Genomic DNA, 57,671 nt, shown 5'->3' on the forward strand with positions numbered 1-57,671 from the left:
CATCGGGGCTCAACCGTTCTGTTCGTGTGAGGTGCGTATTTCACCAGATCGGGAAGTCTTTTTCAGAGTTTCCCTAGTCTATTCACTCGTCGTGTTTAACAAAAAAGGCTCTCTCGGGCCTTTTTGTACTCCAACCAAAATCACTTGGTCAGCCAGGATTCAACGGTCGCAGAAGGGACTAAAAAGTCTTAATTAGCTTTGTTCTCAACCAAGCAATTGCCTCCATCCACCACAAGCAACTCACCGGTGATGTAACTCGCTTCAGGTGAAGCCAAGAATACAACGGCTGCAGCCACTTCCTCTGGCCGCCCCGCTCTCCCGAGAGGTGTAGAGCGTGCTGCTTTGACTTCATCAGGAGTACTCGACCCTGTAGCTATCCAACCAGGAGCAACTGAATTCACAGTGATACCTAGATGAGCAACCTCAAGAGCTAGACTCATGTTCATCCCTACCATTCCGGCCTTTGCTGCACTGTAAGCAGCCTCTCCTGGATTACTGGCTCGTGTGCCGGTGGTTGAGCTGATGTTCACTATGCGGCCATATCCTCTTTCCCGCATCCCAGGCAACACACCATGAGTTAACAGGAACGCAGTTGTCAGATTTCTAGCGATGGAAAGATTCCAGGTTTCGAGGCTCGTATTCGTGAACTCGGCGAACGGTTCTGGACTCCCTTGCATCGCCATACCGGCATTATTTACAAGAATATCGATGCGGCCCCAGACAGCCTCAGCCCAAGCGACGAACTCACTAACCTGAGTTTCTTGAGTTAAGTCTACCGGTCGACCCTCTACTTCGAAGCCGGCCGCGCGTAACTCCGCAACCCTCTCATTGATGCGTGCGCTGCTTGCCGTGACGATCAGCTTGGCCCCTTGAGCCCCAAGACGATGGGCAATAGCCATACCGATTCCAAGCTCACTGCCCGCTCCACTCACAAGCGCCACCTGATCTGCCCAGCTTGAATTCGTCATCTTTGCCTCTGTTGAAGGTTTGCGAAGCACACGAATGGAGGTGTAGTAGATAGCCGGAAACGCCGGTTGAGGATTTGGTCGCTGACTTCAATAAACTGCAAATAAAAAGGGCTTTCGAAGGGCCCTTTTGTACTCAAACCAAAATCACTTGGTCAGCCAAGACTCGACGGTCGCGGAGCCATGTTCTGCTTTCCATTCCTTCAGCGTTTTGTGGTTGCCGCCTTTGGTTTCGACGACTTCACCGGTATGCGGATTTTTGTAGACCCTCAATTGGCGTGGCTTGCGAGTTTTGGACTTGGGCCCGGCTGCTGGAGCGCGACGGCCAGCTTGCGGATCGAGCAGGTCGATCACGTTCGGCAAGTTGTAGCCGTACTCGGCAAGCAGAGCGCGTAGCTTGGTTTCAAATTCGATTTCTTTCTTGAGGCCAGCGTCGCCTTTCAACGCCTCGAGAGCTTGGAGTTGCTCGGCCAGGTGTTTTTCGAGTTGGCGGAATTCTGCGAGCTTGGACATGGGAAATCGCTCCGTGATTGTTATTCTAACATTACACCAAAAACTCCAATTTTCATGCAGCGAGGTGCGTTTACTTTGCTCATTAAGTAGTCTCCGTTCCAGGATTCGCACTTAAGCAAACGTCCATTAATAGACATTTGGCAACGAGCGAAGGTTCGTAATATCGCATGAGAACATTGGTGTGATGGCGCCGCATCTGACTCTGGTTTGCGGAACGGAATTGTCAGCGGTGGGGTCGTTTGTATTAGACACCTTGGTGTCGAAATCCCGTTCCGGTAAAGAGGTAGTTTTCATGAACAACATATGACCTGGCCAGGAAAGTCTGCGGGTAGGTAGAGAAGCAAGAATATCCGAGCTTAAGTGTGCTCTCTGTCCCGCTGCTCCCCTTTGACCGAAGCCGAGATGTGCAATTGTTTTATCAAGCCCAATGCTTGGGGAAGGGCCACTGAGCGGCGGTGGCAGGCTTACGTTGGTTTTTGGTTCCATTGCTCCCCAAACCCCATCTTTGCTTTTCGCGGACGACGCGGTGATCGGATCAAATTGCTGTGGTGGGATGGCCAGCGGGCAGAGATTGAGCGCCTGATAATAATGATCGCCAAATTGCGGCGCACGCAGTCCGGTCGCAGTTCCAAGCAACTGGATGCGATGGTCGACCAACTTCAGTTGAGCCTTGAAGAGCTGGAGGTCAGCCAGGACGAAGTGATGCCCATCACTGAGCCAGCACCTCGTACAGTTTCCCGCCGTAAACCATTGCCTGAACATCTCCCCCGCGAAACCCATGTTCATCCGCCCGAGTCGCAATGCTCCGGTTGTGGTGGGACGCTTCGTCAGTTGGAGGAGGATGTGTCTGAGGTGCTGGAGTACATTCCGGCACGTTTCAGGGTGATCCGCCATGTTCGTCCCAAGCTGGTTTGCCGCTGCTGTGAGCACATCGCCCAAGTACCAGCGCCGAGCCGCCCAGTAGCCCGGGGCCTGGCAGGCCCCGGGCTACTGGCTCATGTATTGGTCTAAGGACGGCAAACACGTGGCGGCGCCCAGCAGTGAGTTCGGCTACGTGAACTATAACTCGATGAAGTCAAATAGCCGCCACCTGGTTTGATTGTTCGCTAACGGCGAAAGTCACCGCCGCCGCGTTGGGTCTGAACGTGGCGCCGAGTCTGGTCCGCACCTCTCTGTCGATTTTGCCTATCCTGGTTCAACTCACCCATGGATGCTTGGCCATTTGCGCGGTTATAGCCGCTGGCAGGACTCTGTTGAACACCTGCGCTCGGTCTGTTAGCACTCGATGCAGCCGGTCGCTGTTGTTGAGCGCTCCGAGCCCTCTGCTGCGTGGTTGCCTCATTGACTTCGGTGCGCTGTTGTTGCGTTTTTTTTGCAGGTTGCGCGTTGGTGGCAGAACTGGCCGCCTCGCCTGCGGTAGCGCGTTTTGGTTGCGCGCTTTGTGTTGGCGGTGACGCGTTTTTTGGCGTGGGCTTGTTCACCGAAGACCAGGAGCCATCATCATATTTTTGCCAATTCCCGTTGGTGTTTTTATAGACGTTGCCGTCACGTCCGGCGTACATATCGCCGCTCGCGGTTTTGCCCGCCGCCGCACGGCCATTGATACTGGTGCCGGCAATGGCCTTGCCGCCTGCCGAATTCTGGTACGTCCCCACCGAGCCTCTGGCCGTCGTCTGATGCTGAGTCGCCGCCCACTGGTTACCCTTCGTCACGACGGAGCTACCCCACTGGCCATAAGCATTCGAGCCTTGACGCGTCGCGCCATAGGCCCCGGTGTAAGGATTGTAGGCCTGGCCGACAGCGGCGCTGCCGTATCGCCCCGACACAGCAGCGCCTCGAGCGTAGGTGCCAGTGTTGGGATTGTACGACGCCCCCCATTGCGCGCCGCCATTGGGCCCGTAAGCGTCTCTTCTGATGCCGCTGGCACCCGTGTAAGGGTTGTATGTGCGATAGGCATAGGGCATCGGACGTGGGTAATACGAAGGATAACGACCGCCCCCGATACCGATGTAGGGCGGATAGTAATACCCGTTCCCTTGCGCGATGATCGCGCCAACGACTGCGCCTGCGATGAACACACCGAGGTACCCCGGCGTGTAACTTGCCTGCACCATGCCGCTAGGCATGACCTGCTGCGTGACATACGTGACGTTGTAGACGGGCGAACTCGGTGGGATCGTATAGATGGCGGGCGGCACAGAAGTCGTGGTTTGCCACGGTCCCGCCGGTGTCGACGAGTCGAACCACACGCCCTGAGTGCAGGCATAGTAACGATTGTCGACCTTGATCACTTTGTCCGGCGTGTTCGTTGCGTATGAGAGTGCAGTGCCTTCAATGGGCTGGAACTCAGGTTCGCCGCTGTATGACACCTTGACGGCGCTCGCCGCCGCAGCAGGGTTGACTTCAACGGTTGTCGGGATCTGTGCGAGCAGTACCGCATCCTCGGCCTCTGGTGTGCCGGGCACGGAACTCAGGACCCAGGCAGCCTCGCTGTCACGCGGTATCAGGGCAAAGTCAGGCGGCAGCTGGTTCGTTGCAAACGTCCACGGCCCGCCAGGACCGGGAGCGGAAAACCATCGGCCGGCGGTGAGGTAGTAGAACGTCCGGGTCGGAGAAAAAACGAACACATTGCTCTCAGTGTTCTTGGCGACCACCAATTGGGTGCCGGGTATCGCGGTGTAGACCGGCGGCCCGTCAAAGACAATTAACTCGGCAGGGGGACTGCTGTAGTACACGCCAAGCGCCTCGGCCTTTTGCCCTTTGGGTAGCGGAATAAAGGGCTTCAGATCTGCCCACGTCGGATCCGCCGGCACTTTTGACATCGAGGCGGGAAGCGCTTTCGTTTCGACCCAACCGCTTTTCAGGTCGGTCGAGGTCATCCATGACTGTCCGGTGAACAGGTAGTACTGGTGGCTGGCCGAGTCTGTGAACAGTGGCCAGTTGGCATTTACCACGAACGAAAGGTCTGAATGCTGGACCGGTGCGAGCGTCGGCTCCCCGTCGACATACAGCAAGATCGCCGGCGCATAGCTCACTAAGATGGCTGGCGGATCGTTCTTGACCTCTGTCACGGGCGGCGAATTTTTGTTTTGTACACTCGCAACCAAGCGATCGACTGACAGGGTCATTGAAGCCTGTGGATTGAGAAACGTGCGCACCAGTTGATCCAGCTTTTGGCTGGTTTGCGGGTCCATACCGGGAAACGCGGTGCTGGCGAATTGCGGATTGGTTAAAAGTGCCGTGCGGTTGTCGAGGTCCACATCGGTATGCGCCTGGAACGCGGCCACGCCGAGCTGTGGTTTGCTACCGCGAGGGGTAATGCTAAATGCCATTCGACCGCTCAGCTCCTTGAAATCTTTCCAGTCGTCGATCTGTGGCTGGTAGTAGATGAGGGTCGCGTCCTCCCGGACAATTTCACGTGGCCAGCCAGGGTCCAGTTGGGCGGCTCGGAGCGGCAGTGCCGCAAACAATACAAACATCAGCATCAATGCACGGACGGGCAATTTTGATGTGGTCATGGTTTGTTCAGAACCTGCTTCAAGAGGAGTTTGCTACGCAGTCAGACCTATGAAGTGTAGGCGATGGCGGTGTCGCCGGGATAACACCACACTGGACGATGGCAGTAAGCGATACAGAGTCGTTGATCTTGTAGAGGGAGGTTCAGCTAGCAAGCATGGTGTGTTCAAAGTCAGGATGGAGGCAGACGCAGTTTGTTCGCTCCTGAATACCGAGCATCGACGCCAGAATGGAGTAAGTCGTGCTTCCGCCAGCTTCTGATCCACTCGTTTCGAAATCCGGCCCCTGATAACTATGCGGGATTGAATGCCTATAGAGCGGGCACGGATTCCCGTTCCGATAGGACGCTCTGAAGCCGCTCCAGGTTAACCCGCAGGCACTCCCTCTCCGCTTCTTCCCGGGTCTGATAGGTTGTCTTCAGACGCAGCTTTCCCTCATTGTCGTAGAGGTTGAAGCCTATTGGTGCGGTCTGGCAGTAAAAGCGCACTCCTTTACGCGTTGATCCCGTTTCCGTTGGGATTGCAGGGACAACAACAAATCTCGAAATCATCTTCACGCCCTCTCCAAGCACCTCCTCACTATTAGCGGCTATAGGCCACTATCGCAAGCGACCGCAGTCAGTTTCCGATGAGAAGCACGACCGGACATGAGTCGATTGGATGCATCGTAAAAAGCTTGGCCGTCGCTTTTAAGCATAAAAGCCCGGGTTCTCGCTAACCAATCCCAGTTCACCAATCGGAACCTCCAAGTCCTGCCCGAAAAGGGTCTATCTAAGAGATTTTCCTATGAAAAACTCAATCTCACTAGCCTCGCGCATGGGACTTGGATTCGCTAATTGTCAGCCAACAACCATCTATGCATGAAGCAAGCTGAGCGCGGATAGGCAAGTATGAAAGCCCGTAGCGACAAGTCGCACACCGTCGCCAACGACTCGGTTTGTCACAGCGCGACTGCTGGCACCATACTCAATGATCCTGACGCAGGCACGATTAACCGCCTAAACTAGGAAGCTAGGAGCGTCTCTACATCGACTTGACCGATACTACTTCAACATACTTGTACTTCTTCCTGGCAGCCTTCACGGCCTCTTGCTCGGCAAGCAACGAGCTCAACGTATCGGCCTCGTGAATCAACTCGTGCATCTTCCCCTCAAATTCATTACCAACCCGGAGCGTGACCCTAAGCCTAGGCGTAAACGCTTTCGTTACTGCTTTCTTAACTATCGGAGCTTCAACCGGCTTGGTAAGTACAACCTCGGGCACAGGCTCCTGCACCGGAGGAGCAGAAACCTGCACTTCGGGCTCATCCGTACCGAACAGGGCACGACGCATTTCTTCTTCAGTTAATTCAGAGTTCATAGGACATCTCAAAGGAGTGGTACTTAGCTCGACAAATTTTACTAGGATTGTTACTGACTGGTGTCATCGGGGACCTGCATAGACGTCACATCCCCACTTCGATTTCGATCCGAGAGCCCCTTAACGCTCGCGAAAGCCTTTCCTTCGGCAGTCGCGTGATAAGCCCGTCAGCTCAATCACTTGCATGACGTGCTTAAAGCGTGACCGTCTCACGAACTGGCCTTCGATCCCCTGCGACATATCCAGGCGACCCCTGGTCATTACGGAGTTCTAACGGCATGCGACTCTTTCTTGATTGCGAATTTACCCAGCTCTCGGCGGCAGCGAAGCTTATATCGCTGGCATTGGTGGCATAAGATGGACGCGAATTCTACGCGGAATTGCTCAACACATGGCGAGAAGAAGGCGCAATCAGCAGGCGATTGATGACTTTGCGGCTAGGCTGATTATCGAATTGTAATTTTTCAATTTTCATTTCGTTATTTCGCGTAATTAGAAAATATAAGGAAACCCCTATGAGCAGCAAAACTATCTTCGTCCAACCCGGTGGCGGCTATGAAAAGGTTGTGGTTGGCAGCAGCGAAGTCCGAGCCGCAGCACGTGGCGAAATCACCGTACGCCTCCACGCCAACTCGCTCAACTACCACGACTTCGCGGTGGTCAGCGGTATGTGGGGCCCTAGCGAAAAACGCATCCCCATGGCCGATGGTGCCGGTGAAGTCATTGCTATCGGCCCAGATGTCACTGAATTCAAGGTGGGTGACTCGGTCGTCAGCACCTTCTTCCCGGAGTGGATCAACGGTGTGCCACTGGTTGAAGGCTTTGTTAGCGTGCCAGGTGATGGCATTGACGGCTACGCCCGTGAGCAAGTGACGGCCAAAGCCACATCGTTCACTCTCGCGCCTACTGGCTACAGCCATGCTGAAGCGTCGACGCTTACTACCGCCGGCCTTACTGCATGGCGCGCCCTGATGGCCGATGACTCCCTAAAACCGGGCGACACCGTGCTAGTCCAAGGTACTGGTGGCGTTTCAATTTTCGCCCTGCAGTTCGCTAAAATGGCCGGTGCTACCGTCATTGCTACCTCTTCAAGCGACGAAAAGCTTGAACGTCTGAAAGCGCTAGGTGCTGATCATGTGATCAATTACCGCAAAGACCTTAACTGGGGCGAAACTGCACGCGCTCTAACGGGTGGCCGCGGTGTTGACCACATCATCGAAGTCGGCGGCCCTGCGACGCTTGAGCAATCGATGATTGCAATTCGGGTTGCTGGTCACATCTCCATCATCGGGATATTGAGTGGCGTAAGCGGTGCAATGAATTTTGTACCAGCACTGATCAAGCAAGTGCGTCTGCAGGGTGTATTGGTGGGTAGCCGCAGCCAGCAGCAAGACATGATCCGAGCCATCAATGCTAATGGCATGCGCCCGATTATTGATCGTCATTTCCCTTTGAGCGAGATTGTCGAAGCGTTCAAGTATCAGGAAACCAACCAGCATTTCGGCAAAATTTGCCTGGATATCTAAGCACGCATGAATGGGCATGATCCGTATGCCTATTTCATAGATGAGCTGACACGGCGGGCGAAGCAGCGGAGATGGTGGATGGCCAAGCGATTATTCGGCGCGAATGATCTGCCTGGCACACATTGGCACACAAGAGAGGCCAATGCGGATCCGGTTTAGTTTGAACCTCTGTTGCTGATGCGGACTCCCAACTCTACATCAAGGAGAAACGTATGACCCAGACAGCATTGGTCGTGGGCGCCAGCGGCATCGTTGGCAGCGCCATTAGTCAGTTACTGATCGACAACAAGTGGCAGGTCGCTGCGTTGTCGCGACATCCGTCGCAGGCTCCCGGAATGATCCCTATCGCGGCAGACCTTCAGGATCCGGCGTCGCTGGAACATGCGCTGGCGGATTTGAAACCCACTCATGTATTCATTACCACATGGTCAAGGCAAGCCACGGAGGCCGAGAATATTCGCGTCAATGCCGCCATGGTACGCAACGTACTCGCCGCCATTCGCCCGGCCAGGAGTGTTGAGCATGTAGCACTGGTTACTGGTCTCAAACACTACCTCGGCCCGTTCGAAGCGTATGGTAAAGGAAGCCTTCCTCAAACACCTTTTCGCGAAGAGCAGGGTCGTCTGGACATCGAAAATTTCTACTACGCCCAAGAAGACGAACTCTTCGCCGCCGCTGAAAAGGACGGCTTCACTTGGAGCGTTCATCGCCCCCATACCGTCACCGGGGTTGCCGTAGGGAACGCGATGAATATGGCAACCACCCTCGCCGTCTACGCCTCGATTTGCAAACAAACCAATCGCCCTTTTGTGTTTCCCGGATCAAGAGTGCAGTGGGACAGCCTCACCGATATGACGGATGCCCGGCAGTTGGCGAAACAACAACTGTGGGCAGCCACCACGCCGGCTGCAGCCAACCAGGCATTCAATGTCACTAACGGCGATGTATTTCGTTGGAAATGGATGTGGAGCAGGATCGCCAAATACTTCGACTTGCCTGCTGCCGATTATCCCGCTTCACTCTCACCCCTTGAGAAGCAGATGGCTGACGACCAAGCCGTATGGACGCAAATAGTTGCGGAACACGGTTTGAAAGAACCCGATATTGGGCGTCTGGTCTCCCCATGGCACACCGACGCAGACCTGGGTCGGCCCATCGAAGTTGTCACGGATATGTCAAAGAGCCGGGCCATGGGTTTCACCGCCTACCAGGCGAGCGATCAGGCATTTTTCGATGTGTTCGACAAACTGCGTGATATGAACTTGATCCCTAAGGCCGTTCCAGAACGGATAATCGCGTAGGCGCCATAGAAAGGATCGCTTGAGGCCGAGAATCCTCAAACAACACACAATGCCTATAGGCTGTTTCAGATGGAGTGTGAATTGAAAGGGAATATGGCTCCCCATCGCTCAGGAAGCGGACGGCTAGTGCCACCAGGCGAAGCAGTCGTTCTATTCGATGGTACCTGCAAACTCTGCAATGGGTGGGCGAAATTCATCATCCGACATGACCGGGCACATCGGATCAAGCTAGCGACGGTGCAGTCTCCTGAGGGTCAGGCCTTGCTGGAGTGGGCCGGCCTACCCCAGCATGAGTTCAACACAATCGTATTAATCGCTGATCACCAATTCCACGTTCGCTCCGATGCGATGTTCAGAATTTTTGATCGCTTACCTGCACCATGGCGCTGGCTGAAAGTCGCCCGAATCATCCCTGGCCCGTTCCGCGACTGGATGTACAACAAGATCGCCCTCAACCGTTACCGGCTATTTGGCAAATATGATTCCTGCCAATCGCCTTCTCCCGATCATCGCGGTCGATTTCTGAAGCATGAATGAGTGCACACACATCACTACCATCGTCTTTGTGAACTGGCCTAATGATTTTGGACACTTCAATCGGGCGCTATCATGGCGGCCAAATCTGAGGTGTTTGGATATGCGTAAATCTTATTCCAGTGAGTTCAAACTCAAGGCCGCCAGCATGGTGCTGGACGAGGGTCAGTCAGTTCCCGATGTTTGTGCCAGCCTGGATATTGGCCCTAGCGCCGTTGGGTCGACCAGGTTCGTATAGAACGCTTGGGTTCTACCCCGGAGGGGGCCAAGGCGATTACCGCCTCAGCACAAGATTCCCGTTGGTTAAGGCTCCGCAGAAACCCCGCCCTTTATAGACCAGTCGCTCTGTTTACCCATTAAGTTATGCGGCAGCGTCGGGCCAAAAGTGAACGCTTTGGGGCGTTCCACTGCTGTTAGATTACGCATGCACCAAGCATGCAGGAATGCCTCCAGAGCCTCCTGGTCAACATGATCCTCGGCGGGCACGATGAACGCTTTCAGGCGGTCACCTTCGTGTGCGGACATAAGCCGAACAGCTGCAGCCGCAATCTCGGGAAGACACTGCAAACGCTCGGTGATGCGAGACGGAAACACATTGATCCCAGCCACCTGTACAACCTCATCGCGACGACCTTCAGGCAGAAAATGTGCATGGCCCAGCCACTTCACGTGATCACTCAATTCATACTCAATGCCAGTTTCACACTCGGCAAGGGTGTTGGCATGACTGCCGTGTTGCCATCGCGGAAGTAGCTGGAAGGGTAACCCGGGATCGCTTCGAACCCCGATTCCGGCTGTTTCACTTGAGCCGTAGACCTCGACCATGCGATCCACGCCTTGACTGCTGAGCTCGCTGATTATCGTAGGGTCGCAGGGGCTAGTAGAGGTGATCGCTGTAATCCCGGACGGAAAGCGGCTGCCCTGACGACTTAATTGTCGCCAGATAAACGGAAAGCCAATCATCAGGTCGCCTGCCCGTAGTTCGCGCTGGTGGGCCATTGCCAGTGCTTTAGGCGCGCGCATCACCGGCACGTGCAGTTGTAAGGGCAACAATATGCTGAAAATAAAGCCATATATATGATGGCATGGACTCAGTGCGATGATTCGTTGCGGCGCAAGAGTCGAGTCAGAGCCAAAGTATTTAGCAAAAAAAATTGTCTCGGCGACTAGGCCATCCCATTGCTGTGAGCATTGCTTAGGTGTACCCGTGCTTCCAGACGTAGCGAACGTAATGTTCTTGGATCCCCGCTGGCGGGCAGTGACAACCAGGTCTGCCCACTCCCCAAGTGTCTGGAAGCGCAGCAGATAGTCTTCAAGACCGCTTTCATAGATGTTGAAGAACATCGCGACACTGGTCGCAAAACTCAGGAGCTCCAGCGAGTCGGCGCCTATGGCGATCCCATCGTGGTCAAGCAGGGATGTTTGCTGTAAGTCCCCTATCAGGGTCGACTCGCTCCAGCGCTCGCTACCTGTCTGGTGTGAAGAGAGGTGGCGCAGGGTTTTCAGTTCATCAGCCAGTACAGAGATTATAACGGCCAGGATACTGGCTTTATCCAGTTCAAGTCGGTTCAAGGTCATCCTTTCTGGCTGATTAGTGTAAACGAGGGATCAGAGACGCTTTACGAAAACCCAATAGGCTTCGCCAATGAGGGCCTTCTTCATGTGCACTTTTACTTTCGTGGGCTTCATTTGATAGTCGAAGACATATTCGAACATGGTGTTGAGGCTGCCATTCTTGACACCATCGGCGAAGCGCCCTTGGAACTCGGGTCTATTGGTGCAAGGTGCAATATCACGGAAAAAATTCTTTCCAATTACTTCGCTCGGTTTGCGGCCCGTAATGTCACCTTCCGCAGCGTTGTACTGCAGGATTTTACCGGACGCGTCCAGCTGGATAGCTCCAAATGCAACCTTATCGAGCTGTCCAGCCGACATTTTGGCGAGAGTATTTTCGATGTCATTAGATCCAAAGCTTATCAATTGCATGGGTAACCCCTGCTGCTTGAGCGCAGCGAAATTTTTCGCTATCGTTAAAATCTGTACAGACCGTATCTTATGTACAGGTTTTGTACAACTCTGATTTTAATCGCGCCGCTAGTGAGAACCCTTCTGGAATAAAGTCCTCCGGCCAAGACTGGACTCGAGTGGCGCGGATTCTGATCGCCGCAGCCCGTTTTTCTGCACTCCGTTTTGTGTCAATTTTCAATCAACACTAACAAGCCGGGCCGTCATTAGTCCCCAGCCCGTTGGCATCCGAATCATATAGAATTTCGAAATGGCCATAAAAACGTTGGGGACGCATCGTTATCATAAGCAACTACGACAGGCTCACCACAATTTACTATCCCTCAGCTCGCTGACCAGGACTGCAGCAATGTAGATAATTCTTCCGCACGTACTGGAGGGCTGAACAGATACCCTTGCACGAATGGGCAATCCATTTCTTTCAATCGTTGGAGCTGAGCGAGCGTCTCAATGCCCTCCGCTGTGATAGCCAAATTCAACGTCCTGCCAAGGGAAAGTATACTTCTGATGATGGCATCACTTCGGTCGAAGGACATCATTCTAGAAACGAAGGAACGGTCGATTTTGATGGCATCGAGCGGGTAGCGATCAATATATCCTAGGGAACTGTAGCCCGTACCGAAGTCATCAAGCGCCACGCGAATACCTAGCTGCCGAACCCCCTCCAGCACGCTTGCGGTCATCTCAGGTTCGTGAAGAAAAACAGATTCCGTAATTTCAATCTGGAGCTCGTGTGCGCAAACTCCCGTGGTCGACAGCACATTGCTGACTTGAGCTACATAACCAGGACGAATGAGCTCAGTACCTGATACGTTCACATTCAAATGCAATCGTAGAGAAGGAAATTCGTGCTTCCAGCGCATTAGTTCTGTGCAAGCTTGTTGCATGACCCAATGGCCCAACTCATGAATGACACCGATATCTTCCGCTACCGGGATGAAGACGTCTGGAGGCACATGCCCCAGCTCTGGATGTAGCCATCTGACCAAAGCTTCGACGCCACTTATTTCACCGGTCTTGACGTTATAAATCGGCTGGTAAACAACTGAAAACTCTTCGCGCGCAATGGCTTGCTTCAGCGCGTTCTGCATCAGGAGTGCATCAATAGCAGCCTTTCGCATTGAGGCATCAAATATCGTCCAGCGGCCACGCCCCTTCTTCTTAGCGGCGTACATCGCTACATCAGCGTCTCTAAGCAAATCTTCAGGTGTTTCGTGTGAGGCGTCAGTTGTGACAATGCCCAGGCTGCAGGACGTGAAAATATCTTGGCCATCAATCGCAACTGGCTGGCTGAGCTGGCTAACGATGCGTTGAGCGAGCTCAATGGCTAGAGGAGCCGTTTCATCCCCAGCCAGTAGAATTGCAAATTCGTCGCCGCCAATGCGGGCAAAGATATCGTCTCCCCGGATACAGCTTTCAAGGCGCCGCGCGACGACTTTCAGGAGATGATCACCTGCGCTGTGGCCAAGGCTATCGTTGACAAATTTAAATCGGTCAAGGTCTAGAAAAAGTACCGTGGCCGCAGGTACATAGTGAGGCTTGCTCGCAGTGAACATACTCAGCAACCTGGACATAAGATAAGCCCGGTTGTGCAACAAGGTCAGATCGTCGTGAAAGGCTGCATATGAAAGCTCCTCTTCAATGCGCTCCCTCTCTAGCAGCCGCGTCTCCAACGCGACCTTCGCGTCTCTATCAGCCTGAGCCTGAAGTGCCAGCAACTCGGCTTCCTTGCGTTCGCTGATATCCCTCTGAACGGAAACCCAATGGGTGAACCACCCACGCTCGTCGGCGACAGGAACGATGCTCAGTTGCACCCAGAATTTGCTGCCGTCTTTGCGCGCGTTGATAAGCTCAACCTCAATGGGCTCCCACTTCGACAATGCGGCACGAATTGAATCGAGAGTCGCTCTGCTCGTATCTTCCGAATGGAGAATACGAGGGGTTAGCCCGATCACGTCTGAAGAGCTAAAACCCGTAGCGGTGATGAACGCGGGATTACAGTAAACAATCCTCGGGCCGGGCTGATCTATGGGCTCGGCCTCAGTGATCAGGATTGCGTCTTTCGCATTGACCACCACGGACTCAAGTAGCCTCAAGCGCTCGATCAACGGATCAATAGCCGGGACAGGTTCGGTTCCCTTGGACTCAATCAGCTTACTAAAAAGAGCGCCATGCGTTTGTAAGGCGTATGTTTGCGCGGCACTCAAGCGCTGTTGCGGCTCAGCACTGCTGACCAGCAAAACGCCCAACAAACTGTTGTCCGCCCCACGGACGGCTAGGCCAATCAGAAAGCCTTCTCGGAAATACATAAGCCGGTGAAACAAGATAGGCATGACCTGTCCTGCGGCTTCACTGATTGCGATCAAAGCTTTTTGGGAAACGACCTCACGTAGAAAGCTTTCAGTAGGGGCCTCGACGACCAGGTCTTCTTGCACGCCGTAACTGGCGATAATCGACCACTTCCCTGGCACTCCACCCACAAGCAGTCCCCTGGTGCAGTCTGCCGAGTAGGCAGCAGCCTGCACCAGCAGATTCATAGCGTCTGAGCTTTGGGTGTTGAAGTCATCGTGCATTTGATTGCCTACTTTCAAGCCATTACTGAGGCTGGTGGATACCAAGATATCACTATGCCATCACCTCCGTACGTCACTTTGACGGATGGCTCGCTGCCTAGGCTCGCGATGAAACTCGTAAGGTTGATTCGTCACGCTGAGGACGCCGCAAATGCGGGCCTTCCCACTAAAGCGCCAGACTCAATACCATTGATCGAAAAAGGCCAGCTCTAAGCACGGGCACTCGCTGACCACTTTACGACCCCACCCGCCCCTATCGTCTCATCACCCTTCGAACGAGAAGTCGCAACCGCATTCCATAACCCCACGATGACCGAGACCGTGCGACAAGCGGTGTTGTGAAATGACTTGGTGATCATAAATATCTCAAGGTTCTGGGTATTCAGTGATCGCAATACCTTTGCGCCCTAGCTGTTTTACCCCGTACATAGCTTGATCCGCTGCCTTGAGCAATGCGTCGAGGCTCTGTCCATGCAACGGGCAAATTGAGACGCCGATAGAGCAAGAAAGGGAAAGCTCCCCAACGCTTGTCACGACTGTACCCGCAATGGAGTCGAGCACCCTCGCTGCTCTGGTTTCAGCACTTCCGGGGTTGGATAAATCCTTAATCAGAATCACGAACTCATCTCCTCCGTAGCGGGCGACCGTATCAGTCGAGCGAGTGGCCTGAAGCATGCGAATTGCGACCGCTTGAAGAACCTGATCACCGATCTCATGACCGTGCTGATCATTTATCTGTTTGAAATGATCCAGATCGATCAACAGCACCGCAAACGGTTCCGCCCGCTCTTTCCAACCGGAGAAGGCTTGCTGAAAACGATCAGCAAATAGGTAGCGGTTTGGCAGTTCGGTGAGTACGTCATGGGTCGCAAGATAGGCGGATCTTTCGTGCTCAACCTCAGCTCTTTCTATCGCCCTGAAGTGCCGTATCAGTATCCCTGGAATAAGAAAGAGAGCCGCGGCGAGAACCGAAAGGATGATCAGCGCGTGCGCAGTCAAAACGTCTGCAAAACGTAACTGACGCTCAAACAGCAGTGTCATCGGTTGCGAGGTACTTCTGATTTCGACTCGATCAGTCAGGCGCGGCAAAATCAGACGATCAAGAAAGCCAGCATTGTTGGCGTTCGTAGAGAACACGTTACTTTCAGACCCTGCCCCGGCTTTCATGACTGCGCTGATATGAACCAAGGGATCTATGTTCGAATCATTGACCGCATCCAACAGCGAGCCGGTCTGGATCAAAAGCAAAGACACCATGGTGCTTCCGAAAAAATTGGGCCGATTGCTCTCCCTTAGATTTTCGGGCCGACTCACGGACTGCATGAGAATGTAAGCGCTGCCTCCTTCGTACATAGAGAAGACAGGTGATACAACCGGCTTCGGATTATTGTGAGTGCGGGCCAACGCGTAGGAAAGATGCCCAACGGTTTCCAATCTAACGCCATAGATGGAACTGGATTCGGGAAGCGGCGGGTACATAAACAACACAGGCCAAGTCTCACTGAGGTAGGCCTGATGCTGGGCAGGTTGCTGGGTGAGACTCGGGAAGTCTTTGAGCTCAAAGTCCGGACGCCAAGTGCGGCGCATCAGAGTCTCAAATGCAGCCTGCTCCAAGATGGGAACCGCCCTCGCCGCCTCAAGCATGTAAATATGAGGGTATGCGGACAATACGGCTGACGCATAACGGGCTGCGGCTTCCGTGTCGCTCTGATCGACCGCTTGGAGAAAGGCAGAGAACCCCGACAATACCGCTTCATTGGTATCAAGCTTATTTCGCACGATGCTCGAGATGTTCTGCACGTAATCCGAGAAGCGTGTCTCCCTGCGTTGAGTTTCTGACTTAAGCAGTAACAGGGCCGAAAAACCGACCAAGCCGGCAGCCATGAGAATGAAACCCAATAAAGATCTGCGCCTTTTAGTCAACATCATCCTTATATTCCAATGCGCATCATATGTGTGGGACTTCGGTCAACCTCAGGGCTGAGCGGCGTTGCTGCCCCAATCTCATATTAAGTGACCATCGCTAAATCTAGGGCATATCGCCGGTGAGGATCAGCGTACGCTGGCGCAGACGGACAATCCGCAGCAGGCTTGTCCAGCCGACCAAGGCGGCGAGCTGGCAATTACTTGAGCATCTCGGCGACCAAGTCAGCATAGCGCGGCAGACGCATCGGCCTGCGGGGCATTTGCGATTTCCCGACCCCGGGCACGTCCAACGTTATGGTCGTGAAGTCCACCAACTCATCGCGCAGGGAGTCGAAGGTACGAATCAAACCTGAAGCTTCATGAGGGCTGGTCATTGATATCCGTGGTTGTCACGACACATCCTAATGGTCAGCTTCATCCCTGCTACATACTGGGGAAATCGGTGACCGTAGTTAACCATCAAAGCCCCGATGAAATTACGCGGTGCTTAGCGATCTAGTGCATCGAAAGGTGTTGGGAGGAGATTTTGGCTTATCTGGACTGGGTTCAATGGCCCGCGATGCTTGTGACCGTTCTCGCCGCATGGCTAATCGGATCGCAGCGGTCAGGACGGCGGATGATCGGGTTTGTATGCTTCAGCTTGAGCAACGTGTTGTGGGTGATTTGGGGAGCCTATGCAGAAGCGTTTGCATTGATCGCCTTACAGGTTTGTCTATTCCTGATGAATCTCCGGGGCTTCAGGAAAAACGTCAAAGGGCAGGAAAGGGAGCAGTCTCATGACTGACGGTGGCCATCGAAATTCTTTTTAGAACCTCGGGCATTCATCCCCAAGAGAATGCACTCAAGGAGGATCAGCGCGATCGTAAGGGGGAAACGGTGTCCTGTCTTTCATGGGGCTCGTTCAAGCGGCAACCAGACGCGCACTTCGAAACCCTCTTGTCGACCGGTTGCAGGAGAGATCAATTGCATACGCGCGTTGACCCCCTGCGCAATCGTTTTGGCAATCGCGAGGCCCAGTCCTGAACCGCTGATTTCACGGTGACCTCGCACAAAGCGCTCAGTCAGGTGCTGCAACACCGACTCCGGTACCGCCGGGCCGCCATTGACTACCCGCAGCTGTGCCTGTTCGGTGAGGCTGACTTCCACCGGTTGATCGGTTGCGCCGTACTTCAACGCATTCTCGATCAGGTTGCGCAACAAGATGCCAAAGGCGTCAGGGTCGATGTTCGAGTACACGCTGGCCTGGCCCGGCAGATGCAACTCAATGCTTTGGCCGCCGCGCTGGCTCCACTCGTCGACCCCATGGGCCAGCAATGGAATCAAGTCCTGAGGCGTTTCGGACAACAGCCCGCCGCCCTCGGCCTTGGCCAGTTGCATGAGCTTTTCCGATAGCCGTGCCAGCTCGCGCAAGGCATTTTCGATCTTCGCCGCACGCACTCGCAACGGCCCTTCGGGCGCCTCGTGGCGTAACCGCTGGATCTGCGCCAGGGTCGCGGCCAGTGGCGTGCGCAGTTCATGGGCGCTGTTGGCGGTAAAGCTGCGCTCGGTTTCAAGGGCCTTGCGCATGCGCTCCAGCAGGTGGTTGACCGCCTCGGCCAACGGGTCGATTTCTGCCGGCAGACGGGCCACCTTGATTGGCGACAAGTCACCCACGCCCCGCGCCTCAACCGCACGACGATACGCCAACACACTGCGCAGGCTGATCCGCACAAATAACCAGGTGCCCAACAGACTCACAGGAATCAGCGCCAATAGCGGCAGCAACAAGGCAAACAAGGCCTCCCGCGCGGCTTCACGGCGGTGATCCAGGGGCTCGGCTATCTCGATAAACAGCGTCTCGCGCAACGCACTGGCGCCGTACAAGCGGTATTTTTCAGAAGTGGTAAACCCCTCAGTCGGCTGTTGATTGAAGATCTTCGGGTTGGCGTCGTGGGACTGCATCAGGATCTTGCCGCTGGCATCGCGCACCAGGTACGTCAGGTATTCCTTGTGCATTTTCAACGTCGCAACGTGCTGCGCTTCACGGGGTTCCTCCCGGTTGCTGATTTCCATCACGGCCAGCGGCAAGATGCGTTGCGCGGTCTCTTCCAGCGCACTGTCGAACGCTTCGTTCAACTCATGTTGCACCACCAGCCAGGCGCCGACAGTCGCGCCCAGCCACAGTAAGGTCATGCCCAGGGTCAGCCCCAGGCCGAGGCGTTTTTGCAGGCTCGAAGAAGACTTCATGCGGCCGCCAACCGGTAGCCCATGCCGCGCACGGTTTCAATCAGATCGCGCCCCAGTTTTTTGCGCAGCCGGCTGATGTACACCTCGATGGTATTGCTCTCGATTTCGGCACCGAAGGCATACAGCCGCTCTTCGAGCTGCGACTTGGACAACAACGCGCTAGGGCGCTGCACGAACGCTTCGAACAGCGCCCATTCGCGGGCCGTCAAGTCCACGGTGGTGCCGGCACGCTGCACGGTGCGGGCGCTCATGTCGATCTGTAAATCGCCGAGTCTGATCTGCGGATTGGGGTTGCCGCTGTAACGTCGGGCCACCGCCGCCACACGGGCCGAGAGCTCAAACAGGTCAAACGGCTTGACCAGGTAGTCGTCGGCGCCTGCGTTGAGGCCGGCGATGCGATCGGAAATCTGATCCTGGGCTGTCAGGATAATCACCGGGGTCACGTCCCCTGCCGAGCGCTGCTGACGCAAGAAATCCAGCCCGCGACCGTCGGGCAGCATCAGGTCCAGCAGGATCAGGTCGTAAGGCGTGGTGCGCACGCTGTTGCGCGCATGGGCCAGGCGCTGCACCCAATCGACGGCGTGGCCGTCATCGGCGATCTGCTCGCGCACCGCTTCCCCCAACCCTGGCGCGTCCTCGACCAATAAAACCCGCATCTGGCACCTCCTGTGGTGATTGTTGTGCCGCACCTTAATCGCCCTACCTGACGTGAATCTGAAGATTCAGCTGGTTGTCAGGAATGCACCTTAGGGTATGCCACAGACGCCGACCTCGGCAGGAGACAGATCATGAAATCAGGTTTTATTGCCCATGCCGCGCTGTTGAGCCTGATGCTCAGCGGTTACGCCTTGGCCGACGACGACTGCAGCGACCCGGTGAGCGACTGGCAACCGCGCGAAAACCTGCGTGAGCAGGTCGAGCGGCAATACGGCTGGAGCGTGCAACGCATCAAGGTCGACGACGGTTGTTACGAGCTCAAGGGGTTGGACCGCAAGGGCAACGTCATCGAAGCCAACTACTCACCGGCCTCGTTGCGCCTGCGCACCCTCGAGATCCATTTCCGCGACGACGGCGATGCCAGGGATTACCTCGGCAGCCCGCTGACCGAATGATGTCCGCCTGTCGATGAGTTTTCCCTGCGCTTCAGGTTGCTGTCAGCAAGCAGGTCCAGGCTCTCGACCTAACGATCAAAAGGACACCCTCATGAAAAAGATCATCGCAGCCACCTGCCTCGCCGGCGCCATTGCCCTGCCGGGGTTGGCCCAGGCCCGGGAAGTGACCCTGACCACCCAGCTCAAGGACTACATCGGCAATGATGCTTACCTGGCGATCTACGTAACCGACGCCAACGGCCAGTACCAGAAAACCCTGTGGGTGGCCGGCAAGAAGGCCAAGTACTACAAGCACCTGGGCGACTGGGCCCGTGGCAGCGGGATGAACCGGAGCGAGTTTGACGGCGTCAGCGGCGCCAGTGTCGGCAGCGGGCGCACGCTCAAGGTCAGCGTCGAGCTGGCAGACACCCTGATCGATGCCGGGTATCAGATCCGCATCGACAGCGCCGTCGAGGACAAACGTGACGCTCGCGCCGATGTCGGCGTGCCGTTGACGTCCAAGGGCGCCGGCAAGCCGGTAACCGGCAGCACCTATGTCGAGTCCTTTACTTACGATTTGTAGCACTTGCCCTTTCTGGAGGCTGAACATGCTTCGCCAGTCCCATTCCCTGCCCGGCCTGATCGCCGCCCTGTTGGTCATGCTGTTGGCCATCAGCGGCGCGATCCTGTCGGTCGACCCGGCGCTGGAACGCTTGCACAACACCGCCACCGCGGCCGGGCAACTTAACGTCGGCCAACTGGCCGGGCGTGTCGCCAGTCACTTTCCGGGCGTGGAGCAGATCCAGCGCACAGCGTCCGGGATGGTCATTGTCTACTACAACCAGAACGGTCAGGCCGGGGCTGAAACGGTTGACCCACTGACCGGAGAAGGCCTCGCGCCTTATGCACCCTCCGCGTTCACGCGTTGGGTGAAAGAGCTGCACCGCTCGATGTTCCTTGGCACGCCGGGCCATGGGGTGTCGGGAGTCGGCGCGTTGTTGATGCTGATGCTGTCAGTGTCCGGCGCGCTGTTGCTGGCCCGGCGCCTGGGTGGCTGGCGCAACCTGCTGCGGCCACTGCACGGCACCTTCAGCCAGCGCTGGCATGCTGAAGTCGGGCGACTGGCCTTGCTCGGGCTGCTGCTGTCGGCATTGAGCGGGCTTTACATGTCCGCCACCACTTTTGGTTTTATCGCCGACGGCAGTCAGAGTGAACCCGCCTTCCCCGCCCACGTCAGCGCCGGCCCGGCCTTGCCGGTGGCGAACCTGCAAGCCTTGCAGGCCACCGACCTGAATGACCTGCGCGAGCTGGTCTACCCCAGCCCCGGTAACCCGAAGGACGTGTTTTCCCGGCGCACGGCCCAGGGCGACGGCTACGTGGATCAGGCCAGCGGCGCTTTGTTGTCCTATCAGGCACACGACTCGATGCACAACCTCTATGAATTGATCTATCAGCTGCACACCGGTGAAGGCCTGTGGTGGTTGGGCCTGCCGCTTGGGCTCTGTGCCCTCTGTGTGCCGTTGATGAGCGTCACCGGCCTCCTGTTATGGTGGCGCCGCCGCAAGGCGAGCCCAAACATCGGCCACAACAGCCCTGCCCACTCTGCCGACAGCGTGATACTGGTGGGCAGTGAAAACAACAGCACCTGGGGCTTTGCCAAGACCTTGCATGACGCCTTGCACCTGGCCGGACACCGAGTGCATAGCGCGGCGATGAATCAATACGCCAACGACTACCGCAGCGCCCAGCGCGTGATCATCCTCACCGCGACCCACGGTGACGGCGACGCGCCAGCCTCGGCTTCGCAGTTCCTGGCGCGGTTGGCCAAAACCGGCCTCAAGCCCGGCCAGCCCTTTGCCGTGCTGGGCTTTGGCGACCGCCAGTTTGCGCAGTTCTGTCAGTTCGCCCATCAGGTGCAGGACGCGATGTTGCAGGCCGGTGGCTTGCCGTTACTGGGGCTGGAAACCGTCAACCGCCAATCCTCTCAGGAATTTGCACGTTGGGGCCACGCGCTGGGCGACGTGCTCAAACATGACCTGACACTGGTCCATGCCCCGCAGCGGCCACAGACCCATCCATTGGAGTTGACAGAGCGCATTGTCTACGGCGAACAGGTGAACGCACCGACCCACGTGTTGCGCTTCAAGGCACCCGGCGCGCTGCCGGACTTCTTGGCCGGTGACTTGGTCGGGATTTTGCCTCCGGGCAGTCCGATCCCCCGTTTCTACTCGCTGGCCAGTGGTTCGCAGGACGGCGTGCTGGAAATCTGCGTTCGCAAACACAACGCAGGCGTGTGCTCGGAATTCCTTCATGGCCTGGACATTGGTGCGCAGATCGAAGCGTTTATCCAGCCCAACCCGCAATTTCGCCCGGCGTCGGGCACGCACCCGGTGATCCTGATCGGGGCCGGTACCGGCATCGGTCCATTGGCCGGTTTTATCCGCAACAACAAGGCGCGACACCCAATGCACTTGTATTGGGGCGGGCGCAACCCGGACTCGGATTTTCTCTATGAACCGCAGCTCAATCAGTATCTGGCCGACCGACGCCTGACGGCATTGCGCGCCGCCTTTTCTCAGGTTCAGGACCGCTGTTATGTGCAAGATCGGTTGATCGGCGATGCCCTGACCTTGCGCCGGCTGATTGAAAAAGGTGCCCAGGTGCTGGTGTGTGGCAGTCGCGAAATGGCCAAAGGCGTGATGCAAGCCCTCGATGAAGTGTTGGCACCTCTCAATCTGACTGTGCTGACCCTCAAGGCACAAGGACGCTACCGTGAAGACGTTTACTGAGTTGCAACGCTATAGCCTGAACGGCGAAACGATGGGCACGCGCTACATCGCCCTGTTTTATGCCGGGGCCGGGATCGATACCGACGCAATTGGCCATCGCCTGGCGCGCGCCGTGGCCCGGGTGGACCAGCAAATGTCCACCTGGAAACCCGACTCGGACCTCAACCGCCTCAACACCGCCCCCGAGCAGGAATGGGTATCAGTGCCCCAGGAACTGGCAACGGTGTTGTCTGCGGCACTGCGTGTCAGTCAGCAATCCGGCGGCGCCTTCGACATCGGGGTCGGTGATCTGGTTGATGCCTGGGGGTTCGGCCCCGGAGAGCAGACGGTCACAGAGCAGGCGCTCGCGACGATGCCGCCGCGCACCCGGCTGTCAGCCAGCGCAGCGTTGGTGATTGACCCATTACGTCATCAGGTGCGTAAACGCGCACAGCTGCACCTTGACTTGAATGGCATCGCCAAAGGGTTTGGCGTCGATGAACTGGCCCGTTGCCTGGAAGGTTTGGGCATAACCCGCTACCTGGTCGGCATCGACGGCGAAATGCGCGCCCGGGGCGTCAAACCCGATGGCCAGTGCTGGACCGTGGCGGTGGAAAAACCTGAGCGGGGCGTGCGTGAAGTCATGGGCGTGATGGAGCTTGGCGATGCCGCGATCGCGACCTCCGGGGACTACCGACGGTGGGTCGACGTGGCCGGTCAAGCCTATGCCCATACCATGAACCCGGCCACTGGCGCGCCGCTGTGCAACCCGCTCGCCGCCGTCACCGTGGTGGCCGCTTCGTGCATGCTCGCCGATGCCTGGGCCACGGCGCTGATGGTGCTGGGTGAAACCGAAGGCCCACGCTTGGCTCAGGAACGCGGGATGGACGCGTTGTTCGTGCTTCGCGACGGCCAACAATTCAAGGAAATATCCATTGTCGGCGGCCAGTTGCAGGCGCAGATTGAAACCCGTCCGATGTGAACCGCCTAATGACAGTGAGTCGCGCTCAACCATGAAATTCATGCACAGACACACCGAGTCCCACCGCAGTGATCGTATCGGCTGGCTGCGCGCCGCCGTCCTTGGGGCCAACGACGGAATTGTCTCCACCGCCAGCCTGCTGATCGGCGTCGCCGCCGCCAACGCCAGCCACGCCACGTTGCTGGTCACGGGCATGGCGGGGCTGATGGCCGGCGCCATGTCCATGGCGGCAGGCGAGTACATCTCCGTGCACTCCCAGGCCGATACCGAGCGCGCCGACTTGTCCCGCGAACGGGCCGAGCTTGCCAGTGACCCGAAAGCCGAACACATCGAGCTCGCCAACATCTACATGCACCGTGGCGTATCACCCGAACTGGCGCATCAGGTGGCCGATCAATTGATGGCCCATGACGCACTGGGCTCTCACGCCCGGGACGAACTGGGTATCAGCGCCACCCTTACCGCCAAACCCTTACAGGCCGCCCTGGCCTCCGCCGCCAGCTTTGTGGTGGGTGCCGCCCTGCCCCTGGCGGTGACGTTTGTCGCGCCGGAGCACAGCGTGGTGCCCTGGATATCGGGCATGTCATTGGTGTTTCTCGGGACACTGGGCGCCATTGCCGCCAGGGCCGGCGGCGCCAAGGTCATCACCGGTGCCTGGCGGGTGACCTTCTGGGGGGCGCTGGCCATGGGGATTACGGCGCTGGTGGGGCACTTGTTTGGCGCCGTGGTCTAGCTCACGTTGGTTCCTGCAAAAAACAAAGGGCGCCCCTTAATGAAAAGGGGCGCCCTTTTTACGCTGCCAACCTATACCACGCCGACGAAATCGCTCGCAGTGAGGGCCACATGCCCGACCAGATCAATCTGGAAGTCGGCGCCATTGCCGCTGTTCACATTGCCCTCCACATAGGTGTGATCGACCCCGCCGACATTGACGAAGTGGTACTTCAATTGCGCCTGGTTGTTGAACTCGTTGCCGGTGCCGTTCCACTCGCCGAGGAAGGTGAAGTCCTGATTACCGGCGGAACCTGCGCCGGAGGTCCGGGCATCGATCAGGGTGAGATCGATATGGTCGGTTCCGTGCGAGAAGTCCGTGATCACGTCACGGCTTGCGGCCGACGTTCCCGAGTCATTGATCGAGCTGAACACAAACATGTCCGCCCCTGCACCGCCGGTCAACGTATCGCGGTTACCATTACCCGCCAGCGTGTCGGCGCCACCGCCGCCACTCAAGGTGTCGATACCGCCCTGCCCGGTCAGGGCGTTATTGGCGTTGTCACCGGTCAGGGTGTTAGTGCCGCTGCTGCCGATGACATTTTCGACGCTGATCAAGGTGTCACTACCGGTTTGCGAGCTGCTGGCCGAGTTGGTGGACAGGTTGACCGTGGCGTTGGCCGATGTGCCTGACAAGTCATAGGTATCGGTGTCGCCACCGCCGTCGTAGCTGTCATTGCCATCATTGACCGATGCCCGGAAGGTGTCATTGCCCAGGCCACCGAACAGGCTGTCCAGGCCTTGTCCACCCACCAGGGTGTCGTCACCGCTGCCACCGTCCATCCAGTCATTGCCGCCCTGGCCTTGCAACAGGTTGCTGACGCCATCGCCCTGGATGTGATCGTCGCCCGAACTGCCGGTGATGTTCTCGATGCCGGTCAGCGAGTCGCTGCCGGTCTGGGTGCTGGTTGACGTTCCGGCGATCAAATCGACCGTGGCTGGCGCCGATGTGGCCGACAAATCGTAGGTGTCGGTGCCCGTGCCACCGTCATAGTGGTCGTTGCCGTCGTTCTGCGAGGCCAGCAGCGTGTCGTTGCCTGCCTCACCAAAGACCGAGTCGTTGCCGGCCAGCCCACTGAGTTGGTTGTTACCGCTGTTGCCATGGATCACGTTGTCCAGCGTGTTGCCGGTGCCGTTGATGTTGTTCGAGCCTAGCAAGGTCAGGTTTTCGACGTTGGCGCCCAGGGTATAGCTGACCGAGGACATGACCGTGTCGGTGCCTTCGTTCAGATTCTCCTGAACCACATCGCCATTGGCATCGACCATGTAGACGTCATTGCCAGCGTTGCCGCGCATCGTATCGTTACCGGCGCCACCGTCCAGCAAGTCGGAACCCAGCCCGCCGTTGAGGACGTCATTGCCCGAATAGCCCATCAGGATGTCCTGATAGTTGGTGCCATTGAGCGTATCACCGAAGAAGAATGAGTTAGTGCCTTCGATGAAGCGTCCTACCGCTTCCGAAGGGTCTGACGTCAGTTGTTCCACCGTGCCGTTGTTGTCGGTGTACGTGGTGACAACCCGCAGCTGCTGGCCGAACTGCGCCGAAGTCGGTGCAAAGGTCGACGCATTCGCCCCGGCGATACTCAACCAGGTCGCCCCCACCAGTGCCTGCCACTGATAGGAGAACCCGCTCGGTCCAGGCAAGCCATCGGCATCCTGGATGGCCGAGGTGTTGGCGGTCAGCCGGTATTGGGCCGGCACCGGACGACTTGGGGTGGTCGGTGCGGTGGCATAACCCGACAGCACCACATTGCCGGTCGGCAGGTGATTGGTGATGCTCAGGTTGATCGTGCGGTCGGCGAAGCGCAGTTTTTCAACGCCGATGACAATATCGGTGCCATCGACGTTCGCAGCGCCCACCCGCAGGTCCACCACTTTGAACGCCGTGATCAGCTCGCCGCCCGGCCGGGTGTCGGTGAACTTGGTAATGCTGTAATTGGCATAGTTACCCGAGTAGATGGCCGTGTCCGCCGCGCCATCGGCGGTGCCGGCGGCCTGATGGTTATCGCCCAGGACGAAGTCGGGGCGGGTCGATTGCAGACCGGTGAAGTGCTCGGCAAACCCTTGACTGGCGAGCAAGTGATTGAGATCGGCCAGTTTGATCGAATCCCCGACGATCACGTCATTGCCGCCGTTGCCTTGGGAGACATCGTCACCGCTGCCGCCAATCAACCAGTTCTCCGTGGCATTACCGATCAGGCCCGCCAGCGGATTGGCCGGCGTGACCGTGTTCGCACGGGCATCGCTGAAGCGTGAACCGATCAAGCCTTCAATGTCCGCCAGCAAGGCGTTGAACGGCTGGAACAGCACTGCAGTGCCCGGTGCCGCGACGATATTCTGATTGTTGAGGTCTGCTGCCGCGTCCAGCGCGATGTTCACATCGCTGAAGGCTGCAATATCGAAGCCCACGTCGCCAAGGGCTTCATCACCGTCGCCCTGACCCGGAGCGCCCCCAAGGCCCGGCAACAGAATGTCGTCGCCGACACCGCCAAACTCCTGGTCGCCGGTGGAGCCGCCGGAAATGATGTCATCGCCGTCCTCACCGAACAGGATGTCCGGGCCATCGCCGCCATAAATCTCATCATTACCGTCACCGCCATGCACCAGGTCGGTGTCGCCACCGGCATCGATGTAGTCATTGCCGGCGCCACCGTACAGCTCGTCAATCCCGGCTTCGCCATAGAGGTGATCGTTGCCGTTACCGCCAATCACCACATCGAGGGCGCCTGCGCTGGTCCCGGCATAGATGGTGTCGTCCCCTTCCCCGCCATCGAGGAAGTCTTCGATATCCCCGCCATAGATCACGTCGTTGCCGTCGCCACCGTAGATATGGTCGGCACCGGCCTTGCCGTCCAGGATGTCGTCGCCGCCTTCGCCGTAAATCGTATCGTCACCGTCACCGGCGTCGAGCCAGTCGTTGTAGTCGGTGCCGACCAGCACTTCGTGGGAGTTGTAACCCACCGCCGCCGTGCCGTCCGGGTTCGTGCCCTGGTCCGGACGGTAGTCCCGAATATAGGTTTGCGCGGTATGCGTTTCCGGGCTGGTCAGGCTGACCAGCAGGCCGTTACCACCGATCCCGCCCGAGCCACCGGTTGAGTAGACGCCCACATGGTTGGCCGCGATCAGCGTCCCGTACTTGTGCTCGCTCTTGTAGGCCGTGGCACTCGCGCCGGAATCGGTGTAGCTCAGTTCCACGTAGCTGTCGGCATAGCCGAAGACATCACCGGCCAGGTGCCGGGCGTCGGTGGTGCGTTCGATGATGTCTTTGAATTGCTCGGTGACCACCTGTTCGTTGAGGTTGGTCATCGCCGGCAGGCCAAGATCGAGGCGGTACAGGTAATAGAAACGGTCACCGTCCATCAGCCGCTCCATCTGATCCTCGAAGATGGCGTTGAAGGTGGTGCCCAGCTGCCCGGTGTAGACGTGCTTTTCGGCCAAGCCACCGATCCACAGGTCAATCGCGTTATAGCCGTCATAGCCAGCCACATGATTGCCGTTGGCGTCTGCCGCGCCGGAAAGGAAATACGCCGCCTGCTCGGCCGTGACACTGCCACCGGCATAGTTGACGGTAAGACCCGAGACATCTGCATCGATAATCGCCTGAGCATGAGCCACGTCACCGTCGAAAGAATAAGCGGCGATGAAGTTCACCAGGGACTCGGGGTGAATCATGTTGTTGGCGAAGTCACTCCAGCTGGTATAGGGCGTCAGGCCATCGACGATCAGGTTGGTATGGTGCTGCGCGCCGGCCGGTGAGGCCCGTTCGGCAATCAGCGCATCGTGGATCTGCTGGCGCGCCTGGTTCAGGGTCGGCAGGCCGAGGTCGCGACCACGGGCCAGGTTGATCGTCGCCAGGTCCAGTGGCTGACCGAGCAAGCCTTGTTGTAACGCCGGGGTGACGAACTCGTCGATTTCGTTGCTGATCTGCCGGGTCATGCCCAACGCGATGGCCGTCGGACCCACTTCGGCGAAACCACCGGGGTTGAGGAACGCTTGCTCCAACGCATAGTGCGTAATCGCGCCCGTCAGGTCGTAACCGCCGCTGGCATTTTTCTCCAGGGCGTCGATGGTTTCGCGCAATTGCGAGTGGCCGAAACGGAACGCCGCCTGGCCGTACTCCAGCGAGATGTTGGTGTTGATGCTCGAGTCGTAGGTCACGAACTCAGGCAAGTCCGGGGTGATCAGCCGCGCGTATTGGTCGATTGCGACGTGCTGGTATTCCATCTCCACGGTCAGCTTGGCGGCATAGAACAACTTGTCCTGATCCCAGGACACGATGACGCCATCGGCCAGGGTGAAGTTGCCATTGGCATCGGTGTAAAAACCGCCGCTGCCGTTACTGATATGTACCTGCCAGTTATGCCGCACATTGACGTCGGTCTGCCCCAGCACCTCGTTCTGCAGGTTGATCAGCTGCACGTTGTGGTCTTCGTGGAAAACGTGGTGAATGGCGGTCAGGCCGAAGTTTTCGTTCACCCGACCATCACCGGCAATGTAGTGGTCGCCCACCGATTGCAGCAGCAACTCGTTGGCCACCGCAAAATCGGCACTGCCGGGTGCGGCGCTGATGGTGAAGTCGGCAAAGTTGACGAAGCTGAACAGGTTCTTCGGCCCCGAGTTGTCGTAGTTGATGACCATTCCATACGGGTTGTTCGCATCGAAGGTAATGCTGGTGATGTGCGCATCCAGCGACATCAGCTTCGCCTGATCGATATGCACATCGTCGAAGTGCGGGTTCATGTCCAGCAGGATCGCTTCGCGGGTATATACCGCCTGCACACCGGCGGTGGTCGGGTCGGCATCCAGCACATGACCGTGGGCATCCCGGACGCGGAAGTTGGCAATGTCGTCCCAGGTCAGGTCGTCACGACCGGTGGCCAGCACGTGGGCGCGCAGTTCGCTCAGGGTTGGCAGGGTCTGATGGGTCAGCACCCCGTTGAGGGTCCAGGCCGCTTCATCACTCAAGGTCGTGCCGTCGAACAGCGCCGCCCCGGCGATGAATTGGCCAGGGTGATTGGGGTCCGCCACCCACTGGCGCAGCAACTGGGTCACGGCCTCGTTGGACCCGTAAGTCTGGTTCTGATCGATGTACGGCGAGTCGAGGTTGACGTATTGCGCCTGGCCCTGCCCGTCCACTTCGCTGACCGAGGCGCGGTGCACCTTGATCGAGTAAACCGGCTGCCCGTCCGGGCCGATCGAGCCGTAAAGCGGATCATCCGGCGCCAAGGGAATGGTGATCGTTGCGTTTTGATTAGGCTTGTTGATGAAGTCCAGGCCGTGGTCGAAGAACTGTCCGAACAAGGTGAACCAGCCGGTGGTCGACGGGTCGCCGCTGACGGTGTTCTGGTTGCGGATGTAGTACTGGCCAGAGTCCGGCGAGGTGGTATCGACTTCACCGATGGTGCCGAGGATGCCCGGATCCGTCACCATGGCCACGCCGTTTGCCGTGTGTTGGATATGCCCATTGGCATCGGTGGCAAAGGTCACCCCGCCGCTGACGATGGTCTGGCTGATCATCCGTGGCGTGTAGTCCACCAGCGAAGCTGTCGGATCGCTATACAGTGAACTACTGTCAGTCATGGGCGTGGCATCGACGGGAACGCCCGGCCCTGCCAATGCGGCGTTATCCAGGTTCTGATGAACGTAGTGCGTGTAGTCGGAGTGGGTCAGGCGAATGAAGTTCTGCCCGAAACTGCCCCAGGCCTGACCGTCCTGGGTCAGGTTGTTGAAGTGCCCGGACACATCGCGCAAGCCGATCGGGTCCCGTGCGCCGTTGTACCAGCGGGTTTCGCCGGCCGGGATATCCAGAGGGTTGAAGCTGCCGAGAATCCCGAGCACATGGACGTTGCCATCCGACCCGCTGTAGCCGTACAGCGGTTCACCGGCGGCGTTGTAACCCACGACATGAATGGTTGGAAATGTAACCTGCTGCTCAAGAAACGAAATATCGTTTTGATTGAGGGTGAAGCGCTTTAGCTCATACATGGCAATCTCCAGATATCCGTTGAGTTGCAGGGTTTTCCAACCGACTTATCACGATGATCAGGGAACCGGACCGATGGCAAAAGATGCAAAAGTCGAATCAAAAAACGAGACTTTTGTCGGTGACCAGACTGAGACTTTGGTCGAGCCTCTCCCGCCTCGCGAGCGTGGCCAGCGGGCAATCTGGCGTACCCGATTCAAGGCCCGGGCGCGCAACCTGAGCCGCTCCACACAGTTCGTGATTGCCGCCGCACTGATCCTGGGACTGACGATGTTTTTCGTCGGCAAACTGGTGAGCGCACGCATCGAACGGGCCGCCGTACAAAGCGCCGCCGAAGCCGGCGCTCATTACATGGAAGCGTTTCTGGAACCCTACGTGCAGGAGATGAGTCGCGACAACGGCTTGTCGCCCACCAGCGTCGAATCCCTGGATCGCCTGATGGACAGCCGTTCACTGAGACGGCACATCGTCTCAATCAAGATCTGGCGCGCGGACGGCACGGTGGTGTACAGCACCGATAAATCCATCACCAATCGCAAATTCCCGATGGATGAAATCGCCGAGGCGCTCAAGGGCAATGTGGTCACCGACCTTGAGGACCTGGATCAGGAGGAGAACGAGTTCGAGCGAAAGCTCAACGTACCGCTCTATGAAATCTATGCGCCGCTGCGGGAGTTCAACACCGGAAAAATCATCGCGGTGGGCGAGTTCTATGAAATGGCGACCAGCCTGGAGCAGGAAATCAATCGTATTCGTCAGCAAGTGTGGATGGTGGTCGGTGCCGCGACGCTGGCGATGCTGACGTTGCTGTTCTTCCTGGTGCGACGCGGTGACCAGATCATCCAGCGCCAGCAAGTCGCATTGCGGTTGCGGCTCCTGGAGCAAACCCGCTTGCACATCAGCAATGCTGCACTACAGCGCAAGATGACCACCGCGACTCAGGAGTTCTCACGCATCAACGAACTGACCCTGCGCCGCATCGGCGCGGACTTGCACGACGGCCCGGCACAACTGATGACGCTGATCCTCATCCGGCTCGATGACTTGGCCGAAAACTGCACCGACATCGATCAGGAATCCCTGGAAACCATCCGCGGCGCAGCCACCGATGCATTGCGTGAGGTGCGTGATCTGTCGCGGGGGCTGGCACTTCCGGAAATCAACGACCTGAGCCTGCCGGAGGAGTTGCAACTGGTGGCGCAGCGCCACGAGCAACGCACCGGCACCAAGGTCAAATTGTCGCTGGGGCCGCTGCCTGAGGTGACGTCATTGCCACTCAAGCTCTGTCTTTACCGGTTTGTCCAGGAAGCCCTCAACAATGCGTACCGCCATGCCCAGGGCAGAGGCCAGGCCATCAACGCCGATTACATTGACGGGCTGTTGTACATCAGTGTCAGGGACAGTGGACCGGGCATGGCAGCTGGCGCCATGGTGGTCGAGACCGCCGGCAGGACCCGGCTCGGGCTGGCGGGTTTGCGCTATCGCGTGGAATCGTTGGGCGGGTTGTTCAGCATCGAGTCGTCCAGCGCCGGCACATCAGTGAACGCACAATTCAACCTCTAGTCACGAACCACCCCGCGCATCTATATGAATACCCACCCCGATGTGCAGGCGACCGACGGCCTCACGCTCCCAATAACGCCGGAGGGCCGTCACCGCCTCGACCCGGTTGCGTGCGTGCAACTTCTGCATCACGCAGGTCATGTAGTACTTGACGGTTTTTTCGCTGATCAACAGTTTTGAGGCCACTTCTTTATTGGTCAGGCCCTTTGAGACCTCACGAATAATCTGCTCCTCCCGATGGGTGAGGTCGATCTTGCGGACTTCAGCCTCATGCTTTTTGAAATTGCTCAGCAGCTTATTGGCAAATTCGGGGGTGATATACGTTTCGCCCCTGGCGATCGACCGGATCGCCAGCACCAGGTCCGGCCCGCTGACCCCTTTCAACACATAGCCGCGCGCGCCCGCTTCGAGCGCCGAATAGGCGTCATCTTCAGACTCCGACACCGTCAGCATCAGCACCTTTACGTCCGGCAACTGGGTGGAGATAAATCGCACCACGGCGAATACGTCGCCCGGCATATTGACGTCCATCAGCATCACATCCGGTCGCATTCGTATCGCAATGGCCTGGGCTTCATCCGCGCTGCCACCCTGCTCCACGATTTGCAAATCCGCTCTCTTCCTCAGCGTATTGGCCACGCCTTCACGCAATAAAGGATGATCATCGGCGATGCCAATCCGGATGAATGGGTTCATGACGCGCTCCTGAAAGGGCCAAGTATTCGAACACATTGATTAATAGCAGCTAACCCGGGCGGATGCTGGTTACTGGTCGCAAGTGCCGCAGGCTTTGAGGACGATAATTAGACTTAGGTCGCACGAAATTCGACCGCCAACAAGCCATCTTCACCACAAACCCCTGAAAGGACAGTGTCCAACCCGTTGTTTTTAAACGCTGTCAAAAGCGTCAATAAAATATTGACGCGTAAAAACTGGATCGGGGTGTCATCCGACCAACAGTCGTTCCCCTACGCTGAGGTACATAAAACAACGGCACGGGAACCTCCCGATGGACAAGAAAAACCTGCAGCGTTCCGAATTTGCCGAGGTGTTTTTTCGGCTGCGCCATACGTTCTATTCACTGGCCGGTTTCAGTGGCGTGATCAACGTGCTGATGCTGGCGCCGGCCATCTACATGCTGCAGGTGTATGACCGGGCGCTGGTCAGCAGCAACCTCACCACGCTGCTGATGCTGACCCTGCTGATGATCGGTCTGTACACCTTGCTGGCCATGCTGGAAGTGGTGCGCACTCGCGTAATGATCCGGGTCGGCAACCGACTGGACATGGCCCTGAACCGGCGTGTCTTTACCGCCGCTTTCGAGCGCAACCTGCAGCGTGCTGGCGGCAACCCGGCGCAAGCCCTGCAAGACCTCGCGCAAGTACGCCAGTTTCTTACCGGCAACGGCCTGTTTGCGTTCTTCGATGCGCCGTGGACGCCCATTTACCTATTCGTCGCCTACCTGATCCACCCCTTGCTCGGGATCGTCACCCTGTGCGGCTCGCTGATTCTGGTATCCCTGACCTGGCTCACTGAAATCGCCACCAAAAAGCCGTTGAACGAAGCGAATCTGGCGTCACAGATCTCGGGCACTTTCGCCAACAACAATCTGCGCAACGCCGAAGTCATCGAGGCAATGGGCATGCTGCCGGCGATTACACAACGCTGGTTCGGCAGCCACCTGCGGATTCTCGAAATGCAGACCCTGGCGTCCGACCGCGCGGCCTATATCAGCGGACTGGGGCGTTTTGTGCGGATCGCCCTGCAATCGCTGATCCTCGGCACCGGCGCCCTGCTGGCCATCGAAGGCTCGATCACCCCCGGCATGATGATCGCTTGCTCAATCCTCAGCGGCCGCGCCCTGGCCCCCGTCGAACAACTGATCGGCGCCTGGAAACAACTGCTGACCAGCCGTCGTGCCTGGGCGCGGCTCAAGCAACTGCTGCAAGATTTTCCGCCCCGGGCCGATGCGATGAAACTGCAACGGCCCCTGGGCATGCTCTCGGTGGAGCACTTGCACGCCGGGGCGCCGGGCATGAGCCAATCGATCCTTCGCGGGCCGCACTTCAACCTGTCGCCGGGTGAATCACTGGGCATCATCGGCCCGTCCGCGTCGGGCAAATCAACCCTGGCACGGCTGCTGGTGGGCATCTGGCCGGCGCAAAGCGGCAAAGTGAGGCTCGACGGTGTGGACGTCTACCTGTGGAACAAGGAAGAGCTCGGCCCCTGGGTCGGTTACTTGCCCCAGAACGTGGAATTGTTCGAAGGCACCATCGCCGACAACATCGCCCGTTTCGGTGAGGTCGACAGTGACGCGGTGATCGTGGCAGCAAAACGGGCCGGTGTGCACGACATGATCCTGCGCTTTGCCCACGGTTACGACACCCCCCTGGATGTCGACGGCAACCCGCTGTCCGGTGGGCAACGCCAGCGCATCGGCCTGGCCCGTGGGTTGTACGGCGAGCCGTCAATCATCGTGCTCGACGAGCCGAACGCCAACCTCGACGACGCCGGGGAAAAAGCCCTGATTGAAGTGCTCGAAGACCTCAAATCCCGGGGCTGCACCACAGTGCTGATCAGCCACCGCCCGAGCATCCTCGGCACCGTCGATAAAGTCCTGATGCTGCGTGAAGGCAGCACGCAATTGTTCGGCCCCCGGGATGAAGTGTTCGCGGCGTTGCGCCAGACCAGCGTGCTGCCGACGGTGGGCGCTCCAACTCTGTCAGCCGTTCGCGGGAGAGAATAAATGGGCGCCTTGAGTCTTGATCCGCGAGGCCAGGAATTGGTGCGCGCGGCAGCCAGTATCGATGTCGACGACCTTCGCCCCGCACGTTGGGGCGTGCTGCTGGTGATCCTCGGCTTTGGCGGATTTCTGCTCTGGTCCTGGCTGGCCCCGCTGGACGCCGGCATCGTCGCCACCGCCACAGTCAAGGTCACCAGCAACCGCAAAGCCATCCAGCACATCACCGGCGGCAGTGTCGACGCGATTCTAGTGCGTGAAGGCGACAGCGTCAGCAAGGATCAGGAATTGGTGCGGCTCGACGCCACCCAGGCACTCTCGGAACAAGGGGTGGTGAACGCGCAGTACATCGCCACCAAAGCCATGGAAAACCGCCTGGAAGCCGAACGCGATGGCGCCGCCGACGTGGTTTTCGACCCCGCCATGTTGCAGCGCTATGCCGGCAACGATCACCTGAAAGACGCCATCAACCTGCAACGTCATCTGTTTGCCACGCGCCGCACCAGCCTTGAGGGCGAGATCGGCATCTTGCGCGAGTCGCTCAACTCCGCCGAGGCGCAGATCAAGGGTTTGCAGCACATCTTCAGTGCCCGTTCGGCTCAGATAGGGTTTCTCAATCAGGAGCTGGTCGGGGTCCGCCAACTCGCCGCCGAAGGCTACGTGCCCCGCAACCGCATGCTGGAGCTCGAACGCACCGGTTCGGACTTGAACGCCTCGCAGGCCGACAACCTCAACAACATTGCCAGGGCGCGGGGCCAAGTCGCCGACATCAAGCTGCGCATCCTGCAACGCGAGTACGACTACCGCAAGGAAGTGCAGTCGCTACTGGCTGATGTGCAGAAGGAAAACAGTGCCCTCACCGACCGTTTGCAGGCCCTGGATTATCAGGTCCGGCACACGGTAATCCGCTCGCCCATCGACGGCATGGTCCAGGGCCTGAACGTGTCGACCATCGGCGGCGTGATCGCGCCCGGTTTCAAGATCATGGAAATCGTGCCGGCCCACGAACCGTTGCAGATCGACGCGATGGTGCCGGTGCAAGCCATCGACCGGATGACGCCAGGCCTGCCGGTGACCATCTCGTTCCCCGCGTTCAATCACGTGCAGACACCGAACATTCCGGGCCAGGTGCTGACCATTTCCGCCGACCGCCTGGTCAGCGACGACAACAAACAGCCCTACTATTTGGCACAGATCGAAGTGACGCCCGCCGGCATGGCCCTGCTCGGCAGCAATCACATCCGCGCGGGCATGCCCGCGTCAGTCACCATCAAGACCGGTGAGCGCAACATGCTCAGCTACCTGTTGAAGCCGCTGCTGGACCGCGTCAACAGTGCGTTCAAGGAGCAATGACGTGAGCAGCCGGGGTCGGTTCATCGGTTTCGTCGCCCTGTTGGGCCTGGCTCAGTCGGTGGCGGCGCTGGACCTTCGCGAGTCCTGGAACCTGATGCAGTTCCAGGGCCCGACCTATCTTTCTGCCGGTCACGAACGCGATGCCGCGCTGGAAAACCGCACTATCGGTCAATCCGGGCTGCTGCCGAAAATCGGCATCACCGCCTTCGACAACCACATCAACGGCACGCAAAAGCAGCCGGATTTTTTCGGCAATAGCCAGACCAATGACCTGAACTACAACTCCCGGGGCGCGACACTGCAACTGCGCCAACCGCTCTTCAACAAGCAGAAAATGGCCGAGTATCGCCAAGGCGAATATCAGGCCGAGTACGGTGTGGCGGTGTTCGACGGCAAGGCGCAGGATGCGGCCGTTAAGCTGGCCGGGCGCTACTTTGACGTGTTGCTGGCCCACGAGACCGTGGAACTGGCGACGGCCAAACTCAAATCGTTCAATGAACAAGTGGCTTCGACCCAACGGCGCAAGGACCTCGGCGACGGCACCATCACAGACGTCGACGAAGCGGTGGCCCGTCGTGACCTGGCCCAGGCCGAGCTGATCGAAGCCGAAGACAGCGTGACCGTGGCACGGCGACTGTTGCAGGAATACCTCGGGCAGACACCCGATGAAATCGCCACCCTGCAAGACACCTTCCCCACGCCACCGCTGCAACCGGACAATCTGCAGGAATGGATTATTCGCGCGGGGACAAACAGCCCCTCGATCCGGGCCCGCCGCTTGAACGTCAACACCGCCGACGAAGAAGTGGCCAAGGCCAAGGCCGGTCACTGGCCGACCCTGGATCTGGTGCTGGGCTACACCGCCGCCGACAGTGAAACCCTGTCCACTCAAAACCAGCGCAACCGCTACAGCTCGGCTGGCGTGGAGCTGAATATTCCGTTGTACAGCGGCGGCTACGTCAGCGCCCGCGCCCGGCAAAGCGTCGCCACCCGGGATCAGGCCGAAGAGGATCTGAACGCCACCCGCGAGGAAATCATCTCCGGCACCACCCGGGAATTTCGCGGGGTGCAGAGCGGCGAAGCGCGCATCCGCGCCTTGGAAAAAGCCGTCAAATCCAGCGAGCGTTCACTCGACTCCTCGAAAAAGGGCTTCCTCGCTGGCTCCAGCACCAACGTCGACATCCTCAATGCCCAGGAACAGATCTACACCGCCCGGCGCGATCTGTTCGAAGCCAAGCTGCGTTACCTGCTGGCCAAACTGCGGCTGGCGGCGGATGTGGGCGCGTTGGGGGATGACGACATCGCCAGCGCCAATGCCTACCTGGGGCCGAAGTTGGCGTTTTGAACACCGCGGGGCTGTCGGCCGCTTTGTTGATTCACCTCAAGGATTTTTCGTCGTTCAGGCGCCTCAAAGGTGTAAGCGCCGTCGCCGAAGGCGACATCAAAGTCGTCGTGCAACATGGGTGGATCGCCCTGAAAGGCTAAGTAGACTGGCAATACCGAAAAGAAACCGTGGAACGGCTCGTGCGCAAATTGTCCGGCGTGTTGGGCATCGACAATTGGCTCACTCTTCGTCCGCGGGTAGACGCCGGCGAGATCCAGCGCAGCATCGAAGCGGCACTCAAGCGCAATGCCGAGGTAGAAGCCGACGGGATACACGTCAAGGTCCAGGGCGACGTGGTGATACTCGAAGGCCGGGTCCATTTTTGGCGCCAGCGTCACGTTGCAGAACGGTCCGGCTGGTGGTCTTTGCGGCCCATGTCGCGTAGGAACACACCAAGCCGAACGTCAGTAAAAAGAAAGCCAGATAAGGGGTCACATCTTTCATCCTTTCAGTTCGAGTGATCCGTTGTTGTGGCGAATATATCCGTGCTTTAGCTGGCGATGGGGTTAAGGTGGGTTAAGAAATATTTAATATTCGGCGGGCTCGTTGGTCACTAGGGTACGCCTGCATTGGCTGTCGACGTTGCGTCGGAGTCGCCCGAGTACAGGTAGCAATGGAGGAAGTTATGAGTTGCGCGCTGGTCATAGAGGACGACAAGGTGACGGCGGAGGTCATCATTGCTGAACTCCAACGCCATGGGTTCAGTTCAAGATGGGCCGCTACTGGACGAGACGGCCTTGCCCTGGCGATTGCAGGAGGTTTCGACGCTATTACCCTGGATCGGATGCTTCCCGACTTTGATGGACTGACGATTGTCAGTACGTTGCGTAGTCTGGGTATTCAGACGCCAGTCCTGATGATCAGTGCGCTTTCTGATGTGGATGAACGCGTCCAAGGGCTTCGCGCGGGCGGCGACGACTATCTGACCAAACCCTTTTCTGCTATCGAGATGGTTGCGCGTCTTGACGCGTTGCTAAGGCGCACCAGTACAGATGCAAGCCATCCGCAACTCAGTTGCGGAAACCTGCGACTGGACCTGGTCGAGCACAAACTGACGCGAAATGACGAACACATCCTGCTGCTGCCAACGGAATTCAAGCTGCTCAATTACTTGATGCGCAGTGCCGGCCAACTGGTCACCCGCACCATGCTTTTTGAAGAGGTCTGGGGTTATCGATTCGACCCGGGGACAAACATCATAGATGTTCACATCGGTCGGCTGCGCAAAAAAATTGAAGGCGATGAAGGGACCCCCGCCATTCATACAATACGCGGTGCCGGTTATGTCCTTGCTGCCAAAGACTGAAGAATGGCGCTCGTCCGGTAGTCGATTGATCGGTTTCTACGCCCTGTTTTTTGTGGCCTGGGGTGCACTCTTTACCGGTGTGTTGTACTGGGAAATCTCCCACTATCTGGGAACCGTTGCAGAGCGAACATTACTGCAGCGTGCCCATTACTATCAAAAGATCGATGATAAACAACTGGTGAAGGAACTGGCTGCCAGCGAAGCCTATTCGACACCCGGGATCGATGCTTACGGATTATTCACTCCCGAAGGACGGCACGTTGCCGGGGACCTGCTCAAACTTCGCTCCAGTTTGCCCGATGACGGCAAGGTTCATTATCTTGAGCGCGGACTGAGCATTGCGTTACCCGACAAAGAAACCAGAAGCAGTTATGCGCTGTTAGCACGCCGACCCGACGGGCATATTCTTATTCTGGCGCGTGACGGCGGCTCGATTTCTGCCGTGGGCGGGATTATCGAACAGGCCTTGATGTGGGGATTTTCGTTAACACTGATTCCCGGGCTAATTGGCTGGCGTTTGTTGCGACGCCGACCGTTGCGTCGTGTCAAACGCCTGCAGCTTTGTACGGAAAGTATCGTTTCAGGCAACTTGGCGGAGCGTTTGCCCTTGTCAGCCCGCCGTGATGAACTGGATATGCTGGCAAGCGCCGTGAATACGATGCTCGACCATATCGAGCAACTGATGCATGAGGTCAAGAGCGTCTGCGATGGGGTCGCCCATGACCTACGAACGCCACTGACCCGGTTGCGCGCAAGGCTTTATCAGCTCCAACAATTGCCTCTGGACAGTGATCACCAACACACATTGAATCAGGCCCTTGAAGAAAGCGAATCAATCATGGTGCGCTTTCAAGGACTGCTTCGGGTTGCCGAACTCGACGATATCCGTCGCCGCTCGGCCTTTGCTCCTTTTCCGATCATGGCGCTGTTGCAGCAGGCACATGAGTTTTATGAACCTCTTGCATTGGACCGCTCTCAGACGCTGTCCCTGGAAATCACCAGCGACTTGCCCAGATTGTATGGCGACTCATCGTTGCTGTTCGAAGCGCTGGTCAACTTGCTGGATAACGCCATCAAGTTTACGCCGGTGGGCGGGCATATCAAATTGCGCGGTAGCATAAAGGACTCAACGGTCATCATTGAGGTCGCCGATGATGGGGCCGGGATACCAGAGGCGGACCGTACACATGTCATTCGCAGGCTCTATCGAGGTGAGGCAAGCAGTATGCAACCCGGACACGGCCTTGGCTTATCGTTGGTCGCTGCCATTGTAAAATTGCACGATTACTCGCTGGATATCCAGCCTGCCGCCATCGGTCGTGGTACCCGTGTTTTGATTCACTGCCCGATGGTTTCCGACTGATCTACGTAATCATCGGTGGCCGAACATTAAATTTAACTTAATCCACCTTAATTTGAGCCCCCCCGGCCCTGAGGGCTAGCTTGTCAGCAACTTCTGCTGACCCAAGGCCTTTTGCTTGTGAAATACCTGTTGTTCCGGCTCCTGTTAACCGTTCTCTGCGTAACAACGCCTTTTGCCTGGGCGAGCCCTGCTCTGGCTGACAATCCCACACGAGGGGCCATGATCCCTGCTGCGCCGAAGCTCGGCGCCAAAGCCTGGATACTCATCGACGCTGCAACGGGTACCGTTATCACCAGCCACAACAGCGATAAGCGTCTACCGCCAGCCAGCCTGACGAAAATGATGACGGCGTTTGTCACCACACGTGAGATCAAGGCCGGGCGTATAAAAGCGGATGCCATGGTCACGGTCAGCGAAAATGCCTGGCGTACCGGCGGCTCACGCATGTTTCTCGACCCCGGCAGTTCTGTTTCGGTTCAAGACTTACTCAGCGGTGTGATCATCGACTCTGGTAACGACGCAAGCGTTGCTCTCGCCGAACATGTGGCCGGAAGCGAAGGCGTCTTCGTCCGAATGATGAATACGACTGCCAATGCACTGGGAATGAGCAATACGCACTTCATGAACTCCACTGGGCTGCCTGAGCGCGAGCATTATTCATCGGCCCGAGACATGGCCACATTGGCTCGGGCGATCATCAGTGAAGGTGCTTACTCCTACGGGCTGTACGCCAAGAAACACTTCACCTGGAATGGAATACGGCAAGCCAATCGCAACCTTCTGTTATGGCGTGACGCAAGCTTCGACGGATTGAAAACCGGCCATACCGACGCAGCAGGTTATTGCCTGGTCGCTTCCTCTCATCGGAGCGGGCGGCGTTTGATCAGTGTGATCCTTGGCGCAAGCAGCACACATAAACGCACTGCAGAAACGGAAAAACTCATGGGTTACGGCTTTCGTTTCTACGATACCCAAACCTACAAAAGAGCCGGGAAAATACTCATGTGGTCTGCGCTCTGGAAAGGTAAAGAACGATCGATCGCCGTGGGGTTGCTGGACGATATGACCCTCACCTTACCCAAGAATAAAAGTCGAGAATTAGAGACACGCATGGAAATTGATGGACCGCTCGAAGCGCCTATCGCTATTGGGGCCGTCGTTGGAAGACTGGAACTGTACGACGCTGGGCAAAAGCTCGGAAGCCAACCATTGATAGCACTTGAAAACGGGGAGCCAGGCAACTGGTGGAAACGTTGGTGGGACACAATGCATCTATTTTTTTACAAAACGATCCGCGACTACTTCGATGAGACTGATATTGCCTGACTAATTCCATCGAGAAATTGCAGAAATGGTAGAAATGGTAGAAATGGACTGGAAGGATTATTGCAAACTGAATGGGATAAACGAGTACTCGTCCCAGCCCCATATTCCAAGTTCACGCCTCACGGACCGAACTATCGTGAGTGAATGTCTAGATAACGGGTGTTTATCCTCGTTCCGCGGCTAATCACAGCTCAATGGCCAAGCAGGCCCGTGAATGGACAGCCTCTGTTGCTTGGTTGTAAGCGTCCAGCCATCCCACCTTTACGATCTATTGGACGGCAAGGTCTATAGCAGGAGTGTTGACACACGCCCTACTGCCCCACCCAAGATGCTGCTGTGAATGATCCAGATAACTCAGACGTTTCGACGTCAGGAGGAATAAACTTGCGAGGGTTGTTGCGCTGGTTCCTTATGCCTGAGCGGTTGCTGCCTAGCGAGCTGCGCCTGGACTACAGCGACAGCATCCAGGACTTTCAACGCCCAGCTCTCATCCTGCGGATGCACGACAACAACGCGAAAACCGTGATCATGCCCTTCAATCCGCACGCCCTCGGAATCATCGACATGCAAGTCGATATCGAATGCCGGCGGAAATTTCGAGGGGGCATTGGACAGGCCGTGCGCTGTCAGAGCGCGATTATGCAGCACACTGTTGACCACGCCGTCGACGCGGATGCCGTACAGCAATAGCCAACGCCTGATGTAGGACGGAGTACGACCGGACGAGGTGTAGACCCAGATACTGCAGCCCTGGCGACGTAATTCCTGGGTCAGGGAGCGTGTTCCGATACGCAACGGTTCACCCAGCCAACGATGAACACAGGCAGGCAGCCGGCTGGCCTCGACCGAGCAATGGTGAAGTTGGCAGGCCAGGGTGTCATCGATATCGAACGAAATTCGTATGCGCTGACGCCTGAATAACTGCAACGGGATGGCACACCGGATGGCTTGCCATACCCGGCTGCCGGAAGCTCGGCATTTAGTAGCGAGCATTGGATTCCAGCTCATCAGTGACCCTCCTGGTAGAGGGGCAAGGGCTTGTCTTTAAGAAAAAATTTCATTGGATCAGGCGCCTGTTCTTCCAGGAAGGCTGCATATTTTTTCTTGATCTTGGGCAATTCGTACAACGCCTTGACTCCATGCTTGGCAGAGTTGCGTATGACCGATGACGGGTTGAAGTAGCCCTCGGCGTTTTCCAGCGTCAGCACGAACGGCGGCAAACCTGCACGCATGAGCAAATAGCTGACGATAAGCGACCCGCTGCGGTTGTTACCTTCAATGAACAATTGCGGCTTGCTGAGGATTCGGACATACACACCGGCCGCGCGCTTCCATACGGACTCACTGCGATAGGCGCAATACCAGTTGTATAAATCCTTTATCCCCCCCTCAACATTGTTGAAGAAGTGTTCCTCGGTCGCCGCAAGGTGCTGAGCGTATTCATGCCGGCGCGCCGGGTTTCGGCCGCACAAAACGGTGGCATTGATCTCCAGCATCAGGTTCAGTTGCTGCAGGTCGAACAGGTCCACGCCGCGTGCGACATAGTCATCGATCAGCGCATAGCCTTCGAGCACATTCTGCAACACCTCGTCGGTCAAGGGATCACGCTGCTCGGTAAAGTGCCGGCTGAGCTCGGAAAAACGGCCCTGCACCTTACGTAATGCGCGTTCAATCGCGGGTAAATCAAGACGACGCATTGCAGACATTGGCGATCCTGCGAAACGGTAGATAAGAAAGTAAAACGACCGCATACCAGCCAAAAGCGCTTTCTCGGCGCTGGAGAAGCATGCGGCCTTGATCGGATGTGTGCTGCCTAGCTGAATTTGCCGCTGATGTAATCCTCGGTCATTTGTTCGCGCGGGCTGCCGAAAATCTGGGCGGTCGGGCCCATTTCAACCAGGTAGCCGGTGCGCGTTCCCTGGGAAATATCCACCGAGAAAAAGGCAGTCGTATCAGCCACGCGTATGGCCTGCTGCATGTTGTGGGTCACCAGGGCGATGGTGTAGTCCTTCTTCAACTCGACCATCAACTCTTCAACACGGCGAGTGGCGATCGGATCAAGCGCTGAACAGGGCTCATCCAGCAACAGCACTTCCGGCTCGGTGGCAATGGCGCGGGCGATGCACAGCCGTTGCTGCTGACCGCCAGAGAGTGACAGGCCGCTGACCTTGAGCTTGTCCTTGACCTCATCCCACAACGCGGCGCCCTGCAGCGCATGCTTGACACGGTCGCCCAGGTCACCTTTATAGCGATTCAGGCGCAGGCCGAAGGCAACATTGTCGAAGATGCTCATGGAGAACGGATTCGGCTGCTGAAACACCATGCCGATATAGCGGCGCACGACCACTGGATCAACACCCTTGCCATAAACGTCCTGCCCGAGAAAATGCACATGGCCCTCAAAGCGGAACCCTTTCACCAGGTCGTTCATCCGGTTGAGGCTACGCAGCACGGTGCTTTTACCGCAGCCGGAAGGACCGATGAAGCCGGTAATCTTGTTTTTCTCAATTGGCACATGGCTGTCACGCACCGCCATGAAATTGCCGTAGAAAATCTTGTCGAGCTTGCAGTCCATGACCACCGGTGTCTGGGTAACAAACGGAGCGGCTATTTGCGCAGTTGATACGTTCAAAATTCAGATGCTCCCGTTCTCAGTACTTGGGCTTGCCGAAAATGCGGCTGAAAATATTCACGACCAGCACGATCATCACCAGCACCAGCGAGGCTGCCCATGCGAGCTCCAACTGGTTGTCGAAGGGCATGCCGGAGAAGTTGTAAATCAGCACGGCAAGCGATGCCGTCGGATTCATCACCGCCAGGCTGCCGTCGTGGTAGATCCAGTAGTTGCTGAACAGCGCGGTAAACAACAACGGCGCGGTTTCGCCCGCAGCGCGTGCCACGGCCAGCATCACGCCTGTGAGGATTGCCGGCATGCCGGTCGGCAAGATTATTTTCCAGATCACTTGCGAGCGGGTGCAGCCCATGCCGTAGGCGGCATCCTTCATGATCTTGGGCACCATCCTCATCGACTCTTCAGCCGTCAGCACGACAATGGGCAGCATCAGTACCGCCAGTGCCACGCCACCTGCCGGCGCCGAGTAGGTACCGGTGGTCATCACCACCAGGGCGTAGGCAAACACCCCGGCCAGGATGGAAGGCAGCCCCGTGAGCATCTTGGCGGCAAAGCGCGCGGCATTTGCCAGCTTGCTATCGGGCCCGAGTTCAGCCAGGAAAATGGCGGCCATGATGCCGACCGGAACCGCGATGGCGGCCGCGATACCGACCATCACGAAGGTGCCTGCCATCGCGTTACCGAAGCCACCGCCCGTCTCGAAACCGGTGGGCGGCAATTCGGTGAAGACTTCCAGGCTCAGGCGTGCCCCGCCCCGCATGATCAGCATATAGAGCACGGAAATCAGCGGGACGCTGGCCAGCAACGCACCGGTCCAAACCAGCGTGGTCAACACCAGGCTGCGCAGGGCGCGGCCTTCGAACTTGCGCTGCAGGCTGGGGACTGCGGTTATAGCGGACGTGAGGTCAGTCATCATTTGTTACCCCGCTGGGCGTAGAGCATGATCATGGAACCGAGGACGTTCACCAGCAGCGTGATGAACATCAGCACCAGAGCGGCATACATCAACACCTCAATCTCGTTGGGCCCGGCTTCGGGGAAGTTCAGCGCCAACAAGGCTGCCAGGGTATTAGCTGGAGCAAACAGAGAAAGCGAAATATTGTTCGCGTTGCCCACCAGCATGGCGAGCGCCATGGTTTCACCCAGCGCACGACCCAGGCCGAGGACCAGGGAGCCGAAAATACCGGTCGCCGCGGAGGGCACCATCACTTTAAGAATTGCTTCCCAATGGGTGGTCCCCATGCCGTAGGCGGCCTGTTTGGTTTTCATCGGTACGCCGGTGAGGGCGTCCTGCGAAACCGCAGCGATGGTCGGCAGAATCATGATGGCCAGTACCAACGCCGCAGGCAGCAGCCCCGGCCCACTCAAGGACGTGCCGAAAAAAGGAATCCAACCCAGTTCGCTGTTCAACCACGCCGTAAGAGGGCGGATCGCCGGTATCACCACGTAAATCCCCCACAAGCCATAAACGACGCTGGGGATGGCCGCGAGTAACTCGACGATAGTGCGAAACACGGCCGCCAATTTCGCCGGCAGGAAATCCTGAGTGAGGAAAATCGCCATGCTGACGCCGAAAACGCCTGCGATCAGCAACGCGATCAGGGCGCTGTAGAGCGTGCCCCAAATGGCCGGCAGAATGCCGTACTTGCCTTGGTTAACGTCCCAGACGCTGCCGAAGATGACGTCAAAACCGTGCTTCTCCATGCCTGGAAGGGCCTTGCGTCCCACCTCGAACACCAAGGCGAAGACCAACGCCAGAATCAGAACCACCCCTATTCGCGCAAGCGCACGGAAGGTGCGATCAACCAGGAAATCCTTCGTAGAGGGCGGCTGACAGGCGGAACCCGGGTTAACCGGTACGACAAAAGGTGTGTTCATTGGCTAATTCCGGAACAAGGGGGGAACGCTCCCGGCATGGCTGACAACCCATGCCGAGAGCGACCTGGCGAGCCTTACTGGATGTTGGCGGAAGCTTTGCGAACTTGATCGACAACCGACTGAGGCAATGGGATGTAGCCCATCGAATCGGCGATCTTCTGACCTTCAGTCAGGCTGTACTCAACCATCTCGCGCATGGCCTTGGCTTTAGCCGGGTTACCGTTGTCCTTGCGGAAGATCATCCAGGTGTAGGAAGTGATCGGGTAGGAATTCGCGCCATCCGGATCCGGCAACCAGGCCACCAGGCTTTCCGGCATTTTCACCGCAGCCAGGGCTTCGGCGCCGCTTTCGGCGTTTGGAACCACGTACTTGCCGGCCTTGTTCTGCAGTTGGGCAAAGTCAACCTTGGCCAGTTTGGCGAAGCCGTACTCAATGTAGCCAATCGCGCCCGGGGTTTGGCGAACTGTGGCGGTCACGCCATCGTTTTTCGGCGATTTGATGAATTTGTCGCTGGCAGGCCAGTTGACGGTGTTGCCTTCGCCCAAGTCTTTCTGGAACTCAGCGTTGATCGCTGCCAAGTGCTTGGTGAATACAGCCGTGGTACCGCTGGAGTCTGCACGCACCACTACGGTGATCGGCATGTCAGGCAGTTTCAGGCCCGGGTTGGCGGCGGCGATCTTCGGATCGTTCCACTTGGTGATCTTGCCCAGGAAGATGTTGGAGTAAACATCGCGAGGCAGCTTGAGCTCTTTAGGATTGCCCGGCAGGTTGAACGCCAGAACAATTTCACCGGCCGTCATCGGCAGCAATTGCACGCCTTCGGCAACCTTGGCGATGTCTTCGCCTTTCATCGCCGAGTCGCTGGCGGCGAAGTCGACGGTCTTGTTCAGGAAGTCCTGTACACCCGCACCGCTCCCCTTGGACTGGTAGTCAACCGTGACGCCTTCGGTTTTCTTGCTGAAATCCTTGAACCAGGTGAGGTAGATCGGGGCAGGGAAACTCGCACCGGAACCAGTCAGGCGGACGCTCTCGGCAGCAAACACCGACGTGGCACTGAGAGAAACCGCAACGGCGAGTGCAGCAGACTTCATCAGACGTTTCATTCAGGAAAATCCTTGTGATTTCGGGCTCGGCAACTCTGCAACAAACTTGTTACGGTTTTATGAAAGTGCAGTGGCAAAACGCCCGTTTGTCCCCCTCTCCTGTCGCAATCACGCCTTCTGGTGTCATTTGTCAGTAACAAAATGCGACTAAGACTTTGCCATCCCCCACCACGCGAGTTCCGCCCATGTCCTCTGTAGAAGACGCCTTGATGCAGCGCATCCACCGTGAATTGCTGGATCACAGCGATGAAGAGCTGGAACTGGAATTATCCGAAGACGGCCATGACCTGAACGCGCTGTTTGATGAGCACGTCGGCGAAAGCAGCGAAAAAGCCGCCCGCAGGATTTACTTCAGCGAACTGTTCCGCTTGCAGGGCGAACTGGTGAAATTGCAAAGCTGGGTGGTCAAGACCGGCCACAAAGTGGTGATCCTGTTCGAAGGACGCGATGCTGCTGGCAAAGGTGGTGTCATCAAGCGCATCACCCAGCGACTCAATCCTCGGGTATGCCGCGTCGCTGCCCTGCCTGCACCCAACGACCGCGAACGTACTCAATGGTACTTCCAGCGTTACGTCTCGCACTTGCCGGCAGCAGGTGAAATTGTGCTGTTCGACCGTAGTTGGTACAACCGCGCCGGGGTCGAAAAGGTCATGGGGTTTTGCAATGACGATCAGTACGAAGAGTTTTTCCGCACAGTGCCAGAGTTTGAGCGGATGCTCGCACGCTCCGGCATTCAGTTGATCAAATACTGGTTCTCCATTTCCGACCAGGAACAGAATTTGCGTTTTCTCAGTCGCATTCATGACCCGCTCAAGCAGTGGAAACTCAGCCCCATGGATCTGGAGTCCCGGCGGCGCTGGGAAGACTACACCAAGGCCAAGGAAATCATGCTCGAACGCACCCACATCGCCGAAGCACCGTGGTGGGTGGTGCAAGCGGACGACAAGAAAAAAGCCCGACTCAACTGCATCCATCATCTGCTCGGGCAAATGCCCTATGAGGAAGTGGAGCTACCTGTGATCGAACTGCCTCAACGCGTGCGGCAGGAGGACTACTCCCGCAACCCGACGCCATCGGAGCTCATTGTGCCCCAGGTCTATTAAGACAGGCCTGGCTGGCAGGCGTGTGGTTGAACTGTGTTTAGCCATCGCTGCAATGTCAAAAAACGTCATCGCTTTGTCACTTTCCAGCAGTAATACTCAGGCTGTTCAACGCCTGCTGTTTTTCCGCTGCCACTCCAGGCAGCTTTTTTTTGCCTGAAAATCCAGGTAACAGCTTCGCCAGGTCGGTTAATGGGTCCCAGCTTTTTCAAGCGCGGTTGCAGCGCAGGCTGCCAAACTTTTTCCAGGGGGCGCGGATCAGATTCAACCTTTAGGATATTCGAGAAATCGAAGTCCAAGCATTGGCCCCGAACCGCGGCTGAGACGACAGCTTCAACCACCAACCTTCCTCGTATACTGGAATTGTGACCATGCCTCTGCATATCAATACTCCCCTCATCGAATCCCGACCACTCAGCGCTGTTGCAGAGCGTTCCGTTTGGCTGAAGATGGATGCTTTACAGCCGTGCGGATCCTTCAAGATCCGTGGCGTCGGCCACGCTTGCGAAACGCACCACCGTCATGGGGCCACGCATTTTGTGTCCTCTTCCGGAGGTAACGCTGGTCTTGCAGTCGCTTACGCGGGACGCCAACTAGGTATACCCGTAACAGTGGTGGTTCCCAAAACGACGAGTGAGCGCGCGAAGGAATTGCTTAACCTGGAAGGGGCGGAGGTCATCGTCCACGGAGACTCGTGGCAAGAAGCGAATGAGCTGGCGTTGACGCTAATGTCACCAGAAAAAGCATTCATTCACCCCTTCAATGATCCGCTGCTATGGTCTGGACATGCCTCTCTGATTGATGAAGTGGCGCAAGCTGGCCAGAAACCTGATGTGGTAGTCCTTTCAGTCGGTGGTGGCGGCCTGCTGTGCGGCATTGTTGAAGGCTTGCAGCGAAACGGCTGGCATGACGTTCCGGTCATCGCCGTTGAAACTGAAGGAGCCGCGTCGTTCCATGCTGCAGTGGTTGCTGGTAAACCGGTTGAGTTAGAGCGGATCGAATCGATTGCGACATCGTTGGGAGCAAAGCGAATTTGCGATCAGGCCTTCCAATACACCAACACTCATCAAATCGACAGCGTCGTAGTGACCGACCAGGCAGCCCTGGATGCCTGCGAGCGATTTCTGTTTGATCATCGCGTACTCGTCGAGCCTGCCTGCGGCGCTGCGCTGTCCCTAGCCTACAATCACCACTCCCTGGCGCCGTACAGGAAGGTACTGATTGTTGCTTGCGGGGGTGCGACGGCAACACTGGCACAAATTCGACAATGGATTGTGCAGCCATGATGCAGTGGTGCGACGTGAGTGCAACGACTGAATACGCCGACGTACCACCCGCCATACGTCGGTTAATTATCGATGGTTAACGTCAGAGTCTGAAATTCGCACCAGTACGCAGTGGGCTAAACCTGTCGATATTCGTCTGTGGCCTGACAAATTTCAGACTTTCGCGGACGTATCAGCAACCTTTGCAAAATCTCTGCTTCGCGCCCGTCTTTGATCGGGCGCGGCAGCGCAACGAAATGCGCTTTCCCTGAAATTATGGTTTAACTAGATAGTTACCTATCCATATAATGCTCACATCATTTCAGCGGGATACTCAACGTGAAGCAGAGTCAACGCCTCTCGGGCATATCAAAATTCATTCTGGTCGGGCTGGGCGTGATCATCGCCCTGCTCGGCTTGGCACTGGCGGCAGGCGGCGTGAAACTGGTCAGCCTTGGAGGTTCCTGGTACTTCCTGGTGGGTGGGCTGGTGATGGCCACTTCCGGTCTGCTGATCGCTCGTTTCAAACTGGCGGGTGCCTGGCTGTTTGCTGCATTTTTGGCGGGTACCGCCATCTGGGCCATCAGCGACGCGGGCCTGGTGTTCTGGCCGGTGTTTTCGCGCCTGTTCATGTTCAGCGCGATCGGTTTGGCCGTGACCTTGGTGTATCCGCTGCTCAAGCGGGCAAACGGTGGCGTTCCGGGCCGTAGCGCTTATGGCATCGCTGCGGTACTGGCAGTCGGACTGGCGGTGGCCGCTGGCAATATGTTCGTTGCACATCCGACAGTCGCCGCTACCGGCACAGGCCCGGGACTGACGCCGGTCGAGCCGGATAAAGCGCAAAAGGACTGGGCCCACTACGGCAATACCGAAGGTGGCAGCCGCTTCGCCGCACTGGATCAAATCAATCGCACCAACGTCGACAAGCTGAAAGTGGCGTGGACTTATCACACCGGTGACGTTGCCCAAAGTGATGGCAACGGCGCTGAAGACCAGCTCACCCCGCTGCAGATAGGCAACAAGGTGTTCATCTGCACCCCGCACAACAACCTGATCGCGCTGGACGCCGATACCGGCAAGGAACTCTGGAAAAACCCGATCAACGCGCAGTCAAAAGTCTGGCAGCGTTGCCGTGGCATGGCGTATTTCGATGCCACCAAGGCAATTGCTAAACCGGGCAACTCAAGCATCATCGAAGCCACACCTGCCCCGGCAGCCAATTGCCAGCGGCGTTTGCTGACCAACACCGTTGATGCCCGCCTGATCGCGGTCGATGCCGACACCGGTGAGTTCTGCCAGGGTTTCGGCAACAACGGTCAGGTCGATCTGAAGGCAGGCCTGGGTGATGTACCGGACAGCTACTATCAGTTGTCCTCCGCCCCGTTGATGGCCGGCACCACCGTGGTGGTTGGCGGTCGCGTGGCCGACAACGTGCAAACCGACATGCCCGGTGGCGTGATCCGTGGTTTCGACGTGATGACCGGCGCCATGCGTTGGGCCTTCGACCCGGGCAATCCGCAGGATAAACAGGCACCGGCAGACGGCAGTACCTATGTGCGCAGCACCCCGAACAGCTGGGCGCCAATGTCTTACGACGCGGCAACCAATACCGTATTCCTGCCGATGGGCAGTTCCTCCACCGATATCTATGGCGTGGAGCGTAGCAAGCTCGATCACACCTACGGCGCCTCGATCCTGGCGCTGGACGCCACCAGCGGTGAAGAACGCTGGGTCTACCAGACCGTTCACAACGACCTCTGGGATTTCGACCTGCCGATGCAGCCGAGCCTGATCGACTTCACCAAGGATGGCAAAACCGTACCGGCGCTGGTCATCGGCACCAAGGCCGGGCAGATCTACGTGCTTGATCGCGCCACCGGCAAGCCGTTGACCGACGTTGAAGAAGTACCGGTCAAGGCGGCAAACATCCCTAACGAACCCTACTCACCTACCCAGCCGAAATCGGTGGGCATGCCGCAGATTGGTGCTCAGCACCTGACCGAATCCGACATGTGGGGTGCAACGCCGTACGACCAGCTGTTGTGCCGAATCGATTTCAAATCGATGCGTTATGACGGGCTGTACACCGCGCCAGGTACCGACAAATCGCTGAGTTTCCCAGGTTCGCTGGGTGGCATGAACTGGGGCAGCATCTCCACCGACCCTGTGCACGGCTTCATCTTCGTCAACGACATGCGCCTGGGCCTGTGGATTCAGATGATCCCGTCGCAGAACAAGGCCCAAGCCGCTTCCGGTGGCGAATCGTTGAACACTGGGATGGGCGCCGTGCCGCTCAAGGGCACGCCATATGCCGTGAACAAAAACCGCTTCCTGTCGGTTGCCGGTATTCCTTGTCAGGCTCCGCCGTTCGGCACGCTGACCGCCATCGACATGAAGACGCAGAAAGTTGCCTGGCAGGTTCCGGTCGGCACCGTAGAAGACACCGGTCCCCTGGGTATTCGCATGCACCTGCCGATCAAGATCGGTCTGCCAACCCTGGGCGGCACCCTGTCGACTCAAGGTGGCTTGATCTTCATTGCCGGCACCCAGGACTTCTACCTGCGCGCCTTCAACAGCGCCAACGGTGAAGAGATGTGGAAAGCCCGCCTGCCAGTCGGCAGTCAGGGCGGCCCGATGACCTACGTTTCCCCTAAGGCCGGCAAGCAGTACATCGTCATCACCGCCGGTGGTGCGCGCCAGTCGACCGATCGCGGCGACTACGTGATGGCTTACGCCTTGCCGTAAGCCGCTGTGCCCGCCTCGCTGGCGGGCAATCTCTCTGTGCGCGGCGCCTGCGGGTGCCGCGCCGCTTTACGAAATCATTCAAGATTGCACCAGGAAGTCTCCCATGTTTTTGGCTGTTCGCTTTTCCCATGCAGGCTGGCTCAACGGCTTGCTGCTGGGCCTGACCTGCAGCGCCACCCTGCCCGCCTTCGCCGACACCGATTCTAACCTTCTGACCCGCAATACCCTGACCGGTGATTGGGGTGGTCTGCGCCAACAAATGGATCAGGACGGCATCAAATTCACCGGCGATTACAGCGGCGAAACCGCCTACAACGCCGATGGCGGCCTGCACCGTTCGGCCCGTTACTCGCAGAACATCAAGCTCGGCGCGCAGTTCGACCTGAGCAAACTGTATGGCGTGGATAACGCCGGCAAGATTCAACTGACCATCAACGACCGACGCGGCAATAGCGCCTCCGAGGATCTGGTCGGCAACCGTCTGCCCATCCAGGAAAACTACGGCGGTCTCTACACTCGCCTGACGGAACTGAGTTACGAGCGCAGCCTGTTCACCCCGGCGCTCAACGTGAAACTGGGCTACATGGCCATGGGCAACGACCTCGGGGGCCTGGACAGTGGCATTCTCTGCAACTTCATGAACGCAGGTTTCTGCGGCCATCCGCTGAACATGTCCGGCGGGAGTGGCTGGACCAACTACCCCAACGCCCACTTGGGCGTGCGCGTGAAGTACGACCTGTCGTCGGCCTGGCAACTGCGCGTGGCGGCCTTTAATGTCGATCCCGAGAGCAACGGCAATTCCAGCCGTGCCTGGCATCCGGGCCCGAAAAATACGACCGGCACCGTGGTGCCGATCGAACTGGTGTACAAGCATGCCGGTGAGTTGCCCGGCGAGTACAAGGTTGGCTACTACTACGACAGTTCCGATGTGAAACGCATCGGCAGCGATAAAAAAGTGTCCGGCCGCGGCGGTCATTACCTGCTGGTTGATCAGGCCGTGTGGCGTTCGCAATCGTCCGAGGGCCGCAGTCTGCACGCCTTCGGCCAATACTCGGCGGCCAGCGAGGCGGCTTCACCGTTCAGCAAGTGGTACGGCACCGGCGTGGTGCTGTACAAACCGTTCGAAAGTCGCCCGCGTGACACCGTCGCCCTGGGCTATGGCCGGGCGGTGCCCAACCTTCGCAGCCGGGATGTGCAGCAGGACGCTGCGCTCGCCAATGGCGCATCGTTTCCGAATCTGGACAGTGCCGAACAGTTGATCGAGCTTGGCTACGGCTACCAGGCCACTCCCTGGCTGACGCTGCGCCCGAATGTGCAATACATCATCGAACCAGGCGCGTTTTCCGGGCAGGACATCGACAATGCGCTGGTGTTCGGTTTGCAGGTGAAAGCTGCGCTCTGAACGGGTCACGCAGCAATGTGCCGGACGGATTCAAGCTTGTCCGGCAACGGGGGTTCACGGCTCCAGGGCTCAACACAGAGAGCGACCAGTCATCAGAATATAGTTGAATGTTTCAACTATATGACTATACTTCAGCCATTCGACTGGAGCCTGCCATGTATTCCGACTTTCTGAATTTCAAGCTGGATATGACCAGTGCCCTGCTGATGGAGCACGCGAACGCCGTGTACCGTCAGCACTGGGATCTGGATGTCCGCGGATTGCGGGTTTTGCGTCTGATTCAGGCCTGCCCGGACATCACTCCAAAAGAGGTTTCATCACGCGCCTTTCTCGAAAAAACACTGCTCTCCAAGACGTTGGCGCAGCTGGAGTCGCGTGAGCTCATCTCGCGCGCCCCTCACCCTGTCGACCGCCGCAGCGTTGGTTTGCGCACAACCGCCGAGGGCTCGCGGATCGCTGACGAGTCCTCTGTCGTCGGTTCTCAACTGGAAGACCAACTGGTTTGCGCGCTCTCGCCCAAGGAACGCGTGGCACTTGATGGCCTGCTTTCAAAGCTGATGGAAAGTCTGCTTCCGCCTTCCTGACACCGTCTCTCTCCCACTTTTTGCGCCCTCTTTTACATAAAGGAGTACCCCATGTCGTCCCTAGAAAAGTTGATTCCCGATCTTGATGCCTTGTTACCTGAGCTGGAAGAGGTCTACAAGGACTTGCACCGTCATCCTGAACTGTCGATGTATGAGTATCGCACCGCAGAAATCGCCGCCGAATACCTGGTGCGCTACGGATACGAGGTGACACGCGAAATCGGTGTCACCGGTGTTGTCGGCGTGCTGCGCAACGGTGACGGCCCGGTGGTGATGCTGCGCGCCGACATGGACGCGTTGCCGATGGCCGAAGCGACAGGCCTGCCCTATGCCAGCGACGTAGTCACCCGTGACGAAGACGGTGTTGAGGTTTCTGTCTGCCACTCGTGTGGGCATGACATGCATGTCACCTGGTTGATGGGGGTTGCTCGGGTATTGTCCGAAAACCGCAGCACGTGGCGGGGTACTCTCCTGGCTGTTTTCCAACCGGGTGAAGAAGTGGGTGTGGGCGCGCAGAACATGATCGACGACGGCATGCTCGATCGCTTTCCCAAGCCAGATATCATTCTGGGGCAGCATGTAATGGTGGGGCCAGCCGGTACGGTGGGTCACCGCAGCGGCACCATCCTTTCGGCAGGTGACAGCCTGAAAATCAAGATGTTCGGCCGTGGGGCTCATGGCTCACAGCCACAAACGTCAGTAGATCCGGTGATCATGGCGGCATCGACGGTGCTGCGCCTGCAGACCATTGTGTCGAGGGAGATTTCCCCGCTGGATCAGGCAGTCCTTACGGTTGGTTCGTTACAGGCTGGCACCAAGGAAAACATCATCCCGGACAATGCGACGCTGAAACTCAACATGCGCACCTACGACGAGGGCGTGCGCAAGCACATGCTGGGCGCCATCAAACGCATCTGCTGCGCTGAATGCTCCGCATCCAACGCACCACGCGATCCCGAGATCACCACCATCAACCGCTACCCGTTGACGGTTAATGATGAGCGCGCCTCTGCCCGTTTGGCTGGTGCATTTGGCGCCTGGTTTGGCGACAGAGCCTATGAAACGGCACCGGCCGCCGCGAGTGAGGATTTCAGTGTGTTCGGCCGCGCATGGAAGGTGCCCTACGTGTTCTGGTTTGTAGGTTGTACAGACCCGCAAGTGTACGAACAGGCCAAGGCCGAGGGGAAAATAAACAGCATCCCGAGCAATCACTCGCCCCACTTCGCGCCTTTACTGCACCCGACAATGCGTACCGGGCTCGAAACGATGCTTTGTGCAGCATTCGCCTGGTTCGGGAACGCCGAATAGCACAGTCATGGACACCCACCTTATTTACACCGTCATCGATCTGCTCGGCACGTTTGCATTTGGTGTAAGCGGTGCAGTTGCCGCTCGCCAGCAGCGATTGGACCTGTTCGGCATTGCTACCATCACGTTCATCGTTGCATGCGGTGGCGGGATTCTTCGGGACCTGTGCCTGGGCACATTGCCGCCGGCCGGGCTGTCGAGTTGGCGCTATCTGATGGTGTCGCTGTTCGCTGCAGCGTGGGTGGTGTGTGCTTACCCGATGGTGTGTCGAATGAAATCACCGGTGCAGCTGTTCGACTCCATTGGCCTTGGACTGTTTGCGGTGGCAGGCGCGAAAAAGGCGCTGGCCGTGCAGGCCGGCGCCGAGGTCGCGATAGTTCTGGGGATGGTCAGCGCTGTCGGTGGCGGCGTACTCAGGGATGTTTTGCTGTCACGCGTGCCAGGCATCCTGCAGCGGGAAATCTACGCGTCAGCCGCGTTGGCAGGCGCAGCTGTAGAGGTTTTGCTCAGCTACAGCGGCGCCAATTCGGTGGTGACCTCGTGGCTGACCGCCGCGGGATGTACCACGCTGCGCATGGCGTCACTTCACTACGGTTGGCGGCTGCCCTCTATTGGCGATGATCCTGATAATTAGCTAGCCAGTGCTCTGGTCGCGAGCATGGAGTATTTCTGGGTGGTCGTCGTTGTCGCTAGTGTTGCGCTGGTGATTTCCGTGACCCGGAAGACTTTCAATTGAGACCTGCTGCACCTGTCAGCCTGAATCACTGCCAATGCGCACACAGCCTGACCAGTTCATCGACCACATACCTGACCTTCGGCCGCAGATGCGACACCTTCGGCCATACGGCATGCACATCGACAGCTTCGGGTTCATAACCTTGCAGAACCTCCACCAGCCTGCCCGCCTGGATATCATCCTGGAACAGGCTGCGTGGCATCTGGCACAAACCGGTGCCGGCGACCGCCGCGAGAATCATGGCTTCCCCGTCGCCAATCTGATGGGTCGACGGTGGTGCGTATCGTACGGTTTGCCCCGCCTGCATGATCCGCCACGACAGCGGCTGGCCGCGTCGATGCCCGACAATGCAACGGTGCTGGCTCAAGTCTTCCAGGGTCTGCGGAATGCCAAAGCGTGTCAGATAGTCGGGGGCGGCACAAATGGCCCAGCGTTGCCGGGTCAATCGCCGAGCCACCAAGCCGCTGGTGTCCTGGAGTTCTCCGAACCTGACCAGCAAATCGATGCCCTCCTCAATCGGATCAACCAAGTGGTCGGAGAACGTCAGGCTGAGTTGCAAAGCCGGGTACTTGTTGGCGATCTCAAACAGCAATGGGGCCACGACCCGACGCCCGAATGCCACAGGAATGTCGACTCGCAGGCGTCCCGAGGGCTCACCACCACCGGGCCCCAACCCGCTCTCTGCGGCACCGATTTCTTCCAGGGCAGTAGAGCACGCCACAAAATAGGCCTCACCATCTGCGGTCAGGGAGATACGACGCGTCGTGCGATGAAACAACTGTGTGCCCAAGCGTTCTTCCAGGCGCGCAATGGCTTTGCCAACGGCGGATTTTGACACGCCGAGGCGTTCGCCAGCCTGGGTGAAGCTGGTCGAGCGCGCCGCCACGACGAACGTGATGACGCCTTGAAACGAATCGATAGGTACCATGCAGAGGCCCGGTAATTGTAGAGTTTAGATCTACCCAGACTATAGTTTTAGGCTATTTATCGCCAGCATACTCGACAGTAAGATGGGCTCCAGCAATGCAACGGCGCAGATCGTGTTCGCACGCCGCGCACCGCTCTCCCGATCATCAAAGCCCAAAAAGGACATCACCATGCCCGTCGTACGTGTGAGCTGGTTCGAAGGTAAAGAACACGCGCAAAAAGCCGCGGTTGCCGCCGACATCACTGAAAGCATCGTTAAACACACCGGTACAGATGCTAATTACATCTACGTCATCTTCGAGGACGTTGCGGCTTCGGATTGGGCTGGCGCTGGCAAGCTTTTCGGGGAAGCACCCGCCAAGTCCTGACGCCCCCGACCTGCACTGCATGCATCGGCTACACCTGCAATGCTGCCGTGCAGGTATTTGTGATAAATCTGCCGGAGAAAACCACCATGCATCCGCATATTTCCTGCCTGTTCTCTCTCGCGGTCAAACCCGCAGAGTTCACTGAGTTCAAGGCATTGATCGCCACCATCGTCGCTGCAACTCGTGCTGAGCCGGGCACACTGGTTTACGAGTACAGCGTCAATGAAGACAACAGCACCGTTCACATCCTGGAGCGTTACAACGTCGATGCCGTGGTGAGCCACGTAGACACCACGTTCGCGCCTTTCGGCCAGCGCTTCCTGAAGTTGTGCACCATCACTAGCCTGGTGGTCTATGGCACCCCCGATGCTGAAATCCGCAAGCGCCTGGACCCGTTCGGAGCCGTTTACATGACCCCGTTCGACGGTTTCAGCCGCTGAGTTGAAACGAGGCGCAGGCTCAAGAGTGACAACCGTGTCCTGCGCATCCCTATCCCGCACCGAGATCACCATGTCCGCTATCGCTGAAGT

At 57.7% G+C, this 57,671-nt stretch carries 48 protein-coding genes and 2 pseudogenes (1 of these 50 running past the window's edge); 29 read left to right on the forward strand and 21 right to left on the reverse strand.

The genetic code is table 11. The annotated features are described in order from the left end of the window. Positions 1–188: 188 nt before the first annotated feature. Together AAEZ09_RS23535 and AAEZ09_RS23540 are read right to left on the reverse strand one after the other, a co-directional pair. Positions 189–968, reverse strand: a complete 780-nt coding sequence (locus AAEZ09_RS23535; RefSeq protein WP_350600981.1) for an SDR family NAD(P)-dependent oxidoreductase — start codon at positions 966–968, stop codon at positions 189–191. Positions 969–1,112: 144 nt separating this feature from the next. Next, on the reverse strand, positions 1,113–1,478 hold the full coding sequence (locus AAEZ09_RS23540) for a histone-like nucleoid-structuring protein, MvaT/MvaU family (RefSeq protein ID WP_350600982.1): 366 nt from the start codon (positions 1,476–1,478) through the stop codon (positions 1,113–1,115). 558 nt (positions 1,479–2,036) lie between these two features. On the opposite strand from AAEZ09_RS23540, the pseudogene AAEZ09_RS23545 reads away from it, so the two are divergent. Beyond that, positions 2,037–2,486, forward strand: a pseudogene (locus AAEZ09_RS23545) (transposase domain-containing protein); the annotation flags it as partial. A gap of 98 nt (positions 2,487–2,584) precedes the next feature. Here AAEZ09_RS23545 and AAEZ09_RS23550 read toward each other — a convergent pair. Both AAEZ09_RS23550 and AAEZ09_RS23555 read right to left on the reverse strand, forming a co-directional pair. After that, positions 2,585–4,996 (reverse strand): hypothetical protein, encoded by a 2,412-nt coding sequence (locus AAEZ09_RS23550; RefSeq protein ID WP_350600983.1) that lies wholly within the window; start codon positions 4,994–4,996, stop codon positions 2,585–2,587. 1,020 nt (positions 4,997–6,016) lie between these two features. Then, positions 6,017–6,352: a hypothetical protein gene (locus tag AAEZ09_RS23555; protein WP_350600984.1), complete on the reverse strand. Its 336-nt coding sequence runs from the start codon at positions 6,350–6,352 to the stop codon at positions 6,017–6,019. Positions 6,353–6,867: 515 nt separating this feature from the next. On the opposite strand from AAEZ09_RS23555, the gene AAEZ09_RS23560 reads away from it, so the two are divergent. The 4 genes from AAEZ09_RS23560 (at position 6,868) to AAEZ09_RS23575 (ending at position 9,951) form a co-directional block, all read left to right on the forward strand. Beyond that, entirely contained in the window at positions 6,868–7,878 is a 1,011-nt protein-coding gene (locus AAEZ09_RS23560) for a zinc-dependent alcohol dehydrogenase family protein (protein ID WP_350600986.1), read from the forward strand. A gap of 212 nt (positions 7,879–8,090) precedes the next feature. Then, on the forward strand, positions 8,091–9,179 hold the full coding sequence (locus AAEZ09_RS23565) for an SDR family oxidoreductase (protein WP_350600987.1): 1,089 nt from the start codon (positions 8,091–8,093) through the stop codon (positions 9,177–9,179). Between the two features lie 93 nt (positions 9,180–9,272). Continuing rightward, on the forward strand, positions 9,273–9,716 hold the full coding sequence (locus AAEZ09_RS23570) for a thiol-disulfide oxidoreductase DCC family protein (protein WP_350601041.1): 444 nt from the start codon (positions 9,273–9,275) through the stop codon (positions 9,714–9,716). A 145-nt stretch (positions 9,717–9,861) separates the two neighbouring features. After that, the gene (locus tag AAEZ09_RS23575; protein ID WP_350601042.1) at positions 9,862–9,951 is read left to right on the forward strand and encodes a hypothetical protein; all 90 of its coding nucleotides are present in this window, start codon (positions 9,862–9,864) and stop codon (positions 9,949–9,951) included. A 65-nt stretch (positions 9,952–10,016) separates the two neighbouring features. Here the strand turns inward: AAEZ09_RS23575 and AAEZ09_RS23580 are convergent, their stop codons facing one another. The 5 genes from AAEZ09_RS23580 to AAEZ09_RS23600 form a co-directional block, all read right to left on the reverse strand. Next, positions 10,017–11,285: an AMP-binding protein gene (locus AAEZ09_RS23580; RefSeq protein ID WP_350600989.1), complete on the reverse strand. Its 1,269-nt coding sequence runs from the start codon at positions 11,283–11,285 to the stop codon at positions 10,017–10,019. A gap of 36 nt (positions 11,286–11,321) precedes the next feature. Continuing rightward, positions 11,322–11,699 (reverse strand): photoactive yellow protein, encoded by a 378-nt coding sequence (gene pyp, locus AAEZ09_RS23585; RefSeq protein ID WP_350600990.1) that lies wholly within the window; start codon positions 11,697–11,699, stop codon positions 11,322–11,324. 362 nt (positions 11,700–12,061) lie between these two features. Then, on the reverse strand, positions 12,062–14,311 hold the full coding sequence (locus tag AAEZ09_RS23590; RefSeq protein ID WP_350600992.1) for a putative bifunctional diguanylate cyclase/phosphodiesterase: 2,250 nt from the start codon (positions 14,309–14,311) through the stop codon (positions 12,062–12,064). 366 nt (positions 14,312–14,677) lie between these two features. Next, positions 14,678–16,237, reverse strand: a complete 1,560-nt coding sequence (locus AAEZ09_RS23595; protein WP_350601043.1) for a diguanylate cyclase domain-containing protein — start codon at positions 16,235–16,237, stop codon at positions 14,678–14,680. Positions 16,238–16,434: 197 nt separating this feature from the next. After that, positions 16,435–16,611 (reverse strand): alpha/beta fold hydrolase, encoded by a 177-nt coding sequence (locus AAEZ09_RS23600; protein WP_350600994.1) that lies wholly within the window; start codon positions 16,609–16,611, stop codon positions 16,435–16,437. A gap of 152 nt (positions 16,612–16,763) precedes the next feature. On the opposite strand from AAEZ09_RS23600, the gene AAEZ09_RS23605 reads away from it, so the two are divergent. Further along, the gene (locus AAEZ09_RS23605) at positions 16,764–17,021 is read left to right on the forward strand and encodes a hypothetical protein (RefSeq protein ID WP_350600995.1); all 258 of its coding nucleotides are present in this window, start codon (positions 16,764–16,766) and stop codon (positions 17,019–17,021) included. Between the two features lie 104 nt (positions 17,022–17,125). Here the strand turns inward: AAEZ09_RS23605 and AAEZ09_RS23610 are convergent, their stop codons facing one another. Both AAEZ09_RS23610 and AAEZ09_RS23615 read right to left on the reverse strand, forming a co-directional pair. Further along, positions 17,126–18,463: a sensor histidine kinase gene (locus AAEZ09_RS23610; RefSeq protein ID WP_045058417.1), complete on the reverse strand. Its 1,338-nt coding sequence runs from the start codon at positions 18,461–18,463 to the stop codon at positions 17,126–17,128. Next, positions 18,460–19,119: a response regulator transcription factor gene (locus AAEZ09_RS23615; protein ID WP_350600996.1), complete on the reverse strand. Its 660-nt coding sequence runs from the start codon at positions 19,117–19,119 to the stop codon at positions 18,460–18,462. The genes AAEZ09_RS23610 and AAEZ09_RS23615 overlap by 4 nt, the downstream gene beginning before the upstream one ends. 132 nt (positions 19,120–19,251) lie before the next feature. On the opposite strand from AAEZ09_RS23615, the gene AAEZ09_RS23620 reads away from it, so the two are divergent. From AAEZ09_RS23620 to AAEZ09_RS23640, 5 genes are all read left to right on the forward strand, one after another. Next, complete coding sequence (locus AAEZ09_RS23620; RefSeq protein WP_350600997.1) at positions 19,252–19,575, forward strand: PepSY domain-containing protein; 324 nt, start codon at positions 19,252–19,254, stop codon at positions 19,573–19,575. Between the two features lie 91 nt (positions 19,576–19,666). Next, positions 19,667–20,137 carry a DUF2271 domain-containing protein gene (locus tag AAEZ09_RS23625; protein WP_350600999.1) on the forward strand — a complete coding sequence of 157 codons (471 nt, stop codon included), beginning with the start codon at positions 19,667–19,669 and terminating at the stop codon, positions 20,135–20,137. A 25-nt stretch (positions 20,138–20,162) separates the two neighbouring features. Beyond that, on the forward strand, positions 20,163–22,343 hold the full coding sequence (locus tag AAEZ09_RS23630) for a PepSY domain-containing protein (RefSeq protein WP_350601000.1): 2,181 nt from the start codon (positions 20,163–20,165) through the stop codon (positions 22,341–22,343). Continuing rightward, a complete protein-coding gene (locus tag AAEZ09_RS23635) occupies positions 22,327–23,304 on the forward strand; it encodes an FAD:protein FMN transferase (RefSeq protein WP_350601002.1) in 978 nt (325 codons plus the stop codon). The genes AAEZ09_RS23630 and AAEZ09_RS23635 overlap by 17 nt, the downstream gene beginning before the upstream one ends. 31 nt (positions 23,305–23,335) lie before the next feature. Next, positions 23,336–24,037: a VIT1/CCC1 transporter family protein gene (locus AAEZ09_RS23640; RefSeq protein WP_350601003.1), complete on the forward strand. Its 702-nt coding sequence runs from the start codon at positions 23,336–23,338 to the stop codon at positions 24,035–24,037. A gap of 71 nt (positions 24,038–24,108) precedes the next feature. Here AAEZ09_RS23640 and AAEZ09_RS23645 read toward each other — a convergent pair whose 3' ends face one another. Continuing rightward, a complete protein-coding gene (locus AAEZ09_RS23645) occupies positions 24,109–30,060 on the reverse strand; it encodes a peroxidase family protein (RefSeq protein ID WP_350601005.1) in 5,952 nt (1,983 codons plus the stop codon). 73 nt (positions 30,061–30,133) lie between these two features. On the opposite strand from AAEZ09_RS23645, the gene AAEZ09_RS23650 reads away from it, so the two are divergent. Continuing rightward, entirely contained in the window at positions 30,134–31,621 is a 1,488-nt protein-coding gene (locus tag AAEZ09_RS23650) for a sensor histidine kinase (RefSeq protein WP_350601006.1), read from the forward strand. On the opposite strand, the gene AAEZ09_RS23655 is transcribed toward AAEZ09_RS23650, so the two are convergent. Beyond that, on the reverse strand, positions 31,622–32,317 hold the full coding sequence (locus tag AAEZ09_RS23655) for a response regulator (RefSeq protein ID WP_350601008.1): 696 nt from the start codon (positions 32,315–32,317) through the stop codon (positions 31,622–31,624). Between the two features lie 313 nt (positions 32,318–32,630). Here AAEZ09_RS23655 and AAEZ09_RS23660 point away from each other — a divergent pair, with 313 nt between their 5' ends. From AAEZ09_RS23660 to AAEZ09_RS23690, 7 genes and pseudogenes are all read left to right on the forward strand, one after another. Continuing rightward, complete coding sequence (locus AAEZ09_RS23660; protein ID WP_350601009.1) at positions 32,631–34,367, forward strand: type I secretion system permease/ATPase; 1,737 nt, start codon at positions 32,631–32,633, stop codon at positions 34,365–34,367. Further along, positions 34,368–35,714: an HlyD family type I secretion periplasmic adaptor subunit gene (locus AAEZ09_RS23665; protein ID WP_045058427.1), complete on the forward strand. Its 1,347-nt coding sequence runs from the start codon at positions 34,368–34,370 to the stop codon at positions 35,712–35,714. Position 35,715: 1 nt separating this feature from the next. Next, a complete protein-coding gene (locus tag AAEZ09_RS23670; RefSeq protein ID WP_236695840.1) occupies positions 35,716–37,059 on the forward strand; it encodes a TolC family outer membrane protein in 1,344 nt (447 codons plus the stop codon). Positions 37,060–37,133: 74 nt separating this feature from the next. Next, a pseudogene (locus AAEZ09_RS23675) lies at positions 37,134–37,559 on the forward strand (BON domain-containing protein); the annotation flags it as partial. Positions 37,560–37,723: 164 nt separating this feature from the next. Further along, on the forward strand, positions 37,724–38,404 hold the full coding sequence (locus AAEZ09_RS23680; protein ID WP_045058429.1) for a response regulator transcription factor: 681 nt from the start codon (positions 37,724–37,726) through the stop codon (positions 38,402–38,404). Next, positions 38,382–39,767 (forward strand): sensor histidine kinase, encoded by a 1,386-nt coding sequence (locus tag AAEZ09_RS23685; RefSeq protein ID WP_045058430.1) that lies wholly within the window; start codon positions 38,382–38,384, stop codon positions 39,765–39,767. The genes AAEZ09_RS23680 and AAEZ09_RS23685 overlap by 23 nt, the downstream gene beginning before the upstream one ends. A 219-nt stretch (positions 39,768–39,986) precedes the next feature. After that, on the forward strand, positions 39,987–41,093 hold the full coding sequence (locus AAEZ09_RS23690) for a D-alanyl-D-alanine carboxypeptidase family protein (RefSeq protein ID WP_350601011.1): 1,107 nt from the start codon (positions 39,987–39,989) through the stop codon (positions 41,091–41,093). 369 nt (positions 41,094–41,462) lie between these two features. Here AAEZ09_RS23690 and AAEZ09_RS23695 read toward each other — a convergent pair whose 3' ends face one another. The 6 genes from AAEZ09_RS23695 to pstS form a co-directional block, all read right to left on the reverse strand. Beyond that, positions 41,463–42,101, reverse strand: a complete 639-nt coding sequence (locus tag AAEZ09_RS23695) for a hypothetical protein (RefSeq protein ID WP_350601013.1) — start codon at positions 42,099–42,101, stop codon at positions 41,463–41,465. Continuing rightward, positions 42,101–42,799, reverse strand: coding sequence for a hypothetical protein (locus AAEZ09_RS23700; RefSeq protein WP_225570305.1), 699 nt, complete (start codon positions 42,797–42,799; stop codon positions 42,101–42,103). Before AAEZ09_RS23700 ends, AAEZ09_RS23695 begins: the two co-directional genes overlap by 1 nt. A gap of 107 nt (positions 42,800–42,906) precedes the next feature. Continuing rightward, entirely contained in the window at positions 42,907–43,668 is a 762-nt protein-coding gene (pstB, locus tag AAEZ09_RS23705; RefSeq protein ID WP_218171024.1) for a phosphate ABC transporter ATP-binding protein PstB, read from the reverse strand. A gap of 76 nt (positions 43,669–43,744) precedes the next feature. Then, positions 43,745–44,638 carry a phosphate ABC transporter permease PstA gene (pstA, locus tag AAEZ09_RS23710; protein WP_045058661.1) on the reverse strand — a complete coding sequence of 298 codons (894 nt, stop codon included), beginning with the start codon at positions 44,636–44,638 and terminating at the stop codon, positions 43,745–43,747. Beyond that, positions 44,638–45,603 (reverse strand): phosphate ABC transporter permease subunit PstC, encoded by a 966-nt coding sequence (pstC, locus tag AAEZ09_RS23715; protein ID WP_045058437.1) that lies wholly within the window; start codon positions 45,601–45,603, stop codon positions 44,638–44,640. The genes pstA and pstC overlap by 1 nt, the downstream gene beginning before the upstream one ends. A gap of 74 nt (positions 45,604–45,677) precedes the next feature. Next, positions 45,678–46,706, reverse strand: a complete 1,029-nt coding sequence (gene pstS, locus AAEZ09_RS23720; RefSeq protein ID WP_045058438.1) for a phosphate ABC transporter substrate-binding protein PstS — start codon at positions 46,704–46,706, stop codon at positions 45,678–45,680. Positions 46,707–46,891: 185 nt separating this feature from the next. On the opposite strand from pstS, the gene ppk2 reads away from it, so the two are divergent. Then, entirely contained in the window at positions 46,892–47,809 is a 918-nt protein-coding gene (gene ppk2 / locus AAEZ09_RS23725) for a polyphosphate kinase 2 (RefSeq protein WP_045058439.1), read from the forward strand. 65 nt (positions 47,810–47,874) lie between these two features. Here the strand turns inward: ppk2 and AAEZ09_RS23730 are convergent, their stop codons facing one another. Further along, positions 47,875–48,105, reverse strand: coding sequence for a hypothetical protein (locus tag AAEZ09_RS23730; protein WP_152644246.1), 231 nt, complete (start codon positions 48,103–48,105; stop codon positions 47,875–47,877). A 72-nt stretch (positions 48,106–48,177) separates the two neighbouring features. On the opposite strand from AAEZ09_RS23730, the gene AAEZ09_RS23735 reads away from it, so the two are divergent. The 6 genes from AAEZ09_RS23735 (at position 48,178) to AAEZ09_RS23760 (ending at position 55,744) form a co-directional block, all read left to right on the forward strand. Further along, on the forward strand, positions 48,178–49,092 hold the full coding sequence (locus AAEZ09_RS23735) for a pyridoxal-phosphate dependent enzyme (RefSeq protein WP_350601014.1): 915 nt from the start codon (positions 48,178–48,180) through the stop codon (positions 49,090–49,092). Positions 49,093–49,410: 318 nt separating this feature from the next. Then, positions 49,411–51,816, forward strand: a complete 2,406-nt coding sequence (locus AAEZ09_RS23740; protein ID WP_350601016.1) for a glucose/quinate/shikimate family membrane-bound PQQ-dependent dehydrogenase — start codon at positions 49,411–49,413, stop codon at positions 51,814–51,816. Positions 51,817–51,919: 103 nt separating this feature from the next. Then, a complete protein-coding gene (locus AAEZ09_RS23745; protein ID WP_350601017.1) occupies positions 51,920–53,218 on the forward strand; it encodes a carbohydrate porin in 1,299 nt (432 codons plus the stop codon). A 155-nt stretch (positions 53,219–53,373) separates the two neighbouring features. Then, entirely contained in the window at positions 53,374–53,802 is a 429-nt protein-coding gene (locus tag AAEZ09_RS23750; RefSeq protein ID WP_045058443.1) for a MarR family winged helix-turn-helix transcriptional regulator, read from the forward strand. Positions 53,803–53,853: 51 nt separating this feature from the next. Continuing rightward, positions 53,854–55,110, forward strand: coding sequence for a M20 family metallopeptidase (locus tag AAEZ09_RS23755; RefSeq protein WP_350601018.1), 1,257 nt, complete (start codon positions 53,854–53,856; stop codon positions 55,108–55,110). 7 nt (positions 55,111–55,117) lie between these two features. Continuing rightward, complete coding sequence (locus AAEZ09_RS23760; protein ID WP_350601020.1) at positions 55,118–55,744, forward strand: trimeric intracellular cation channel family protein; 627 nt, start codon at positions 55,118–55,120, stop codon at positions 55,742–55,744. A gap of 127 nt (positions 55,745–55,871) precedes the next feature. Here AAEZ09_RS23760 and AAEZ09_RS23765 read toward each other — a convergent pair whose 3' ends face one another. Beyond that, positions 55,872–56,774, reverse strand: a complete 903-nt coding sequence (locus AAEZ09_RS23765) for a LysR family transcriptional regulator (RefSeq protein WP_045058446.1) — start codon at positions 56,772–56,774, stop codon at positions 55,872–55,874. A gap of 169 nt (positions 56,775–56,943) precedes the next feature. On the opposite strand from AAEZ09_RS23765, the gene AAEZ09_RS23770 reads away from it, so the two are divergent. From AAEZ09_RS23770 to AAEZ09_RS23780, 3 genes are all read left to right on the forward strand, one after another. Further along, positions 56,944–57,141, forward strand: coding sequence for a tautomerase family protein (locus AAEZ09_RS23770; RefSeq protein WP_045058447.1), 198 nt, complete (start codon positions 56,944–56,946; stop codon positions 57,139–57,141). Positions 57,142–57,227: 86 nt separating this feature from the next. Beyond that, positions 57,228–57,581 (forward strand): putative quinol monooxygenase, encoded by a 354-nt coding sequence (locus AAEZ09_RS23775; protein ID WP_350601021.1) that lies wholly within the window; start codon positions 57,228–57,230, stop codon positions 57,579–57,581. A gap of 70 nt (positions 57,582–57,651) precedes the next feature. Then, positions 57,652–57,671, forward strand: the start of a protein-coding gene (locus AAEZ09_RS23780; RefSeq protein ID WP_350601023.1) for a nitroreductase family protein. The gene runs 595 nt beyond the window's last position; 20 of the gene's 615 nt are visible here — the first part of the coding sequence; its start codon is at positions 57,652–57,654; its stop codon lies off the right edge, out of view.

It is taken from the genome of Pseudomonas sp. 65/3-MNA-CIBAN-0223, from assembly GCF_040310425.1.
GTDB lineage: Bacteria > Pseudomonadota > Gammaproteobacteria > Pseudomonadales > Pseudomonadaceae > Aquipseudomonas > Aquipseudomonas gregormendelii.

What these genes read in the sequence shown, in the direction of transcription:
- pstA (WP_045058661.1), bottom strand. Translation starts at nt 44,638, where the DNA reads ATGACTGACCTCACGTCCGCTATAACCGCAGTCCCCAGCCTGCAGCGC.
- AAEZ09_RS23570 (WP_350601041.1), top strand. Translation starts at nt 9,273, where the DNA reads ATGGCTCCCCATCGCTCAGGAAGCGGACGGCTAGTGCCACCAGGCGAA.
- AAEZ09_RS23550 (WP_350600983.1), bottom strand. Translation starts at nt 4,996, where the DNA reads ATGACCACATCAAAATTGCCCGTCCGTGCATTGATGCTGATGTTTGTA.
- AAEZ09_RS23630 (WP_350601000.1), top strand. Translation starts at nt 20,163, where the DNA reads ATGCTTCGCCAGTCCCATTCCCTGCCCGGCCTGATCGCCGCCCTGTTG.
- AAEZ09_RS23610 (WP_045058417.1), bottom strand. Translation starts at nt 18,463, where the DNA reads ATGAAGTCTTCTTCGAGCCTGCAAAAACGCCTCGGCCTGGGGCTGACC.
- AAEZ09_RS23685 (WP_045058430.1), top strand. Translation starts at nt 38,382, where the DNA reads ATGTCCTTGCTGCCAAAGACTGAAGAATGGCGCTCGTCCGGTAGTCGA.
- ppk2 (WP_045058439.1), top strand. Translation starts at nt 46,892, where the DNA reads ATGTCCTCTGTAGAAGACGCCTTGATGCAGCGCATCCACCGTGAATTG.
- AAEZ09_RS23590 (WP_350600992.1), bottom strand. Translation starts at nt 14,311, where the DNA reads ATGCACGATGACTTCAACACCCAAAGCTCAGACGCTATGAATCTGCTG.
- AAEZ09_RS23650 (WP_350601006.1), top strand. Translation starts at nt 30,134, where the DNA reads ATGGCAAAAGATGCAAAAGTCGAATCAAAAAACGAGACTTTTGTCGGT.
- AAEZ09_RS23745 (WP_350601017.1), top strand. Translation starts at nt 51,920, where the DNA reads ATGTTTTTGGCTGTTCGCTTTTCCCATGCAGGCTGGCTCAACGGCTTG.
- pstC (WP_045058437.1), bottom strand. Translation starts at nt 45,603, where the DNA reads ATGAACACACCTTTTGTCGTACCGGTTAACCCGGGTTCCGCCTGTCAG.
- AAEZ09_RS23575 (WP_350601042.1), top strand. Translation starts at nt 9,862, where the DNA reads ATGGTGCTGGACGAGGGTCAGTCAGTTCCCGATGTTTGTGCCAGCCTG.
- AAEZ09_RS23535 (WP_350600981.1), bottom strand. Translation starts at nt 968, where the DNA reads ATGACGAATTCAAGCTGGGCAGATCAGGTGGCGCTTGTGAGTGGAGCG.
- AAEZ09_RS23655 (WP_350601008.1), bottom strand. Translation starts at nt 32,317, where the DNA reads ATGAACCCATTCATCCGGATTGGCATCGCCGATGATCATCCTTTATTG.
- AAEZ09_RS23615 (WP_350600996.1), bottom strand. Translation starts at nt 19,119, where the DNA reads ATGCGGGTTTTATTGGTCGAGGACGCGCCAGGGTTGGGGGAAGCGGTG.
- AAEZ09_RS23600 (WP_350600994.1), bottom strand. Translation starts at nt 16,611, where the DNA reads ATGACCAGCCCTCATGAAGCTTCAGGTTTGATTCGTACCTTCGACTCC.
- AAEZ09_RS23770 (WP_045058447.1), top strand. Translation starts at nt 56,944, where the DNA reads ATGCCCGTCGTACGTGTGAGCTGGTTCGAAGGTAAAGAACACGCGCAA.
- AAEZ09_RS23665 (WP_045058427.1), top strand. Translation starts at nt 34,368, where the DNA reads ATGGGCGCCTTGAGTCTTGATCCGCGAGGCCAGGAATTGGTGCGCGCG.
- AAEZ09_RS23555 (WP_350600984.1), bottom strand. Translation starts at nt 6,352, where the DNA reads ATGAACTCTGAATTAACTGAAGAAGAAATGCGTCGTGCCCTGTTCGGT.
- AAEZ09_RS23775 (WP_350601021.1), top strand. Translation starts at nt 57,228, where the DNA reads ATGCATCCGCATATTTCCTGCCTGTTCTCTCTCGCGGTCAAACCCGCA.
- AAEZ09_RS23700 (WP_225570305.1), bottom strand. Translation starts at nt 42,799, where the DNA reads ATGTCTGCAATGCGTCGTCTTGATTTACCCGCGATTGAACGCGCATTA.
- AAEZ09_RS23765 (WP_045058446.1), bottom strand. Translation starts at nt 56,774, where the DNA reads ATGGTACCTATCGATTCGTTTCAAGGCGTCATCACGTTCGTCGTGGCG.
- AAEZ09_RS23540 (WP_350600982.1), bottom strand. Translation starts at nt 1,478, where the DNA reads ATGTCCAAGCTCGCAGAATTCCGCCAACTCGAAAAACACCTGGCCGAG.
- pstS (WP_045058438.1), bottom strand. Translation starts at nt 46,706, where the DNA reads ATGAAACGTCTGATGAAGTCTGCTGCACTCGCCGTTGCGGTTTCTCTC.
- AAEZ09_RS23595 (WP_350601043.1), bottom strand. Translation starts at nt 16,237, where the DNA reads ATGTTGACTAAAAGGCGCAGATCTTTATTGGGTTTCATTCTCATGGCT.
- AAEZ09_RS23695 (WP_350601013.1), bottom strand. Translation starts at nt 42,101, where the DNA reads ATGAGCTGGAATCCAATGCTCGCTACTAAATGCCGAGCTTCCGGCAGC.
- AAEZ09_RS23620 (WP_350600997.1), top strand. Translation starts at nt 19,252, where the DNA reads ATGAAATCAGGTTTTATTGCCCATGCCGCGCTGTTGAGCCTGATGCTC.
- AAEZ09_RS23660 (WP_350601009.1), top strand. Translation starts at nt 32,631, where the DNA reads ATGGACAAGAAAAACCTGCAGCGTTCCGAATTTGCCGAGGTGTTTTTT.
- AAEZ09_RS23760 (WP_350601020.1), top strand. Translation starts at nt 55,118, where the DNA reads ATGGACACCCACCTTATTTACACCGTCATCGATCTGCTCGGCACGTTT.
- AAEZ09_RS23680 (WP_045058429.1), top strand. Translation starts at nt 37,724, where the DNA reads ATGAGTTGCGCGCTGGTCATAGAGGACGACAAGGTGACGGCGGAGGTC.
- AAEZ09_RS23565 (WP_350600987.1), top strand. Translation starts at nt 8,091, where the DNA reads ATGACCCAGACAGCATTGGTCGTGGGCGCCAGCGGCATCGTTGGCAGC.
- AAEZ09_RS23645 (WP_350601005.1), bottom strand. Translation starts at nt 30,060, where the DNA reads ATGTATGAGCTAAAGCGCTTCACCCTCAATCAAAACGATATTTCGTTT.
- AAEZ09_RS23640 (WP_350601003.1), top strand. Translation starts at nt 23,336, where the DNA reads ATGAAATTCATGCACAGACACACCGAGTCCCACCGCAGTGATCGTATC.
- AAEZ09_RS23560 (WP_350600986.1), top strand. Translation starts at nt 6,868, where the DNA reads ATGAGCAGCAAAACTATCTTCGTCCAACCCGGTGGCGGCTATGAAAAG.
- AAEZ09_RS23755 (WP_350601018.1), top strand. Translation starts at nt 53,854, where the DNA reads ATGTCGTCCCTAGAAAAGTTGATTCCCGATCTTGATGCCTTGTTACCT.
- pyp (WP_350600990.1), bottom strand. Translation starts at nt 11,699, where the DNA reads ATGCAATTGATAAGCTTTGGATCTAATGACATCGAAAATACTCTCGCC.
- AAEZ09_RS23750 (WP_045058443.1), top strand. Translation starts at nt 53,374, where the DNA reads ATGTATTCCGACTTTCTGAATTTCAAGCTGGATATGACCAGTGCCCTG.
- AAEZ09_RS23625 (WP_350600999.1), top strand. Translation starts at nt 19,667, where the DNA reads ATGAAAAAGATCATCGCAGCCACCTGCCTCGCCGGCGCCATTGCCCTG.
- pstB (WP_218171024.1), bottom strand. Translation starts at nt 43,668, where the DNA reads ATGGACTGCAAGCTCGACAAGATTTTCTACGGCAATTTCATGGCGGTG.
- AAEZ09_RS23735 (WP_350601014.1), top strand. Translation starts at nt 48,178, where the DNA reads ATGCCTCTGCATATCAATACTCCCCTCATCGAATCCCGACCACTCAGC.
- AAEZ09_RS23690 (WP_350601011.1), top strand. Translation starts at nt 39,987, where the DNA reads ATGATCCCTGCTGCGCCGAAGCTCGGCGCCAAAGCCTGGATACTCATC.